Raw genomic sequence first — 56,579 nt, forward strand, 5'->3', positions numbered from 1 at the left:
TCGGCGTTGGCGGCGGCCTGATCATCGTGCCGGCCCTGGTCTTCGCATTTGGGCTACAGAGCGTCGATGCAGCGGTCACCATGCATCTGGCGGTCGGGACTTCGCTTGCCACCATCCTCGTTACGGGTGCCTCATCTGCCTGGGCGCACTACCAGCGGGGCAGCATTCGTCGCGAGTGGTTTCTCTCCCTGCTGCCGGGGTTGATGCTGGGCGCAGTCGCCGGCGTGTTCGTGGCCGGTGCGCTGTCGGGCGGGCTGCTGGGTACCCTGTTCGGTGTCTTCGTGGTGCTGATGGCGCTCAGGATGGCGCTGGGTATCAGTCCCAGGGCGGGCCGTGCGGCGCCTGGGCGCTTGGCCATGGGCCTGGCCGGCATGGTCATCGGCGGCGTATCGGCGCTGTTCGGCATCGGCGGGGGAACCCTCTGCGTACCCTGGCTCTCCCGCTGCGGTGCCAGCATGACCCAGGCGGTGGGCACCTCCGCCGCCTGCGGTCTACCCATTGCGTTGTTCGGCGCGCTGACCTTCATTGTGGTGGGCTGGGGCCACCCCGCGCTGCCGGCAGGCGCCACCGGCTTCGTGATGTGGCCTGCCTTTCTCGGTATCGTGCTGGCCAGCGTGCCTTTCGCCAGGCTGGGCGTACGCCTGGCTCATGTGCTCTCGGCCCGCGTGCTGCGGCTCGCCTTCGCTGCACTGCTGCTGATCGTGGGACTCCGTTTCCTGTTTTGAGGTTGACATGAATTATCCCGATATCGACCCTGTTGCCATCTCCCTCGGGCCCTTCCAGGTTCACTGGTACGGCTTGATGTACGTCGTCGGCTTCGTGGGCGCCTGGTGGCTCGGCCGGCTGCGGGCCGAGCGCTTCGGCCTGACCCGGGACGACGTCGGCGACCTGCTGTTCTATGCGGCCCTCGGGGTCGTACTCGGCGGTCGCCTCGGCTATGCGCTGTTCTACGGTATGGACCAGTGGCTGGCCGATCCGCTATGGGTGCTGCGCATCTGGGATGGCGGCATGAGCTTTCACGGTGGGTTGATCGGCGTGCTGCTGGCGGCACTGTGGTTCGCGCGCAAGAAGCGCATGGCCTTCTTCACGCTGACCGACTTCTTCGCCCCCATGGTGCCGATCGGCCTGGGTGCCGGGCGCATCGGCAACTTCATCAATCGCGAGCTGCCCGGGCGGGTCACCGAGCTGCCCTGGGGCATGCCGTTTCCCGGCATGGGGCCGGAGCCTCGCCATCCGACTTCGCTCTACGAAGCCCTGCTCGAGGGGCTGGTATTGTTCGTGGTCCTGTGGTGGGTCTCGACCATGCCGCGGCGGCGCGGTCTGGTTTCCGGCCTGTTCCTGCTGCTCTACGGCATGTTCCGTTTCCTGGTCGAGTTCTTCCGTCTGCCGGACGCCCATATCGGTTATCTCGCCTTCGGCTGGTTCACCATGGGCATGCTGCTGACGCTGCCGATGATCGCCTTCGGCATCGCGTTGATCGCCTGGTCGCGGCGTCAGCCGATGGATGAAGTGCTGGTCACGCAGTGAAACCCAACGAGAGTAGGAGGGCGGCCGGAGAGACGGTAGACTTCGGCTTTATCCATCATCTTTTCAGAGCCTTGCCCAACGATGCCAGATGACAATGCCCAGCCCGCGCTCGAACAGCCATACCTGGACCTGATGCGCCAGGTGCTCGAGCAGGGCGTGGATGGCGCCGACCGTACCGGTGTCGGCACGCGTTCGCTGTTCGGCCACCAGATGCGCTTCGATCTCGCGCGCGGCTTTCCGCTGGTAACCACCAAGAAACTGCACCTGCGCTCGATCATCCACGAGCTGTTGTGGTTCCTGCGCGGCGACACCAACATCGCCTATCTCAAGCAGAACGGGGTCAGTATCTGGGACGAGTGGGCCGATGAGAGCGGCGACCTGGGGCCGGTCTACGGCTATCAGTGGCGTAGCTGGCCCGACCCGCGTGGCGGCCGCGTCGACCAGATCGCCAAGCTGCTGGAGCAGATTCGCACCAATCCCCACTCGCGGCGGCTGATCGTTTCCGCCTGGAACCCGGCGCTGGTCGACGAGATGGCGCTGCCGCCGTGCCACTGCCTGTTTCAGTTCCACGTGGCCCAGGGGAAGCTCTCCTGCCAGCTCTACCAGCGCAGCGCCGACATCTTCCTCGGCGTGCCGTTCAATATCGCCAGCTATGCGCTGCTGACCCGGATGATCGCCCAGGTCTCGGGGCTCGAGCCAGGCGACTTCGTGCATACCCTGGGCGACGCGCATCTCTACCTCAACCACCTGGAGCAGGCCGAGCTGCAGCTGTCGCGCACGCCGCGCCCGGCACCCCGGCTGGTGCTCGACCCCAGCGTCGACGATCTGTTCGACTTCCGCTTCGAGCACATCACCATCGAAGGCTACGACCCCCACCCCCATATCAAGGCCGAGGTTGCGGTATGACGGATGAAACCCTGGTACCGGTGGCGATGATCGCGGCGGTGGCGCGCAACGGCGTGATCGGCGTCGATAACAAGCTGCCCTGGCACCTGCCCGAGGACCTCAAGTTCTTCAAGCGCATGACCCAGGCCAAGCCGCTGATCATGGGGCGCAAGACCTTCGCTTCCATCGGCCGACCGCTGCCGGGCCGGCTCAATATCGTGGTGACCCGCGACAAAACCTTCCACCACGACGGCGTGAGGGTCTGCCACGACCTGGAGTCGGCGCTGTTTCTGGCCGACCAGCAAGCCACCATCGACGCCTGTGATGAAATCATGGTGATGGGTGGCGGCGAGATCTATGCCCAGGCACTGCCTCATGCCAGCCGCATCTACTTGACCGAAGTGGACGTCGAGGTGGATGGCGACGCTCGTTTTCCCGAACTGGACCCGGGCGAGTGGCAAGAGGTGCAGCGCGTGCCGGGCACGCCCCACCCGGGGCAGCCGAACTATAGCTTCGTTGAATATCGTCGCCGGGCGGATTGAGGATTTGTCAGCGCCCTGCTTGTGGCACACACTTGCTGGATCATGGAAGCTTGCCCAGGCGAGTATCCATCGCTGTGTCGTCACGTGAGCCTGCCAGGAGGATGCTGGTCTTGATTGAACAACGTTCACGTCATCTATTCAGTACTCTGGAGGCTCGCATCGCCGAAGCGCTCGAGGAGCTTCATGTTTGTCGGGCGAAGATCGAGCAGTTGGAAGCTCGGCTGGCCGAGGCCGAAGCGGCGCGGCAGGAGCTGGAGGCGGCTCGCCTCGAGCTGATGGAAGAGAACCGAGAACTCGATGAGCAGAATCGCGAGCTCGAGGAGGACAATGCCCGCCTGCGCGAGCGGATGCGCAAGGGCGAACCGGCACCCGTCTTTCCCGGTGCGACGCGCCGCGCCCAGGGGCTTGCGGCGCTGATGGGCCAGCGTCCGCGGGAGGATTCAACGCAGCAGGGCCCCGAGCGTGAGGCAAGCGCGAGCGCTGATCACGAGCCGACGCAGCCGCCAGCCGAACCGCCGCAGGCGGCATCATCAGGACCCTTGGCGGCCCCTCGGCAGGAGGCGCTGAAACCGTCCCCGATGGTCGCCGAGCCCTCGAGTCAGCCCGAAGCGGAGCGGGGGGAAGGTGAGCAGGTCTCGTCAGCCCATGACGAGCGGCAAGGACGGCTTGCCATCGAACAGGCGCCTTCCGCCGATGCGTTGTTGAAGCAGTGGTACCAGCGCTATCCCAACACTTTCTTCAAGGGCCATACCCGGCCGCTCAAGGTGGGGATCCACCACGACCTCGCCGCTCGCGAGCCCTGGCCCGAGAAGCTGGTGCGCCGGGCCCTGGCGGGCTACGTCAACCTCCCGCGCTACCTCAAGGCCGTGCGTGAAGGCGCCGAGCGCATCGACCTCGATGGCGCCCCTGCCGGCAACGTCGACGACCAGGCCGCCGAGCACGCCAAGCGCAAGCTGGAGCGCCTGCAGAGCGAGCGGCGCGAACGTGGCCGCGCGGCGGGTGGGGCGCCCAAGCGCGACGGCAAGAGGTCCCGCAGCGGCGATGGCGCCGAAAACCAGAGCAAGGCCAAGCCCGGGTCGGCGGCACGCAGCACCAAGCCTGGTTCGGCGGTAAAAAAGGCTCCAGCCGATACGCCAGCCACACCGGCCGACCCCGAGGCGCGTCTGGAAGCCAAGCTCTCGGCCTTGCTGGCCAAGCACAACGGTCAGGCGAAAGGGCACTGAACCCCCGCACTAACTAAGCGTTTATAGAGGTGCTTGCCTCTGCTTATGCAGCGGGGCATGATGTGCGGGCTCATCGCTGCCAGGCAACACTTACTGCCATTGCCTGCGGCACGCGGCCCCTGGGCGGGAGCGCCCAAGACCGCATCAGCAGGGAAAAGTTCCGGCGGGGAGGCGGGCAACGAAGGAAAACAGTGTTTTTTCTTATTGCGTTCCCATTTTTCCCGGTATAGAGTTCTACCTGCGAGCATTGGACTATAACAAGGCTTCGCTGCGGTCATGACCGGCCCTGGCGCTTCCTGAGAAGGAACCGAGCCACGTACGGCGGGAACCATGCCCGGCAAGCTACCTGCACCGATCACCGATCCGTGCAGTAACGATCGAAACAGTAAGCTAGTAAAGGAACTATCGCGATGAAAAAGACACTGTTAGCGACTGCCATTGCCGGTGCCATGGTTTACGGCGCCACTGCAGCACAGGCTGCCACCGTTTACGACCAGGACGGCACTCAGCTGATCGTCAACGGCCGTATCGCCCTGGGTATCTCTGGTGGCGGTGAGCGTGATACCGATCCGGGCGACGACAAGACTGGCGGTACCGAGTTCCGTAACATCTATTCACGCCTCGGCATTTCCATGAGCCATCAGCTCGCCAGCGATCTGCGCGCCTTCGGTCGCGTCGAGTGGCGCTTCAATGGCGACGAGCGTGATCGCTCCGGTGGTTTCCAAGAAGTGCGTCACAGTTATATCGGTCTGGAGAGCCAGCCGTTCGGTACCGTGATGGCGGGTAACTTCGACAGCTTCTATAACAGCCACGTCATGGCGCCGTTCGATGTCTACATCGACCGTGGCCTGGAGTTCTCCAAGGGCGGTGCTGGCGGCGACCTGCAGGCTCGCGGTGACTCCATCGGTTATATCACGCCAGATCTGAGCGGTTTCCAAGCCTTCCTGATGGGCAAGCATTACTCAGGTAACGGCCTGGCAGAGAACGGTGAGAGCCGCTCTTCTGAGATCAACGTCCAGGGTGGCGTGAAGTACGAAGTTGGCGGTCTGCGCCTGGCACTCGGTTTCGCCGAGGATAAGGATGACTACGCCCTGAGCGGTCGCGGTGCGCGTCATCGTTATACTGGTGCTGATCTGCGTGGCGCCGATGAGAATATTTACGGTGCTACCGCTTCCTACGCCTTCAACGACAACTTCTCTGCTCGTCTGGGCTATGAGACTCAGGACACCAATGACGGCGCTCTCGATGCCGGTGGTGATCCCGATCGGTACTATGGCTATGACACCTGGGGTCTGGGTGCTACCTACTCTCTGGGCCAGTGGGCCTTCAATGCTGACGTCTACCGTGTGAGCCCGGACAACGAAGAGAAGCGTACCGCCTGGGCCGCTGGCGCCTACTACAAGGTATCCAGCAACTTCGACGTCTTCGGTGAGCTGAACCGTCGCGACCAGGGTGACATCAACATCAACACTGGCGATGGCGTCGATGTTGAAGAGAACAGCGATAACCTGTACTGGCTGGTTGGCGCTCGCTACCACTTCTAAGCGAGCCTGGCGGTACAGTAGGTCAGCAAGATACGTCGATCTATCGACGACAGAACCGGCCCTTAGGGGCCGGTTTTCTTTTATCAGCCTTTCAGTGCTCCCTGCTTCTCTGGATATAAATCCCAGGCGTGCCAAGAGGAACTAAACCTTTCCTTCTGCCTGCCGATATCTAATGCTGACACGCCTGCTTCGGGGATGGGTCGTTTCACATTCGGCTGTCCAAAGGAGTGTGCGCACGATATGTCTCACAAGACGCTGGATATCGCCAGGGATACCACGCTCTACATGGCGGCGGCCGTGCTCATCCTGATGGGCGGGGCGGGACTACTGACCTACTGGTTGGAAATCGTCTACCCCTTGCGTAGCGTACTGCTGCCCGACAATGCGCTGGCCGTGTTGATGGTCGGTGTCGGCTTGCTGGCCATCATGGCGCGCTGGTCGGTTCTGCGTCGCCTTGCCGGTCTCATCCTGCTTGTTCATGTCACCTACCTGTTGATGCACAACGCCCTGGCCGGAGGTCGGGAAGTCGGGGTGTCCTGGCTGACCGGCGACGTGCGGATGGGCTCCCTTGCATCGGCGATGCTGTTGCTGGTGGCCGTTTGCCTGCTGCTCGGGGTGGGCAGGCGAAGTTCGCGCTGGCTGTGGGCCGGCGTAGGCACTCTGTTACTGAGCAGCAGTTTCCTGGCGCTGCTCAGGCTCTTCCTCCCGGGTGGCGAGGTGGCCTGGACGCTTAACAACGCCTCTTCGCCCCTGCTGGGAACCGTGCTGGCCATGGTGCTGGGCGTTTCGATGTTGCTGATGCCAGTCGGTGTCGACCGCCCACAACCGCTAATGGGGCGGCTGGCGCTGGCGTGCGGTCTCTTTGGCGTCCTGTTGAGCTGTGCGGTCTGGTACCTGTTGAATTGGGAATACCAGGAAGAGAAGCAGCGACAAGCCAGTCATTTGCTCGACAACCTGCAGTACAACGCCGAACAGGCGATTTCCGCGCAGCTTCTCCTTGGCCAGTATGTGGCCGAGCGCCTGGATTCCTCGGAGCCGTGGTTCGATGCAGCGATGCGTGCCCATCATATCGAGCACTACTTCCGCGACTCACCCGGCATGCAAGCGCTCGTGTTGCGGGATCGGGGGGGATCGATTTGGGAGTTCGCTCGCAATGCGCCAGCTGGCCGATGGCTGGAGGCGCAATTGGCCGACCCCCAGGTCGAGCTGAGGCTGCAGTTCGACTTTGCTCAGCCATGGATGATGCCGGCCGATCGCGAGCAGCGCCATATGGCCCTGGTGATGATACCGCTGCCTGCGGCGGGTCATCAGCTGCTGGGGAGCATCGACCTTGTCGTGCTGCTGAGAGAAGAGCTTCGCGTTCAGTTGGGGTTCTACATGGTCCGTGTGCTGCAAAGTGGCGCTCCCCTGCTGGAGATGCGGGCGCCCGGCCGTGCGGCGAGCGAATCGAGCTACCCGCTGGTTGCGCATCGACATATCGGCTTGCCTGGCGGGCTGGGGCTGACACTGGAGGTCTATCCCGACTCGGTGGACGAGATGCTCAAGGCTGGATTGATACCTGGTGGGGTGGCTCTTGCCGGACTGATGCTGAGCTATCTCATGTCGTTTAGCCTGGGGCTGGCCCACCAGCGCCATCAGGACAGACGAGTGCTCGCCTTCAGCGCCAGTCACGATCCCTTGACCGGACTGGCCAATCGCACGCTACTGGAGGAGCGTCTCAACCATAACTTTACCCTGGCGCAGCAGCGCCGGAATCGTAACATGGCCGTGCTGTTCGTGGACCTGGACGACTTCAAGCCGATCAACGACAGCCTGGGTCATGCCATAGGCGATAAGGTGCTGATTGAAGTGGCCCGCCGATTGTCCAGCGCCATGCGGCCCGGAGATACCCTGGGCCGATTGGGTGGCGATGAATTCGTCATATTGATGCCCGACGCCACGCAGGAAGCGCAGGCGGAAATGGCCGAGAGCCTGCTGCAGCTCGTCGCTCACCCCTATAGTATCGATCATCACGAACTCCACCTGTCGGCCAGTATCGGCATTGCCATCAGTAACGACGCCATCGTTCAGCCCATGGAGCTGATCCAGCAGGCCGATATGGCGATGTACATGGCCAAGCAGCAGGGGCGCAACGCTTATCAATGGTTCACACAGGACATCACCGCACGCGTCAACGAGCGGCTGATGATGCGTAATGAGCTCCAGGACGCCATCGACGGGCAGCGTCTCGAGCTTTACTACCAGCCGCTGTACGACCAGGCGGGCGATATCGTCACCGTGGAGGCTCTGCTGCGCTGGAACCACCCTGCAAGGGGCTTCGTGCCACCGAGTGAATTCATTCCCCTGGCCGAGGAGACCGGCCAGATCATGCCGATCAGTCGCTGGGTACTCGAACGCGCATGCCTCGACATGGGATTGCTCGATGCGCAAGGCCATGGTGGGTTCAAGGTGGCGGTCAATGTCTCGCCCCTGCAGTTTCATCGCGCCGGGTTTCTGGACACACTGAGGGAAACCCTTGCCACTACCCAGCTCCCAGCGAGCCGGCTGGAACTGGAACTGACCGAAGGTGTGCTATTGAAGGATGCACAGGATGCGGTCGATGTTCTCCATGACCTGCGCCGGATGGGGATCAACGTTTCCATCGATGACTTCGGCACCGGCTTTTCCAGCCTGAACTACCTGAAGCAGCTTCCCATCAGCAAGGTGAAGATCGATCGCAGTTTCATCAAGGAGGTCACGCATAGCGTCGACGATGCCTCCATCGTGCAGGCCATTATCTCCATGGCTCATCACCTGAGCCTGACCGTGGTGGCCGAAGGCGTTGAAACCGAGCAGCAACACAGCTTGCTGAAGGGATACGGCTGTGAGCAATTCCAGGGCTTCCTGCTTGCCCGACCCATGCCGCTCGATCAACTGGAACTCTCGCTGAGAGCCGGCACGGAATTGTCATCCGAGATGGATAACCGCGATTGAGGCCATCCTGATATGAAACGGCCACCCTATACAGGATGGCCGTGCCGATCTGGCCTCAGGAACATATCCGATGGTCTGGAGCCGCCAATACGGCCTTGAGATGAGCGAGATCACGGGAAACGTCGGTTTCGACGAACTCCGCGAGCAGCCGCTCGGCTTCACGCTGGGCCGACTGCTCCACATAGGCGGCGTAGGTCGTGATGGCGGCTTCGCAGTAGCGGCAGTGAAGCACGTCCGTCGGCTTGGGGTTGCCGTGCCAGAAGTTACTGCCATGGCATTGGGAACACGCGACTTTCCTTGTGCGTTGAAACATCTGGCCTCCTGCCTGAAGTTCTCTGGTGAGCCATTACCCTAACACAATTCAGCTTACAGGCTTGTGACCGTTCATGAGTGATGTGTCGCCAAGCCTGGTCGCGTGATCACCTTCAGCGACTGACGATGGTCGGCAAGCACCGAGGCACCACAAGAGTTCTTTTCACGATGTATGTTTAGGCTACCTGTGAATGAACTACGGTGATGGCAGTGACAAACGAATCGTTCACGGAGCGCAAGCATGAACGCAGAGGCGCATAGGCCCGATACCCTGATGATTCGCAAGCTCGAAAGCAACTTCTCCCTCACCAGGGAGGAAAAGCAGGCGCTCAAGGGCTTGCCCGTGCAGATCACACGCCACAAGACCGACCAGCACATCGTGCGAACTGGAGACCGTCCGCACCATTGCTGCCTGGTCCTGGAGGGCTTCACCTGCGTCTTCAAGCTGAGCTACGAGGGTAGGCGCCAGATCATGGCGCTGCATGTACCCGGCGACATGCCGGACCTGCAGAGCCTGCACCTGGAGTACATGGACAGCAGCATCGCCACGATCAGCCCTTGCACGATCGGGTTCATTCAACACGAGGACTTGCGCCGAATGTGCGAGCGCTACCCTCGTCTCACCGCGGCGTTCTGGCGCGAGACGCTGGTCGATGCCTCGATATTCCGCGAATGGCTGCTCAACATCGGCCGGCGCGATGCCTACAGCCGGATGGCCCATCTCCTCTGCGAGCTGCTGATGCGCCTGAAGGCAGTGGGGCTCGTGGAAAATTCCAATACCTTCCTCATGCCGCTGACCCAGGAGGAACTGGCGGATGCGATTGGCATCAGTGCTGTCCACGTCAGCCGGACCATGCAGGCGCTGCGTGCCGAGGGGCTGATCGAGACGAAGAAGATGCAGATCACCATTCCGGACTGGGAAAAGTTGCAAGAGGCGGGCGAGTTCGACTCTCTCTACCTGCACTTGAAGAAGGACAAGGCGGCTTGAGCTTCACGCTTCCGGCAGGCACGGTCAGCGGCAGGAATGGCGCCCCCTTCAGGATTCGAACCTGAGACCTTCCCCTTAGGAGGGGGACGCTCTATCCAGCTGAGCTAAGGGGGCTGCACGGCTGCGCATTATACGAGCTTGAGTTGACGAGATAAACCGCCGCTTGGGTTACGTTGCTCCGCAAGGCGCCACCCGGCATCATCGAGGCATTCGATGGAGAGGGGATGGCGATGGAGTACGAGGAGTACCGTCGGCATGACGGCCTGGGCCTGGCCGAACTGATACGCAAGGGAGAGGTGAGCCGCGAGGAGGTGTTCGAGGCCGCCTGTCGTGCCATCGAGCGCGGCAATCCACGGCTCGGGGCGGTGGTTCGCACGCGCTTCGAGCGCGCCCGGGCCGAAGCCGCTACTGTCGCTACCGAGTCGCCCTTTGCCGGGGTGCCGACCCTGACCAAGGATCTGCTGATGGCCATCCAGGGCGAGCCGCTGGCCTTCGGCAGCGCGGCTCTGGCGGAATGGAGGCCGCCGATGGACTCGACCCTGGTCACCCGCCTGCGCCAGGCGGGCTTCGCCATCCTTGGCCAGACGGCCACCCCCGAATTGGGGTTGATGGGCATCACCGAGCCCCGCGCCTTTCCACATCCCGTCAATCCCTGGCTGCCGTCGCACTCGCCCGGCGGTTCCAGCGGCGGTGCAGCCGCCGCGGTTGCCGCAGGCCTGGTGCCGCTGGCCATGGCCGGAGACGGTGGCGGCTCGATCCGCATTCCCGCCAGCTATTGTGGGCTGTTCGGCCTCAAGCCCTCGCGGGGGCGAGTGCCGCAGGGCCCGATGCATGCCGAGGTATGGCAGGGCGCCGTGGTGGAACACGCCGTGACCCGCTCGGTACGGGACAGCGCCGCGCTGCTCGACGCCATCAACGGCATGGACGAGGGCGGCCCTTACCCTGTAAAGCACGAACAGAGCTTCCGGGCGGCACTCGAGCGCCCGCCCGAGCCGCTGCGCGTGGCAGTCTCGCTGGGAGACCCACTCGGCAAACCGCTTGGCAGCGTGCTCGACCCCGAGGTACGCCAGGCGGTGGAAGCGGCGGCACGTACGCTCCAAGGGCTAGACCATCACGTTGAATGGGCCGATCCGCCGGTGGACGGCGAGCGCCTGGCCAATGCCTACCTGACGCTCTATCTCGGCCATCTCACCGCCGACCTGGCCTGGATCGCTCGAGAAACCGGCGTTCCCGTCACGCGTCTAGAGGTCGAGCCCTCCACTCGCGCCATCGCCCGCCTGGGGCGCAGCCTGCCGGTGCGCGACTACGAGCTGGCCAAGCGCGACTGGAATTCGGCGGCACGTGCCATGGGGGCGTTTCACCGCCGTTATGACGTGCTGCTGATGCCGGTTGTCGCTGCGCCGGCGCCACGCCTGGGGGAGCTCTATCCGCCGCCGGCACACGAACGCCTGATGTCGCTGCTGGCGATACCCGGCCTGCCGGCGTTGGCGCTCAAGGCGGGTATGCTCAGGCACCTGGCGCGTGACGCCCTGGCCCGCACGCCCTTCACCCAACTGGCCAACCTGACCGGTCAGCCGGCCATGTCGTTGCCGCTGCATGTCACGCCGGCAGGCCTGCCGGTTGGCGTGCAGGTGATCGGCGCCATGGGTGACGAATGCCGCCTGCTGGCACTGGCGGCACAGGTAGAAGCCGAGGTGCGCTGGGGACGACACCTGCCCAGACCTTGGCAAGACGGGTAGAATGCGCGCCACACCCCGCTATCGCAGCCCAGACATGACCGATTCCGCCCCGCTTTCGCCCGCTGGTGACCGACACTTCGATGGCCTGGCCGAGAAATTCGCCGGCAGCCTCTATGGCGGGCCACGCGGCGCGCTGCGCCTGGCGATGCTCGACGAGCTGCTGCCGCTCATGCTCGAACTCGACGGCCAGCCGGTGCTGGATGTAGGCGGTGGGCTAGGGCAGCTCTCTGCCTGGTTCGCTCGGCATGGCCACCCCGTCACGCTACTGGAACCGGCCGGCGACATGCTCGAACAGGCACGCCAGACGCTCGATGGCTGGCCGGTGACGTTCCTCCAGGCCCCGCTGCAGACCTTGCAGGAAGCTGCTCCAGGTCCCTGGCCGCTGGTTGCCTGTCACGCCGTGCTGGAGTGGTTGAACGATCCACGCGCTGCCTTCGCCACTCTGGCGGATGGGCTCGCTCCCGGTGGCCAGCTGTCGCTGATGGTGTTCAATCGCGATGCGCTGCGTTTCTCCAACGTGGTCAAGGGCAACCTGCAGAAGGCGCTGGACGATCGTCTGGAGGGCACCGGCAGGCGCCAGCGGCTGACGCCCATCTCGCCGCTGTGTCATGACCAGATCGTCGCCTGGGGCCAGGAGTGCGGGCTTTCGATTCGCTCGGTGGCGGGGATTCGTATCTTTCACGACTACCTGCGCCAGCCGCCGTCCAGCGAAGCGGACTGGGAACGCCTGGTGGCGCTGGAGCGACGCTACTGCCAGGCTGAACCCCACTGGCGCCTGGGCCGTTACTTGCTCTATACGCTGGTGAAGGAGGACGCCCAATGAGTGCCGAGACACCGGTCTGCCAACTACTGGAGCGCCAGGAGGCCGACTATCGCGGCTGGCTGTGGGTGGCGCCACCGCGTGATGCCTGGCTCGAGGAGGGGCAGGGGAGTGTCGTCAGCGCCGACCATGGCGTGCTGCAGGCCTGGCGCGACCGCGACCGTCCGGCTTGCTCACCGTTCGATGCCTTGCAGACTGGAGAGCCGCCAGGCGCAGTGCTGTTCTGGCCCAAGAGTCATGCGCTCGGCGAGTGGTGGCTGCTGTGGCTGTGCGCCAACCTGCCGCCGGGCACGCCGCTGCAGCTGGTGGGCGAGAACCAGGGCGGCATCAAACGCGTGCTCAAGGTGCTGGCGGCGCTGGGGCTGGGTTGCCGCAAGCGCGACAGCGCCCGGCGTTGCATCCTGTTCGAGACGCGCCTCGACAGGGTGGGGATCGACCCGGATGCGGCCTGGACCCGCTTCGAGGCCGAGGGGCTGTGGCTTGCCAGCCACCCCGGCGTATTCGGCCACGGCAAGCTCGATGAGGGCACCCGGTTACTGCTCGACCAGCTCGAACGTCATCTGCCGGGGCCTGAGCGGGTAGCCGAAGTGTTGGACATGGGCTGCGGCGATGGCATCCTCGCCGCCTGGCTGGCGCGCCGCGGCCACTCCGTAACGGCAGTCGACGTCAATGCCTTTGCGGTGGAGGCGACCCGGCGCACCCTGGCCGCCAATGGGCTCGAAGGGCAGGCTCTGGCCAGCGACGTCTACTCGGCACTCGGCGGGAGACGCTTCGCCGCCATCGTCAGCAATCCGCCATTCCATCAGGAGCGCAGCATCGACTACGGCCCGGCCGGTAGCTTGATTCGCGAGGCATCTGGGCACCTCCTGCCCGGAGGAGAGCTATGGCTGGTGGCTAATGCCTTTTTGCCCTATCCCGACCTGCTGGATAAGGCTTTCGGTGGCTTTCGGATTGTTGCCGACGACCGGCGGTTTCGGGTTTATCATGCCATCAGGCGCTAGGATGCCTATGGCGGAGAGAGACTAGCATGGCGGGAAATCTGCGTAGTGCGGCGGTGCTGGGGGGGCTGTTGGCGGTTGGGTTGGTAGGGGGCGGCAGCTTCATCAAACAGGCGGCCGAGGTCTGGCAGCAGTCGTCGCGCAGTGTGACGGTGCGTGGCCTGGCCGAACGAGAGATGCCGGCGGATCTGGTGCTGTGGCCGTTCAACTACAGTGCCAGCGCCAATACATTGGGCGAGCTGGAGCAGATCCTGTCGAGTAACGAGCAGGCGGTTCGCGATTTTCTCGCCCAGCGCGGCTTCGAAGCCGAGCATGTCAGCGTGACGCCACCGCGCATCACCGATCAGTTCAGCAACCTCTACGGTGGCCAGCGCCCCGACGAGCGCTACCGAGGCGAAGCCACACTGCTGCTGCGCTCGCCGGACGTGGAGGGGGTCAAGGCGGCGATGCCGGAGGTCACCACGCTGGTACGTCAGGGAGTACTGCTCTCGCCGAACTACGAATACCGTACCGAATATCTCTTCACCGGCCTCGATGCCATCAAGCCAGAGATGATTGCCAATGCCACGGCCGATGCGCGCCGCGCCGCACAGCAGTTCGCCGAGGACTCGGGGAGCCGGGTGGGCCAGATTCGTCAGGCCACACAGGGCTACTTCTCCATTGAGGATCTCGACAGCTACACACCGGACGTCAAGCGGGTGCGTGTCGTGACGAGCGTCGATTATGCGCTGGTGGAGGAGTGAGGTTCAGCTATTCGGCGCTCGGTAGGCGATATCCGTGATCACGTAGGTCGTATCGCCCGCCGGCGCCTTCACCGTGACGTCGTCGTCCAGCGACTTGCCCAGCAGCGCCTTGGCCAGCGGTGCGTCGATGCTGATCCAGCGCTTGGCGGTGTCGGTCTCGTCATGGCCGACAATGCGGATGTGAATCTCCTCGCCTTCCTCGTCCTCGAGCGTGACGAAGGCGCCGAAATATACTTTTTCGGTGTTCGCCGGCAGGCGGTGCACCACCTGCAGTTCGTCGAGCCGCTTGGTCAGGTAGCGGATGCGCGCGATGACCCGGTTGAGCTCCTTCTTGTTGTAGGTGTAGTCGGCGTTCTCGCTACGGTCGCCCAGTGCTGCGGCTTCACCCACCTTGGCCGAGAGGTCAGGGCGTTTTACCCGCGATAAATGGTCGAGAATGGCACGCAGGCGCGCCGCGCCTTCGGCGGTGATCAGGTTGCTCTTGGGTTCCTGGCGCGGATCCTTGGCCGGGTCACGCCAGCGCGTCATGTTGCGGCCCTTCATGCCTATACTTCCTCTTTCTGGCGAGACTGGCCAACATACGCCATTCGCACCCGGCGAACCAGCTAAAGGCTGACAACTGGCGATTGATTCAAACGTTCGTTACAGTGCTGTTTGTGGCCCGTGCCGCACACAAGAACAACCTCCACATGGAAGGAGACTGGACATGATCCGACGTCAGCTACTCGCCGCCGCCTTGGGCGCTGGCCTTCTGCTCGCTCCGTTATCAAGTGCCCTGGCCTGGGAGAACGAGGTCGAGGCGCTCAAGCAGCGCTGGGAGCAGATCAACACCCGGCAGGCCGAAGGTCAGCGCCGCGGCTCGCTCAAGTCGCTCTCCGAGGAAGCGGAGCGATTGGTACAGGCAAATCCCGGTGCCGCTCAGCCGTTGATCTGGTACGGCATCATCGAGGCGTCGCATGCCCGTGAACGCAGCGGTCTGGGGGCGCTTGGCAGTGCCCGTACGGCGCGCGATGCCCTGGAACGGGCCATCGAACTCGATCCCCAGGGAGGCAACGGCTCGGCCTATGTCACGCTGGGGGCGCTGTACGATCGAGCACCTGGCAGGCCCATCGGTTTCGGCAACAGCGATACCGCCGAACGCATGTTCCAGCGCGCGCTGGAGATCCGTCCCGACGGTATCGACGTCAATTACTACTATGCGGCCTTCCTCGAGGACGAGGGGCGCAAGAACGAAGCACGCGAGCATGCTCAGCGCGCCGTCGACGGTACCGCCCGCGAGGATCGCCAGGCCTCGGACGAGGCGCTGCGCGAGGAGGCCCGGGCTCTGCTGTCCAGGCTCTGATTCGGCCTTGTGCCGAGCCCGGTCACCCTGCCAGCGGGAGTATGGGCTCGGCATGCGACGGTTGGCATAGCCGGCTCCGGCCGTGATAATGGTCGCCATTCGCAGACTCGGAGGTTTGCATGACCGATAACCACGTACGCGGCCGGGATGCCGCTCGCCTGCCCAGCTTCAGCGGTACCGACGTCGATCTGATCGAGCGTCGTTGCCTGCATCAGGGCTTCTTCCGCCTTGACGAAGTGCACTTGCGCCATCGCCTGTTCGAGGGTGGCTGGAGCGGCGAGATGGTGCGTGAGGTCCATGTGCGGCATGAAGCCGTGGGCGTGCTGCTCTACGATGTGGAGCGCGATAGTGTGGCGCTGGTCGAGCAGATCCGCGCCGGCGCTCTGGACGACCCCGAGTCGCCATGGAAGCTCGAGATCGTCGCCGGCCTGGTCGAGGAGGGCGAGAGCCCGGCCGAGGTGGCCCGACGAGAAGCCATGGAGGAGGCCGGCTGCGAGGTTTCTGATCTGATCGAGTTGCACACCTACTATCCGAGCCCCGGCGCCTGCTCCGAGCGGGTGACGCTGTTCTGTGCCCTGGTCGACTGCGACGGACTGGGAGGTGTGCATGGCCTCGATGAAGAGCATGAGGATATTCGCGTTCACGTGTTACCGTTCAATCAGGCTTGGGAACTCTTGCAGGCCGGACGACTCGACAATGCCATGTGTCTGATCGCCTTCTACTGGTTGGCGGCCGAACGAGCATCTTTACGAGCAAGGGGGTAGCGTGGCGAGAACCGCCTATGTCACCGATCTGAAAGGCCTGCAGGGCGAATGCAGCGCCAATTACCTGCGCCTGATTCGGCTGCTGGGCGATCTGGGTGCGGGCGAAACACGCGAACTCGAGCTGACCGGCGGGCGTGGCCGCTTCGGTACCCTGTGGCTGTCGGTGCTGGAGCAGGCGCCCTATACCACCATCGCTCGCGTGAGCCAGAGTAGCCTGATGGATGCGGTCATCGAGCCGCCCCGCATGCGCGTGCATCTCTACCACGACGTGCGCATGGCCGAGGTCACGGACTTCCAGCGTGAGCGCCACTTCAACGGCCGCTACCGTTACCCCAACGTGCGCATGTTCCAGCCCGACGAGAAGCTTCAGCTCAACCGCTTCCTGGGCGAGTGGCTCGCCCATGGCCTGGCCCACGGGCACCCGACCAACCTGACGGAACAGCCGGGATGATGCGGCTGGTCCAGATCACCGATTGCCATCTGCACGCCGACCCCGATGCCCGATCCCGCGCCGGTTTCCCGTTGCGCCAGCTCGAATCGGTGGTGACAGCCGTGCGCGCCGAGCACCCGGATGTTGTCATCGTCAGCGGCGACATCAGCCAGGACGAGACGGCAGCTTCCTACCAGCATGCTCATCGGATTCTCTCGACGCTGGATTGCCCCTGGTTCTGGCTGGGTGGCAACCACGACCAACTGGAGCTGATGAAGGACATCAAGCCCATCCACGAGGACATCGACCTGTCCGGCTGGCGCCTGCTGGTCGTGGAAACCAATGTCAAGGGACACGCCCATGGCGAACTGGGCGAAGAGCGGATCGCCGCGCTGGTCGAGCGCCTACGCCAGGACGAGCGTCCCACACTGCTGGTCATGCACCATCCGCCGCTCACGGTCGGCTCGGCCTGGCTCGACGAGATCGGGCTCAAGGATCGCGATGCCCTGTGGCAGGCACTGGCGCCGTTCCCGCAGGTCAAGGCCATTCTCTGCGGGCATATCCATCAGGCCTTTGTCGGCCGGCAGCGGCTCGAACACGGTGAAGTCATGGTCTACGGTTGCCCTTCGACCACCGACCAGTTCCTGGCCGGTTCCGACGATTTCGCCATCGACGAGGCATCGCGCCCGGGTTACCGGATCCTCGACCTGCGTGGCGATGAGTGGCTGACCTGGGTCGAGCGCATTGATCTTTGACTCATCGATTCGTTTTTGATCTAAAAAGATAGGTAATCATTCTTTTACGTTATTATTGGCCCAGCGTTACCCTGTGCGCATGATCCTTATTGCCCATCGTCATGCGAGGTATCCGGGCCGATGACCAGTCTCAAAGCTCCCGAGCAACAGCCGGCGTCACAGGTTGCCGGCTCGCAGGCATCCCTGTCACCGCACCGGCTGACCCATCTTCAACAGCTGGAAGCCGAGTCGATCCACATCATCCGCGAGGTGGTAGCCGAGTTCCGCAACCCGGTCATGATGTACTCCATCGGCAAGGACTCCTCGGTGATGCTGCACCTGGCGCGCAAGGCCTTCTTCCCCGGGCCGCCGCCGTTCCCGCTGCTGCACGTCGATACCACCTGGAAGTTCCGCGAGATGATCGCCTTCCGCGACCGCATGGCCGCCGAGGTGGGCATGGAGCTGCTGGTGCACACCAACGAGGAGGGGCGCGCCGCCGGCATCAACCCCTTTGACCACGGCTCCAGCGGCTATACCGACGTGATGAAGACCCAGGCGCTCAAGCAGGCACTGGACAAGTACGGCTTCGATGCCGCCTTCGGCGGTGCCCGTCGCGACGAGGAGGCCAGCCGCGCCAAGGAGCGGGTGTTCTCGTTCCGCGACAAGTTCCACCGCTGGGACCCCAAGAGCCAGCGCCCCGAGCTGTGGAACCTGTACAACGCGCGGGTCAACAAGGGTGAATCGATCCGCGCCTTCCCGCTCTCCAATTGGACCGAGCTGGACATCTGGCAGTACATCTACCTTGAGCAGATCCCCATCGTGCCGCTCTACTACGCCGCCCCGCGGCCGGTGGTGGAGCGCGACGGCATGCTGGTGATGGTCGACGACGAGCGGCTGCCGCTGGCCCCCGGCGAGGTGCCGGAGGAGAAGTGGGTGCGCTTCCGCACCCTGGGCTGCTACCCGTTGACCGGCGCGGTGGAGTCCAAGGCCGACACGCTGCCGGAGATCATCCAGGAGATGCTGCTGACCCGCACCAGCGAACGCAGCGGCCGGGCCATCGACCACGACCAGGCCGGCTCGATGGAGAAGAAAAAGCGCGAGGGGTACTTCTGATGGCACACCAGTCGACTTTGATTGCAGACAACATCGAGCAGTACCTGCACGAGCACGAGAACAAGGACCTGCTGCGCTTCATCACCTGCGGTAGCGTGGACGACGGCAAGTCGACCCTGATCGGCCGGCTGCTGCACGACTCCAAGATGATCTTCGACGATCATCTGGCGGCCATTACCCGCGACTCCAAGAAGAGCGGCACCACCGGCGAGGCGGTGGACCTGGCACTACTGGTCGACGGCCTGCAGTCGGAGCGCGAGCAGGGTATCACCATCGACGTGGCCTACCGCTTCTTCTCAACCGACAAGCGCAAGTTCATCATCGCCGACACCCCGGGGCACGAGCAGTACACCCGCAACATGGCCACCGGCGCTTCCACCGCCAACCTGGCGATCATCCTGATCGACGCCCGCTACGGGGTACAGACCCAGACCCGGCGGCACAGCTTCATCGCCGACCTGCTGGGCATCAAGCATCTGGTCATTGCGGTGAACAAGATGGACCTGGTGGGCTTCTCCCAGGCGCGCTTCGACGAGATCGTCGCCGACTATCGCCGCTTCGCCGAGCAGCTCTCGGTCGGCGATCTCCACTTCGTGCCGATGTCGGCGCTGGAGGGCGACAACGTGGTCAACCGCAGCGACCGCACGCCCTGGTATCGCCAGCAGGGCGGCGAGGCCGGACCGACGTTGCTGGAGCTGTTGGAAACGGTGGAGGTGAACCGTGACCGCAATCTGGTCGACCTACGCTTCCCGGTGCAGTACGTCAACCGGCCCAACCTCGACTTCCGCGGCTATGCCGGCACGCTGGAGGCCGGTGTGCTGCGCCCTGGGCTTGCCATAAAGGCGCTGCCCTCGGGCAAGACCAGCCGGGTCGAGCGCGTGGTGACCTTCGATGGTGACCTGGAGAGGGCCTGGCCGGGGCAGGCGGTGACCATCACGCTGGAGGATGAGATCGACATCTCCCGCGGCGACTGGATCGTCGCCGAGGAGGCCGAGGTGGCTCTCACCAATACCTTCGATGCGGACATCGTGTGGATGCACGAGCAGCCACTGGCACCGGGACGTCAGTATGACATTCGCCTCGCCGGCCGTTCGGTAGCGGGGCAGGTGAGCGCCATTCGCTATCAGATCGACGTCAATACCCTGGAACGGCACGAAGCCGAGCGGCTCGAGCTCAACGCCATCGCCCGCTGCCGGGTCGAATTGACCGCCGAGGTGCCGCTCGACACTTACGACCAGAGTCCCGGTACCGGCAGCTTCATCGTCATCGACCGGCTCTCCAACGTCACCGTGGGGGCAGGGATGGTACGTGCCGCCGCCGACGCTACCGGTCAACCGCGTACGGAGGTCGACTGGGCCGCCTTCGAGCTGGAGCTCAATGCCTTGATCCGCCGCCACTTCCCGCACTGGGAGGCCAAGGATGTACGCGACCTGTTACGCTGAGATAAGCTAGGCGACGCATAAACGGTTGATCTTGCGGCTGCATCCTCCACACTAGAGACAGGGCTCGGCGCTTGCCGGGCCCTGTCGAGTGTCAGGGAGGAGACCATGCGGCATTGCCAGGATTGGCTGATAGCGCACTGCTCGGAAGCATCCCAGCAGAGCGGCGCAGGACAGGTGAGAGGATGACGGGTTTCGTCAGGCGCCTGCTGCGTATTGCCGCCCGTCCGATGAAACGCGATCGGGGCCAAGGTGGCTATATCGTGCACCCTTATCGCGGTTACGGTTCCCGCCACGAAGCCTTCTTGATGGGGCGGGTATTCCGTCAGGCCACACTGGGCGAGGTGATTCCTCGCTATGGCGTGCTGCGCGACCTGGCCGACGTGATTCGCCGCATTTTCCGCCACGGCCTGCCCCAGGTGGACGTCAAGGTGAGCCTGGGCGAGAACGCAACGACCGTCACCACCGACCGCGACGGCTACTTCGACGTTCACATGCCCCTCAAGGAGCCCTTGCCGTCGGATACCGCCTGGCATCATGCCGAGCTGCATGTGGTATTGCCGGGTGTGGAACCGGTGCAGTCCTTTACCGAAGTGTACATACCGCCGGCCGAGGCCGACCTGCTGGTGATCAGCGACATCGACGATACGGTGATGTATACCGGCGTGGCCAACAAGCTGCGCATGCTGCACCGTCTGTTCGTCAAGCGGGCGCACCAGCGCATGGCCTTCCCCGGGGTGGCGGCGTTCTACCAGGCGCTGCATGTCGGCAGCAGCGGCAAGGCCAAGCGGCCGATCCTCTATGTTTCCCGTGGGCCCTGGAGCATCTACGAGATGCTCGAGGAGTTCTTCCAGCTCAACCGTATCCCCGTGGGTCCCATCCTTTTCCTGCGCGAGTGGGGTATTTCCTGGCGCAAGCCCTGGCCGCGCCGCGCCGAGGACCACAAGTACGACATGATCCAGCACATGTTGTCGATGCGCGACGAGCTGCCCTGCGTGCTGATCGGCGACAGCGGCCAGCACGATCCCGAGGTCTACGCGCGCATCGTGCACGAGTATCCCGAGCGTATTCGAGCAGTGTATATCCGCCGGGTCGAGCGCAAGCCCGAGCGTGAACGCGCCATCGATAGGCTGCGTGACGAGATTTGCCACACCGGCTGCGACCTGGTGCTGGCCGACGACAGCCTGACCATGGCGGAGCATGCCTTTCGTCAGGGGCTGATTGGCGAAGAGGGCATGGAGAAGGTGCGCCGGGAATCGGATCGATAGATCGATTTGGCGCCGGCTCCGCTGCCTGATGAAGGCATGGAGAGGGTTGCGGTATCGTTAACCTGTGTGTCGATTTCTTGCGTTTTTCGATTTTACCCTGCGCCTGACGCAAGGGGCTTCGTCGTTGAAGCCTGCGCCCGATCTACACAGAGGTACTCAGCATGACCACAATCGTATGGGACGGAACGACGCTCGCGACGGATTCGCTGATCAGTGTCAATGGCTCGACCTACAACCATGCGCAGAAGCTGTTCCAGCTCGACAATGGCGAGTGGGTCGCCTTTGCCGGTGAGCAACAGGAGTGGTGGGAGGTCATGGAGTGGCTCAACGCCGGGGCGCCGCGCAACGACAAGCCGCACGTGACGCGGGTCGAGATGATCATTGCCGGCCCCGATGGCGTCTACGAGATGTTCAACAAGCTGGTACGCATTCCGGTCAAGGGCCCCGTTGCCTACGGCACCGGCTGGAAGTGGGCGTTGGCGGCAATCGACCATGGCAAGAATGCTGTCGAAGCGGTGGAATATGCCAAGACACGCGACCACGACAGTGGCGGTGAGGTACAGTCCGTTACGCCCGCGACCCGGGCCCGAGTGCCCTTCGAGGTGCTGATGCGCGACGTCGAGGCGGCACCCGCCACCACCTGAACGTCGCGCTACGCTCTACGCAATGCAGCCCCGGCCAAGAGTCCGGGGCTGTATCGTTTACGGGCTTAAGGTGCCAGCACCACCAGCGGCGAGCCGTCGCAATGATTGGCCCGCACTTCCAGTTCGGCATCGAACACTCGCGACAGAGCGCCGAAGTTGAGTACTTCGGTGGGCGACCCCGAGGCGATGCGCCGGCCGCACTCCAGCAGCCAGACCCGATGGGCGTAGCGCGCCGCCAGGTTGAGATCGTGCAGCACGCAGGCGATCGTCAGGCGTTGCCGCTCAGCCAGCTGACGCAGCAGGCGCATCAGGCGCTGCTGCTGGCCGATATCCAGCGCGCTGGTGGGCTCGTCGAGCAGCAGCACGCTGTCGGCAGATACGCTGGAGGCGCGGCCCAGGCCCAACTGGCACAGCGCCCGGGCGATCATCATGCGCTGGGATTCGCCGCCCGAGAGACTCAGGGCGCCGCGCCCGGCAAGCGCCTCGAGATCGAGCATGGCCAGTACTTCCTCAACCTCCCGTGGCGAGGCTTCGCTACCCAACGCTACCAGTTCGCGCACCGGCCAGTCGAAACCGAGGGTGAGCTTCTGTGCCACCAGCGCGCGGCGTCGGGCCAGCATGGCGGAATCCCAGCGATGCAGCGGTATACCGTCCAGGCAGACGCTGCCGCGGTCCGGGCGGCGATAGCCCGAGAGCAACGATAGCAGAGTGCTCTTGCCGGCGCCGTTGGGGCCGACGATGGCCAGCAGTTCCCCCGGTTCGAGGCGGTCGCTGAAGGGGGCGAGCGACGGTGCCCGGATGAAGCCGGCGTCGATCAAACTCAGCATCGCGCCCTCCGCTTGAGCAGCAGCCACAGGAAGTAGGGGCCGCCGAGCAGGCTGGTGAGCAGCCCCACCGGAATCTCTGCGGGGCTCGCCAGGGTGCGTGCCAGGGTATCCGCCACGATCAGCAGCAGGGCGCCTCCCAGCATCGAGGCGGGCAGCAGCAGGCGGTGCCCTGGCCCCAACCACAGGCGCAGGCAGTGTGGCACCAACAGGCCGAGGAAGCCGATGATGCCGGCCAGCGCCACGCACAGCCCCACGCCCAGCGCCGTGGCGACTATCACGCGGTGCTTGAGGCGCGGGGCATCGAGCCCGGCACCGTGGGCGGTCAGCTCGCCGAGCTGCAGCAGGTCGAGTCCCCTGGCGCAGCGCAACAGCCACCACAGCGCCGGCGGGATGCCGATCAGCGCCCCCAGAGTGGCACTCCATAATGCATGCGACAGGCTGCCCATGCCCCACAGGCTGAGCTGGCGCAGCTGCTCGTCGCTGGCGATGAAGGCCATCACGCCACCCATGGCACCCGCCAGGGTATTGATGGCCAGTCCCGCCAGCAGCAGAGTGAACAGCGCCTCCTGGCCGTGCTGGCGCTCGCCGAGTGCAAACACCAATACGCATACGCCCAGCGCGCCGAGAAAGCCTGCCAGGAACTGGCCGTACAGGCCAAAGGAACCGGCGGCACCATCGAACAATACGATCCACAGCGCCACGGCAAGCCCCGCACCGCTGGCCAGGCCCAGCAGGGTGGGGTCGGCCAAGGGATTGCGAAACAGCCCCTGCATGGCCGCGCCACTGCTGGCCAGCATGGCGCCGACCAGTGCGGCCAGGAGCAGACGCGGCAGGCGCAGCTGCCACCATACCTGCCAGGCCAGCGGAGAGGGCCATTCGCCGAGCAGTACTCTCGGCGAAAGCCCCGCGCTGCCGCTCATGGCTGCGATCAGCAGGGCTGCCAGCACGGCCAGAGCCAGGGCAGCCAGCACCCGGGATGGAGCTGGCGTGACTTTTCTACCTCTTGCGGCGGCGTTGCGCCGGCGGGGCAGGGTGGAAGTGACAACACGGCTCATGGCGCCACCCTCCAGCAACCCTCCTCGGCAGCGTGGCTGGTGGCATCGGTTGCCTCATGCAGCGCCCGGTGCAACGCCAGCAGGGCCAGGGGTGTACGCGGGCCGAAGCCGAGTGCCGCCTGGTCATCGCACACGATCAGGCTGCGCTCGCGCCCTGCCGGCGTCATGGCAAGTCCTGGGAGCTGCCACAGCTGGGTTTCGCCGCCGATGCCCTCGAGCCCACTCCGGGTGACGATTACCTCTTCGGGGGCTTCATTCACCAGTGCCTCGGCGCCCACCGCCTTGTAGCCGGTGAAGCCGGCGAAAGCATTGCGCGCCCCGGCAGCTTCGATAATGGCCTGGCCGGCGGTATCGCGTCCCGCGGCCATGGGTGTCATGCCGCTGTGGCTGAGCAGGAACATGGTGCGCGGCTGGGTGCCTGGCGTGGCGCTGCGCAGTGCTTCGAGCCGGGCGAGATCCGTCTCGACCTCGGTCGCCAGCGCTTCGCCCGCAGCGTCACGACCGATGGCGCGGGCCACCGCCCGCACCTTGTCGGGTAGCGCTGCCAGGCTCGCTCCCTGCTCGATGCGCATGACCTCGACACCGACCGCCTCGAGCTGGCCCAGCACCTCATGTGGGCCGGCCGCGGCGGCCACGATCAGCCGCTCGGGGGCCAGCGACAGGATGCCTTCGGCTGCCAGCTGGCGCAGGTATCCCACCGAGGGCAGGGCCGCGATGTCCGCAGGAAACTGGCTGGTATCGTCGCGTCCGACCACGCCTTCCAGCCCATCGAGGGCGGCGAGTATCTCGGCCACGTCGCTGCCGATCACCACGGTGCGTGGCGGCGCAGCCGATGCCTGCATGTGCCCGACCAGCAGGATCAGGCTGGCCAACCAGGTCAGCCAGGACGGTATCCTCATGCCGCTGCCTCGCGGGCATCGAGGCCATCCAGCAACTGGCGCCATTCGCTTCGCTCGGACTGGCCCTCGCGGCGTTCGGCGAAGATCTGCAGTACCAACCCTCCCTGGGCGTCGAAAGCTTCCAGGCTGGTGACGCCACCGTCGCGGTTGGGCTTGTGTACCTGCCAGACGCTGGCGATACCGGCATCGTCCAGGTGCAGGGTGAAATCTTCCCCGAACAGGTTGAGCCAGCCGCGCATGCGCTGCGGCGCCGGAACCGTGCCGGTGCGGATCTGCACGCAACCAGGACTGGCGACGAACAGCATCAGCGGCAGGTTGCTCGCGGCGGCCTCGAACAGCGCCTGCCCGCAGGTCGCTGTTCGAAGGGCGCGAGTGAAGCGGCCCTCCATCAGCGCATTGGCTTCGTGACGGCGCAGCTCGTGGCGGCGCAGCAGGCCAAGGAACTGGTGCACGTCGCTCATGCGCGACCATTCGTCGGCCAGGGTGGGAAGCTGCGGCAGAGGCCGCGGAGGCGGTTCGACGAACTGGGTGAAGGCGGGCACATCAACGATGCCCAGCGCTTCCAGCTCCTGCCACGCCTCGGGCGCTTCGTCCGCCTGCGAGATGACCTTGTGCAGGGCGATGCCGTGGCGGTTGAAGACCTGCAGGCTCAGGCGCTGTGCGGTCTCGCCATCCTTGGCTGGCAGCCGGTCGCGAATCAGGCAGGCCCAGTGCCACTGGGCCAGGTGCAGGCGCAGGTCTAGCCCGCCCGGGTCGAGCAGCAGGCCGGCTTGCTCGGAGCCGCGCAGCGCCGGGTAGCGCCCTTGCTGTTCGAGTACGGCATGGCGCGAGCGGGTCAGGGCCTTGACCTCGCCCAACTGGTGGAAGCGAGCGGCCAGCGCATGGGGTGACAGCGGCAGGGTCAGCACGTCGCGGCCTAGGCGGGCGGCCTGCAGCTCGCCCTCGCTGATGTCCAGGCGCTGGGCGATCTCCAGCGCCGGCAGGTGAGGGGAGGTCGCTCGGGTGGCGTCCAGGGCTTCGAGAATGGCTTGGCGGGTCTGGATCGTGGCATCTGTTGCGTTCATGGAAGTCTCCTTGGTCACCATTGCAGGCTGACGTTGGCGAGCAGGCTGCGCCCGTCGCCGAGGTTGCCGTCGGGGCGGTACCACTCCTTGTCGGCAACGTTGCGCAACTTGAGCGAAGCGGAAAGCAGCGGAGTGACTTGCCAGGCGAGCTGTACGTCGTGCAGGCCGTAGCCGGGCAGTGCTTGATCCTCGCCCTGCTTGTCGAAGGAACGGGCGAAGCGGCCGCGCCAGCCCAGCGTCAGTTCGGTGCCGGCGAGGTGGTGGTCGAGGCCGGCCAAGGCTTCCAGCGGGGTCAGGCTGCCGAGCGGCTCGCCGCTGTCGCGGTCGCGTCCGCTGACCTCGGCCAGGCCCAGGAAGGCCGTGACTGGGAGGCTGGAAGGCGACCAGTCGAGGCGGGCGTCATATCCCCATAGCTGGGCCCGGCTGACGTTAACCGCCCGCGTGGTGCCCGCGAAGATGTCGACTTCGGTGTCGATGAAATCCTCGGCCCGGGTATCGAAGTAGCTGGCACGCAGGCCCCAGTCGCCGAAGCGCCAGGCCAGGCCGCTCTCCCAGCTCTTGCTGGTCTCCGGCTGGAGGTCGGGATTGGGCACCCAGAAGTTGTCGGGAACGCAGACGAAGGGGCCCATGCAGAAGCCGCCGAAGTGACGCTCGTCGGCATAGAGCTCGGAGAGCGTGGGGGCGCGGAAGGCCTCGGCGTAGCCGGTATAGAACATCAACTCGTTGCTGGGGCGCCACGCCAGTCGCAGACGTGGCGAGAGACGGCTCTTGTCGCTTTCGCGGCCATCGGCATCCTCGGCGCGGTAGCTGTCGTGGCGAGCGCCGAGGCCGAGATCGAACTCACCGGCACCGCCCTGGTCGAGATAGCGGCCGAGGGTGAGGGTATCGTCGAGATAGAGCGCGGTGCTATCGATGTCGGCCTCGGGGAAGCCCGACGCCGTACCGCCCGGGCGCTGGGTGGCACGGCTTGCCTCGGCGCCGAAGGCCAGGGTCTGGGACAGCCAGCCGTGCTCCAGGCGATGATAGCCGTCGCTCTGTACGCCGAGGCGCTGCAGGGTACGCTCCGCAGTAGGCTCGTCGATGTCCTGGCGGCTCAGGGTCAGGCGAGTGTCGAGCTGAGTGACTGGCGTCGGCGTCCAGCGATGGCCCAGCTGCAGGTTGTCGCTGGTGGTGGTCCGATCGCGCAGATTGCCATCCTCGACCGCCAATTGCTGCGGGTTGGGCGGCTGGTTGGCGTCTTCACGATAGTGCTGCCAGCTGGTGAACAGGCGGTGCTCATTGCCGAGCTGCCAGCCGCCCTTGGCCAGCAGGCTGTCGAGGCTGGCATCCTCCGGCGTGGTCTGGCCGCCGGCGCGGCGGATGTCGCCGGATTCGCTGCGGCCCAGGGCGACCAGGCCGTCGAGGCTGCTGCCGTCGCTCAAGTCGCGCTTGCCGAACAGGCTCAGCGTGGCACCGAGTTCGTCGCTGGCAGTGACGCCGCGCAGCGAGAGCCGGGCTCCGCCGTTCTCGCCGGCGCGCAGCAGATCCCCGGCGTCGACTGTCTCGAAGCTGATCACGCCGCCCATGGCGTTGCTGCCATAGAGGCTAGACAGGGCGCCGCGGGCGATCTGCACCTCGCGCAGCAGCGCAGGGTCGAGGAAAAAGTTGCCCAGGTGCCCGGTGTTGATGTCCTGGCGCACACCATCGAGGCGTACCAGCACGCCGTTCCTGTCGAAGCCGCGCAGGCTCAGGGTCTGACCGTTGCGCCGCCCCTGACCGGCGACGTGCAGGCCGGGCTGGTCGGCGAGGATGTCCTCGACCCGTGAAGCGGTGTGCAGCGTCGGGTCGTGTCGGTCGATCACGTCGACGATCAACGGGGTGAAGAAGGCGTCGGTGGGGGTACGCGTACCGGTAACCACCAGCGGTGCCAGTTCGGACGTCGCGTCGGGCGTCGCTGTATGTTGGCCGGAGGATGACTGGGCCAAGGCCAGCGGTGACAGCAGAAACAGCGCCAGGGCGCCGGTACAGCTCGTTGCTCGCTTCATGTTCCTGAAGTTCCCTTGTCGTATCAGGCGATGAGCGGCTGGCTGGGTGGCGTGGGCTACCTGGCTGGCGTTCTTTTCGTCGGTTTATGAGGTCAGTATCAACTTGCCGTTGCGCGTCTCGCGCAGTTGGTAGCGTTTACCGCGGTGTTCGATGATCAGTTGGCCCTGCTCATCGAGCAGCGCGCTGCTCTCGACGATGCCGGGCTTGCTCGAACGCTCGTGCGGCGTGGCGGCCTGCGCGCGGGCCGTCGTCGGGTCGGGGGAGGTTGCGCACATGGTATGGGCCTGAATGGGTTATTGTTTCAAACGCGAATAATTATTGTTCTTGTGGCGCGTCGGCGTCAAGAGCCAACGCGACAGCATGAACCCGAAACGGGTACGCTAAGTCCTATTCAGTGCCCCCTGAGACGAGACGCATGACGCCATGATCGTAGTTGTCATTGCCCTGCTGCTGGCCATCTTCCTGCTGCCCAACGCTTGGGCCAAGTGGGTGCTGGCGCGCCATTCCCGCGGTCGCGACGACTATCCGGGTACCGGTGCCGAGCTGGCCGACCATCTGTTGCGCCGCCTGGGCATCGAAGGCGTCAAGGTGGAGATGACCGAGCTGGGCGACCATTACGACCCGGAGGCGCGACGGGTACGGCTCTCCCGCGAGCACTACGAGGGGCGCTCGCTCACTGCGGTGACCGTGGCCGCCCATGAGGTCGGCCATGCCATTCAGCACCATGAAGGCTATGCACCACTGACCGCCCGGGCGCGCATGGTCGGCGTGGCGCAGCGGGCCGAGAAGCTCGGCGCCCTGCTGATGATGGCCGCGCCTTTCCTGTTCATCCTGACCCGGCTGCCTGGCGGGCTGGCCATCGTCATCGCCGCGGCGGTGATCAGCTTCGGCACGGCGGCGCTGGTGCACCTGGTAACCCTACCGGTAGAGTTCGATGCCAGCTTCAATCGCGCCCTGCCGCTGCTCAGGGAGTACGTACCGCCCTATGACATGCCCGGCGCCCGTCACGTGCTCACCGCCTGTGCCTTCACTTACGTGGCGGCGTCGCTGGCGAGCATTCTGAACCTGGGGCGCTGGCTGGTGATCCTCAGACGATAACTTCTTGAGCGTAAGCGGGAGTGGTTTCTACAGTTCTGAGAGCGGTCACAGGCCTTCATGGAGGAGGTGCAGCATGACGACTCCCCAGGACTACGTTCGCGACAATGCCAAGCCGCTTGCCGGTCGCAGCAGCGATTACGACGACCTGCTGGAGCAGGTCGGCGAGCGCCCGCTGGTACTGCTCGGTGAGGCCTCCCACGGCACGGCCGAGTTCTACCGTATGCGTGCCGAGATCACCCGGCGGCTGATCCGCGAGAAGGGCTTCGAGGCGGTGATCGTCGAGGCCGACTGGCCCGATGCGCTGCGGCTCAACCGCTATGTGCGCGGTGAGGGAGACGACACCCTCAAGACCGCCTTCGACGATTTCCAGCGTTTCCCGCAGTGGATGTGGCGCAATACCGAGGTGCGCGACTTCATCGGCTGGCTGGAGGAGCACAACGCCGGCAAGGAAGCCAACGAGCAGGTGGGTTTTCACGGCTTGGACATCTACAGCCTGCACCGCTCGGCGGAGGCAGTAATCGAGTATCTCGAAGGCATCGACCCGGAGCAGGCGCGTATCGCCCGCGAGGGCTACGGCTGCCTCGACCATGGCGGCGATCCGGTGCGTTATGGGCACGATGCTGCCTTCGGTCTCAGCCGTATCTGCGAGGATGCCGCCGTGCGCCTGCTTGCCGACCTATTGGAGAAGTCGGCCGGTTACCTGGGCGAGGATGGCCCGCGCTCGCGGGACGAGCAGTTCTTCGCCGAGCAGAATGCCCGTGTGGTGGTCAATGCGGAGCATTATTACCGTGCCATGTTCGGCTCACGGGTGGATACCTGGAACCTTCGCGATGAGCACATGACCGATACCATTGTCGAGCTGCGTGAGCACCTGCGCCGCCAGGGTGGGCAGGGCAAGCTCGTGGTCTGGGCGCACAACTCGCATCTGGGCGATGCCTCGTTCACCGACATGGGCTGGCACCGTGGCCAGCACAACGTCGGCCAGTTGGTGCGTCATCGCTTCGGTGCCGACCAGGCGCTGCTGGTGGGCTTCACCACCCATACCGGCTTCGTCTCGGCGGCTCGTGACTGGGATGGCCCGGTGGAGCACCGTCGGGTCCGGCCCTCCATGGAGGGCAGCGTCGAGCGGCTGTTCCACGACAGCGGCAATGGTGACTTCTACCTGCCCCTCGGCGAGCGAGCGGCCCCCCTGAAGGAGCCGCTGTGGGAGCGTGCCATCGGCGTGATCTACCGCCCCGAGTCGGAGCGCATCAGCCACTACTTCAAGGCTTCCGTGGCCCAGCAGTTCGATGCCGTCTTCCACCTCGACGAGACCCGCGCCGTGGAGCCGTTCGACAAGGGCGAGCTGTGGCGGCCCGAGGAGGTGCCGGATACCTATCCCTTCGGGGTGTGATACTCAGGGATGGAACCGGCCTGCCTTCAAAACTCCGATACCTTGCCCCAGGCGCCCTTGTTCAGGCGAGCCAGTCGGTACTGCTGATGATCGACAAAGGGCGTCTTGCCGGTGACCATTTCCGCGATCAGGCGTCCGGCGCCGGGGCCGATGCCGAAGCCATGACCGGAAAAGCCGGCGGCCAGCAGGAAGCCGGGCAAGTTAGCCGGTTCGTCGATGACCGGGATGCCGTCGGGCGTGCTGTCGATGTAGCCCGCCCAGCCAGCTTGAACGGGCACACTGCCCAGGGCGGGCAACAGCAGGCGTGCACGGGCCAGGGTCTCCCTCAGGATTCGCTCCGATGGGCGCGGATCGAGAATGCGCACCCGCTCCATCGGAGTGGGCCGGTCGAGCGCCCATTTCCTGCGCGTCTCATGGCCGGACAGCCAGCCCTGCAGGTCGCCGGGGGAGAGCAGTTGCCAGCGTTTGGCGAACATTGGCAGGAAATGCGATGAAAAGCGAAGCTGCTGCGGCGTCGGATCCAGGCAGGCGCGCCCCGAGGTGGCAAGCGTATAGCCGCCGTCTCCCCGTCGAGTGACCGTCACCTCTGCCGTGTGCAGCGCATCGGGCAGGCCCTTGGCGCCTGGCATGACCGAGAGAATAGAGGAGCGCACCGACGCCTGCGGAAAGCGTATGCCGAGCTGGCGGCAGAAGGAGGAGGCCCAGGCGCCGCCGGCCATCACCACCTGTGACGTCTTGATCACGCCCTTCTCGGTGATCACCCCCGACACGCGTCCAGCTTCGGTTTCGACCCCGCGTGCTGCGCAGAACTGATGAATCGACCCGCCATGCTTGATGACGCCCTTGGCGATCAGCGGAGCCGCCCGCGATGGATCGGCGATGCCGTCCGTGGGTGAAAACACTCCCCCCAGCCAGGATTTGCCGGTCATCGCGCCGCGCTCGGTGGCTTCGGCGGCGCTCAGCATATGGGTCGTGACCCCCTGGGTGATGGCAAAGTCGCGCCATTTGGCCCAGCCATCCAGCTCGGCCTGGCTATCCGACAGATAGAACAGCCCGCAGCGGCGGAAACCGAGGTCCTCACCGAGGTCGGCGGTGATCTCCTCCCACAGCTCGAGGCTCTTGGTCGACAGTGGCAGCTCGCGTGCGTCACGGTTCTGCTGGCGGCACCAGCCCCAGTTGCGGCTGGACTGCTCGGCTCCGATGCGGCCCTTTTCGATCAGTGCCACGCTCACGCCCTGGCGAGCCAGGTAGTAGGCGGCACATACGCCGATGATGCCGCCGCCGATAACCACGGCATCGGCGCGCTCCGGCAGGTCCGGCGTGGATGGAATCGCTAGCAATGGAGCCGGCATGGGGCTTCTCCTGGCCTGACTACGAGTTTTTATACCGCTTCGGCCTGCGCATTTCAGGTGAGGTTACCCTGGCACAGGTATTTGGTCGCCATGTAGTCGTCGAGGCCGTAGCGTGAGCCTTCGCGACCGTAGCCCGACTCCTTGATGCCGCCAAAGGGAGCCGACTCGGCGGCGAGCGCGCCTTCATTGATACCGACGAGGCCGGTTTGCAGACGCTCGGCGAGGCGCCAGATGCGTTCCACATCGCGGGAGAAGAAATAGGCGGCCAGGCCGTAGGGCGTATCGTTGGCCGCCGTCACCACCTCTTCTTCATCGGCGAAGCGGAACAGGGGCACCACCGGGCCGAAGGTTTCGTCCTGGGCCAGCTCCATGTCATGGCTGGCGTCGCCGAGCACGGTGGGAGCGTAGTAGTTGGGTCCGCTGGTGACGCCGCCGCTCAGGCGCTGCCCCCCGGTGAGAAGCGTGGCGCCTCGGGCCAGGGCATCCTGCACGTGACGTTCGATCTTGTCGACGGCGCGGCCATTGATCATCGGGCCGATCTGGCTCTCTTCGCGGTCCCCGGGGCCGATGCGCAGCGACTGGACACGGGCCACCAGCTTGTCGGCGAAGGCCTCATAGACCGACGCCTGGACGTAGACCCGATTCGGGCTGACGCAGGTCTGGCCGCCATTGCGGAACTTGGCGGCCATCAGGCCCTCGACCGCTGCATCGAGATCGGCATCCTCGAACACGATGAAGGGGGCGTTGCCACCGAGTTCGAGCGACAGGCGCTTGAGCGTGGCGGCCGAATCGCGGGCCAGCAGCTTGCCGACCGCCGTCGAGCCGGTGAAGGTGATCTTGCGCACCCGGGAATCGCTCAGCCAGGCACCCACGACCTCGCCCACTCGTTCGCGCGAGGAGGTGACGATGTTCAGCACGCCGGCGGGCAGCCCGGCTTCCTCCGCCAGCGCGACCAGCGCCAGCGCGGTCAGCGGCGTGTCCTCGGCCGGCTTGGCGACCACGGTGCAGCCGGCGGCGAGGGCCGGCGCGATCTTGCGGGCGATCATCGCCAGCGGGAAGTTCCACGGTGTGATCGCCGCCACCACGCCGACCGGCTCCTTGGTCACCAGCATCCTCTTGCTGCCCACCGGGGCGGGGATGATGTCGCCGTAGCTGCGCACCGCTTCCGCTGCGAACCAGTCCACGTAGGCGGCGCCGTACGCCACTTCGCCGCGGGCTTCCGCCAAGGGCTTGCCCTGCTCGCGGGAGATCAGGCGGGCGAGATCCTCGGTATGTTTCACGATCAGGGCATACCAGCGTTTGATGATCTGCGCACGCACCGCTGCCGGTTGCTGACGCCAGCTGTCGAATGCGCGGTGCGCTGCAACGGTGGCAGCCTGCGCATCGGCGGCGGTGCTGTCGGCGGCGCTGGCAATGGTCTCGCCGGTTGCCGGATCGTTGACGGTGTAGTGGTCACCGGCGGCACCTGGTTGCCATTGTCCGTCGATGAAGTTGTCGGAGCGCACAAGATCGGAGCGATCGAGATGGAGGGCCATGGCTGCTGCCTCGTTGATGTAATGGGTGTCGAAGCCAGAGCAGCCAAAGGGCCTTGCCCCGAGACGATGCCGGCTGCTGCATGGACCCTATATTAGGCGCCCCGTCCCGGCGGAGGCTTTCGTAATGAGGTCCTGCAATCGCAGATTAGGGCGTTTTCGAGGGAGCTCACGGAAGCTTATGCCGTTAGGGTAACGAGGGCAGGTGACAGGGTAAGGAGGAGAGAACCCAGTCGGGAGGGATCAGTCGTCATCGCTGATCAGTTTTTCAATGGGATAGTATTTTTTCACGACGGGCGACTTGATCACGATATAGCTGAAGTACTTGTCGATACCGATATTCTGCTCGAGCAGGTCCTCCATGACACTTTGGTAATGGACGACGTTGCGGGTAAGGAAGGTCAACTGGTAGTCGAATCCACCACTCACCAGATGACATTCGAGAACTTCATCCACTTTGCGTATATAGGACTCGAAGCGCGCAAAGTCTTCGAGCCGATGGTCGGAGAGCGTTAGCTGGGTGAAGACCCGCTGAACGCTGCCGAGCTTCTCGAGCTGTAAGTGGGCGCCATAGTCGATAATGTAACCGGCTTTTTCCAGGCGTTTGACACGAGTCAGGCAGGGGCTGGGGGAGAGTCCAACGGCGTCTGCCAAAGCGACATTCGATATACGACCGTTGCGCTGCAAATGACTCAGAATGCGTATGTCGAGGCGGTCCAGTTTGGGTGCGCCGATCATCCAGGGCTCCGGTGGGTTCGGTCTGTCGGTCCGGCAATGACAGAAAAATGCGACGCACCATTACCTGCGTGCGTCGCATGCGACTATCAGCGCAGGGCCTGGCGTACTTCGGGCTGGTCGAGCACCGCATTCAAGGTACGTTCGAGGCGTTCGAACAGTAAGTCGAAGTCATTACTTGTATAGCAAAGTGCGGGGGCAAAGCCAAGAACGTTATCGGCGAAAGCCCGCAGGATGATGCCGTTGCCATAGGCGGCTTCGAAGAGACGATCGGCCAATTTTAATGAAGGGTCGAAGCGCTCTTTGCTCTGCTTGTCGGCAACCAGTTCGAGGGCGCCAAGGAAGCCGCGACTGCGAGCATCGCCGACAAGGGGATGAGCGAGCATGGAGCGCAGACCTTCTTCGAACCGTGGTGCCAGGGCGATGCCGTTCGCTAGCAGGCCATCCTCATACAGGCGCAGCACCTCCAGGGCGACGGCGGCACTCACGGGATGGGCGGAGTAGGTATGGCCGTGTCCAATCGGGAATTCCGCCCCGCCGCCTTCGGCGATGCCCTGGTAGACGGCATCGCTCATCATCACGGCACCCATGGGGGCATAGCCGGCAGTCAAGCCCTTGGCCAGGGTCATCAGGTCCGGCGTGACGCCTTCGGCTTCGCAGGCGAACATCGGCCCCGTGCGACCGAAGCCGGTGATCACCTCGTCGACCACGAACAGTATGCCCAGCTCCTGGCAGCACTCCTGCATGGCTTTCAGCCAGCCCTTGGGCGGTACGATCACACCGCCGGAGCCCTGAATGGGTTCGCAGAAGAAGGCGGCTACACGATCGGCGCCGAGCTCCCCTACCTTGTCACGCAGTGCCGCCACGGACGCTTCGATGATGGCGGCGGGATCCGAACCGAGCGGGTTGCGGTAAGGGTAGGGCGAGGGGATGCGGTGCTGGTTGGGCAGCGGTAGATCGAAGTTGCGATGGAACACCGGCAGGGCGGTCAGCCCCGCGCCCTGGGACGAGGAGCCATGGTAGCCGCGCTCCAGGGTGACGAAATGCTTCTTCTCGCTTTTGCCCTGAGCGTTCCAGTAGTTGACGATGAAGCGGATCGCTGAATCCACCGCATCGGAGCCGCCCATGGTGAAATAGACGCGCTGCAGCGATGCCGGGGTCAATTCCACCAGCTTGGCGGCCAGTCGGATGGCCGGTTCGGAGCCGAAATGGAAATAGCCGGTAGCGTAGGGCAGCCGGCGCATCTGCTCCTCGGCGGCACGCACGATGCTCTCATGGCCGTAGCCGGTGTTGACGCACCAGAGGCCGGAGAAGGCATCGAGGAGCTCGCGACCGCTGCTGTCCTGCAGGTAGGCACCGCGGCCCGCCGTGAGTACCGTGACGCCGCGCTGTTCATGAGAGCGGTAGTTGACGACCGGATGGACGAGGTGATCGCGGTCCAGGGTGACGAGATTATCTGTGTGCATGGGTCTGTCCGCCGAATATCAAATGAACGTTGGGCCTGGTGCGAGCCGCGCCGTTCCGGCGCGGGTGTCGGCCTGCCAGTTATCCTCGGCGGTTGACACGGTGCACCCAGGACCATGATAGTCATCCGGCCGCAACGTTTTATTGCGACTATTCACTTCGCCAGAACCGATAGTTTCGTAATCGTCACTGTTTCGGAAGATGCTGTCGGCACCGTTCTGTCGCGGCCATTGAGCCGTTGCCACCCGTTGCTTCATGCGCTCCGCGCGGTGGCATACGAGCCGAACGGTCGAGTCTCTCGTTGCTGCGGCACGTCATGCCCAACTTGGCTTTCCGGTTGCGATCACAGTCAGTGGATATCCGCGTTGATCGAGTGGCCGGCGCAAGACGACCCGGCTGGAAAATTTCTCGATGCCGATGTCGTCTTCCAACAGCCGCTCCATGAGCGCCTGGAAATGCGCGATGTCCGGCGCCACGATTTTCAGAAGGTAATCGTAGCCGCCGCTGACGTTGTAGCATTCGACGATCTCGTCGTACTTGCCGGCCCCGGTTTCGAACTTGCGGAAGTCGTGCGGCCGATGGTTGCTGATGGTCACCTCGGAGAACACGATGACGTGGCTGCCCAACTTCTCCAGCGCGACGTCCGCGCCGTAGCCCCGGATGACACCGATCTCCTGCAGTCGCTTGGTACGGGCGAGGCATGGGCTCTCACTGAGGCCGACGGCCGCGGACAGGTCGACATTCGAGCAGCGTCCCTCGCGCTGAAGATGCACGAGAATCTTCATGTCGAACTGATCGAGGGAGGCTGCAGATCGCATGGTCGATTACCTTCGAGGCCGGCGCCGGTTACTGTGCTTGTGCCGCGAAGCCCAGCGCTTCGTCGAGCACTTCGATCACCATTCGGGCCTGTTCCGCTGACAGCACCAACGGCGGTCGAATCTTGAGCACATTGTGGCCCATTGCGCAGGCGCTCAACAGCACACCCTTGTCGCGCATGCGATTGACGACCCGGGTGGTGAGTTCACGGTCGGGTGCTCGCGTTGCGCGGTCCGCGACGAGTTCCACGCCGACGAACATGCCAACGCCGCGTACGTCGCCGATGGCCTCGTGCCGGCTGGCAAGCTCGACGATGCCGTCGCGCAGGAGCTTCCCGACCCTGGCGGCATGCTGTATCAGGCCTTCCTTTTCGATCGTATCCAGCACCGCCAGCGCCGCCGCACAGGACACGGTGTTACCGGCGAAGGTATTGAAGTACCTGGAGTTCTTGCCGAACTCCGCCAGCGCATCAGCGGTGGCCAGCAGTCCTGCGATGGGTTGTCCGTTGCCCATCGGCTTGCCCATGGTGACGATGTCCGGGGAGATGCCGTGACGCTGAAAGCCCCACATGTGCTCGCCCGTGCGGCCGAAGCCGGGCTGCACTTCGTCGGCAATGAACAGGCCGCCGGCCCGCTTGATGGCATCGACCGCGCCCTTCAGGAAGCCCGCGGGCTCGGGGAGGATGCCGTCGCTGGTGAAGACGGAATCGACCAAGAGCATTGCCGGCTTGATGCCGTGGCGCTGCAGGTCGGCGATTGCCGCCTCGACGTCGCGGGTAAAGCGCTCGGCGAGATCGACCCCTTCGGCATGATAGAGGCACGGTGCAGGGACCGTGCGCACGTGAGCGCCGAGATCGACCGTCGTACCGAGCGATGGTGAGAATTTCGACACCGCATCGGTGAAACCGTGGTAGGCGGTTTCGGTCACGATCACACCGGTGCCGCCGGTGCGGACCTGAGCGATGCGATAGGCGACATCGTTCGCCTCGCTGCCGGTACAGGTCAACATGAGATGGGCAAGCTCGGTCTCGGGCACGGTGGCGAGCAGGCGCTCGGCAAGTTCGAGAATCGTGTCGTGCAGGTAGCGGGTGTTGGTCGCGAGGACCTTCACCTGCTGGCAGATCGCCTCGGTAACCGCCGGGTGGCAGTGCCCGAGCGAGGCGACATTGTTGTAGATGTCGAGGTAGCGGCGACCTTCCGGATCGATCAGCCACACGCCTTCGCCGCGCACGATGTGCAGCGGATGTTCGTACATCAGTCGGTAGGCCGGGCCGAGCAAGGCATCGCGCCGCTCGATCATCGCCGCGGTGACGGGGCCCACGTCGACGCGACCGGGAATATAGGCGTTGACCATGTTGAGGTCAGTGGTGCTGTTCATCGGCTTTCTCCTTTTCGTACTTCGGCCAGCAAGCGGTCGCGCGCTTCATCGCGGGAAAGTGCGTTCATCATGGCCAGCGCCGCCCAGGACGCAGGATTGTGGCGCATGATGTAGTCGTGGTTCTCGGGATAGCGCTTGGCGCGCCATTCCGAAATCAATACGGTGATGAGGTGGCGTGTCGCCATGAGATCGGCAACGATCTCCTGCTCGATGTCGGTAAGCGGCAACGTCGCGTGATAGGCCCCGACGAACTGCGCCGCTCCCTCGAACGGGTCGGCATTGCCCGTGGTGTGGAAGGCTGCCGCCGTCGCGACCTCGCCGACCAGTGGCGCATGCAGCATGTCGCCGAAGTCGATGATTCCCACGATGCGCTCATGATCGTCGGGTGCGACCAGCACGTTGTAGAGGTGAAAATCGTTGTGGATGACCTGAGCCCGTACCGAGGCAAGGCGGGGCAGCACGTGGTCGGTGAAGCGCGTCATGAACGACTCGGCGAGCGCACGACGCGGGGCGTCCACGATGGCATCGAGCTTGTCGGCCAGCCGGTGCGCGGTGGAGACGTTCCACAGCAGGTCATGCGTTGCCCCAGGATGCGAGAAATCGCGCAGCGCGAGGTTCAATTCGGCGAGCATGGCCCCCATGGCTTGGCGCTGCGTAGCGGTCCGGGGAGTCTCGCGGATCTGGACGCCGTCGAGATAGGTCAGCATCCGCACGAAGGTCTCGACCCCGTCGGGCAAGGTCACCGTGTCGCGTGAACGTCCATCGAGGGTCCGCACGACGCGAGGCACCGGCTGGTCCGGCGCTACGCGGGCGATGTGGTCGAGTGCTGCGATCTGAAAATCGATGACCGAAACCGGCTCGGATGGATTGCTGATCTTGAAGACGTAACGCCTGCCGTCTGCGGTCTCTATACGACAATTCTGGTCACGCTCGCCCGCCAGTGATTTGACGCTGCCAGTGATACCGTAGAGACGGCAGACCAGGGCTTTCACCTCGTCTGGGGCCAGATTGGGCACCGCCGTGCTCAGTGCCGCTGTCGCAATCGCAAGATTCTCCACCATCACATACCTCGTTTCATCGTGGTGGTCTGGGGCAGGCATCCGGATTCAAGCAAGCCGGGAGGTTGGAGTCTTCCGGTCAACCTGAACGCGTATTCGAGTGCCTGGGCCCGTGTCGGTGTGTAAGCACTGACAAGTTTATGGCGGCCAGATCCAAGGCGATGCTTTATTGCCGCAAGACTCGAGCAGTTTCCTTTTCGATCTGAATCATGCGTGACATTTTCTGCGGCGTGCCTCTAATAGCCGCGAGTACGATCGACCAACCCCTTCAATGGAAGCCCTTCCCGGTGGCGGCGCAGGTTGTCGAGCACGGCCTCGGCAGATGTGTCCGGCTGCGTCATGCTGGCGATATGAGGGGTCAGCATGATGCGCGGGTGATGCCAAAAAGGGTGCCCTTCCGACAGTGGTTCGACGCTGCAGACGTCGAGAATTGCCGTCGAGAGATGGTTGTGATCCAGGGCATCCAGCAGGTCGTCTTCGACCAAGTGATCGCCGCGTCCCAGGTTGATCAATACGGCCCCTTGCGGCAACTGCCGGAACAGTTCCCGCGACAGGATGCCACGCGTCTCGTCGGTCAACGGCAGCAGGCAAACCAGGATCTCGGTGCGTGCAAGGAAGTCTGCCAACCCCTGCTCGCCGGAGAAGCATTCGATGCCGGGTAGGCTGCGCTCCGAGCGACTCCAGCCGGCGCATTGGAAACAGAAGTCGCGCAGCTTCTCGAGCACTGCCTGGCCCAGGACGCCCATGCCGAGCACCCCGACGCAGCGCGTGCTCGCCGTGCGTACCGGCATCGGCTTCCATATCTCCTCGCGCTGCTGGCTGGCATAGGCGAGCCAGTCACGGTGGGCAGCCAGCACGGCCAGCGTGGCATATTCGACCATGCCCGCGACCAGGCCGCTTTCTATCATTCGCACGACAGGAATGTGCTCCGGTATCCGAGACAGATCGAACTGGTCGACACCGGCTCCCACCGAAAACACCAGTTCCAGATTGGGAAAAGTCTGCGCGATGTCCTCTGGCGGCTGCCAGGCGGCGAGATAGCGCACCTGTCTTGGATCGCCGATGGAGGGCCAGATATGAAAGTCGATGTCTGGCTCACGTTCGGCGAACAGCTCGGCCCAACGTGCGCCGCGAACCGGTTCGGATTTGTAGAGAAAGCTCATTGGGACACCTTCCTTCCACGGGGCTGGATTAGAGGTAATGACACTTAACTCTGACAACATCGAACGACCAAGACTAGGACAATCTTGCCTGCCATTCGTATGCAAGCTTTGCCGGAGGCTCAGCGAATATTGGCGGCATGATGTGCCGTTAAGTGAGGAAAATTCCGTGGATCATGTAATGGATTGCGCTTAAAACGAGGCAGTCGTTAAGAGGTCGGGTGCTGTAATGATGTGGAGATTGGAGTGTTCCCGAGGAAGCGTGTCATTGCGACGAGACAGTTCGAGGTCCCCGGGGGCCAAGTAGGGCGCAACGACAGTCGTCAATAACAACGGCAATAAAAGAAGACACTTGGAGGCATGAGATGAAGAACAGGAACTTCCCCCATCATGACCAGCGGATCATGGCTGAGCTAGAGCGAGCAGCCGGCCAAGGGGCCGGCCACGGCATCTCGCGGCGCGATGTGCTGCGCGGCATGGCCGCCGGTACCGTGCTGGCCGCCACCGCCAGCGGCTTGATGACCGGCGCGTCGTCCGCCTTCGCCCAGACGCCCCAGCGCGGCGGGCGCATCAAGGTGGCGAGCGCGACCAGCTCGACCGCCGATACCCTCGATCCGGCCAAGGGCGGGAACTACACCGACTATTGCCGGCACTTCATGTTCTACAATGGCCTGACGACACTGGACGACACGCTGGTGCCGCAGATGTCGCTGGCGGAGTCGTTCGACACCGACGACGCCCAGTCCTGGGTCGTCAAGCTGCGCGGGGACGTCGTCTTCCACGATGGCCAGCCGTTCACCTCGGCCGACGTGGTCTACTCACTGAATCGCCACAAGGATCCTGAGACCGCCTCCAAGGCGCTCGCCGTGGCCCAACAGTTCGAGGAGGTCAAGGCCGCCGGGCCGCATGAAGTGCATATCCGGCTTGTCAGCCCCAACGCCGACCTGCCGGCGATCCTCGCCACCTCCCACTTCCTCATCGTGCGCGACGGCACCACCGACTTCAGCCTCGCCAACGGCACCGGACCCTTCGAATGCGCGGAGTTCCAGCCGGGGGTGCGCTCGATCGGGGTGCGCAACGACAGCTACTGGAAGCCGGGCCAGCCCTACCTCGACGAGATCGAGTTCTTTTCGATCCCGGACGAGGCCGCGCGCATCAATGCCCTGCTCGCCGGCGATGTCGATCTCATCAACCCGGTCAATCCGCGCTCGATTCCGCGTGTGCTGGACAGTGCCAATGCCTCGGTAATGGAAACCCCGACCGGCGGCTTCACCAACCTGGTGATGCGTGACGCCCTGGGGCCGGTCCAGAACCCGGACTTCGTGCTGGCGATGAAGTACCTGCTCGATCGCGAGCAGATCCAGCGGGTTGCCTTCCGTGGCTTCGGCGTTCTTGCCAACGACCAGCCGATCGCGCCCAACCACCGTTACTACTTCAACGAGCTGCCGCAGCGCGCGTACGACCCGGACCGGGCGAAGTATCATCTGGAGCGCTCCGGCATGGCGGGGAAGACGATTCCCCTGGTGGCCTCCGAAGCCGCCACCGGCTCGGTGGACATCGCCCAACTGCTGCAGCTTTCGGCGCAGCAGATCGGGCTCGGGCTCGAGCTTCGTCGGGTGCCGTCGGACGGCTACTGGTCCAACCACTGGATGAAGCATCCGCTGGGCTTCGGCGCCATCAGTGCCCGGCCGACCGCCGACCTGATGTTCAGCCTGTTCTACCACTCCGACGCCGCCACCAACGAATCGGGCTGGCGCAACGAACAGTTCGATCAGCTGCTGCTGGCGGCGCGCGGCGAGACCGACAACGCCAAGCGCCGGCAGATGTACGCCGACATGCAGGTGCTGGTGCACGAGCACGGCGGCATCGGCATCCCAATGTTCAGGAGCAGCATCGATGGCCACAACGCCAAGCTGAGAGGGCTCAGTCCTCACCCGATGGGTGGCCTGATGGGCTACATGTTCGCCGAGCACGTCTGGCTGGAAGCCTGAGGAGCGGGATGCCCGAGGGGTAGTGCATCCCGGTGAAACGCGAAACGCGAAACGTGAGAAGTGAGAAAGGAGAAGGGAGCGGCCACACTGGCCGCTCCCTTCTTATTTGCTGGTTTTATTACTAGAGCGCAGCTTATGCCGGGCGGTAAATCGCGTACACCTTCTTCACATCCTCGCGGCTTTCCCAGCTCCATACCGCCCCTTTCTCGACCAGGCAGATGTCGCCCTTGGTGAAGGTGCGCGTGGTGCCGCTCTGCTCCACGACCGTGACGGCCCCCGCCAGCAGGTGCATCAGTTCGTACTGCCGGGACTCCATGGCGCGACGGTAATAGGGAGTCGAGTCCCAGGTGCCGCACATGAATTCCTCGTCGACGGAGCGGTAGTCGGTATGGTTCCGGCAAGCGGGCGTCGGGCCGACCAGCAGTTCCGCCAAGGGGCTGCCGGAGGGCTCCAGGGCGGCCGCTTCGTCGATGGCGATCAGTCGGCCCTTTCCCGCACTTTCCCCTTTGTAGCGAATATAAAGGAGGGTGGCGGGGGCCGGGCAGTGCCAGTCGAAGCCGGCGCCGGCACTCAGCACCGCGCTGGCACTGTCGGCCAGCTCGAGGGTCTGGCCCTGCTGGTTCAGCGTCAGGCTGCCATCGCACAGGATGATGAACTCGTCGGCCGGCAGCTCGGCCACGCTGCCCGTGCCCGCTTCCAGCCGGATGGCACCGATCTCGACCGGGCCGGGGGGAATAGCCAGGGGGGTGCGATTCGCCAGGAAGGCATTCGTTTGGCCGTCGCCTTGGTTGGCCGGGGCGGCAACGGCCTCCCTGGCGAACTGGCGCAGGTCGATGATGGAAGGGTGGGTTGCCCGGCTGGAAGCCTGGCGCGGGTCAAGAGATTGCAGCATGAGAACCTCGGATCGATGATTGGTGGAAGCCACCGGTGGGTAGAGTTCGGTCATGATCAGCCGATTGACTCGGGATCAGCGGAGACTGGTCAGGGCAGCATGTCCTTCATTCGGTAGTACGCCCCTACAATGGGCAGGAACCAGGGTTTTCCCGTGTGCATGGGAACGGCTCGCCAGGACAGGCCCTCGAGCGGATTGGTGCCCTTGCGGCCCATGGCGATATCGGCGAGCACGCTGCCGATCAGGGTCGAGACCTGCGCGCCATGTCCCGAATAGCCCATGCCGTAGATCACCCCGTCGGCGGTGCCGGCGCGCGGATAGCGATCCTGGGTGCAGCCGACGAGACCGCCCCAGCAGTAGTCGATCTCGACGTCGGCAAGCTGCGGAAACACCTCGGCCATCTGCTTGCGCAGCAGTTGCCCGGAGCTGACGTCCGTTTTCTGGTTCGACGCCGACGAGAACCTTGCCCTGCCGCCGAACAGAACCCGGTTGTCCGGGGTGAGGCGGAAGTAGTTGGCGATGTTGAGCGAGTTCGTATAGTTGCGGTTGCCCGGCATGGTCGCCGCCACTTCTTCCGCGGTGAGCGGGCGCGTGACGATGATGAAGGAGGCGACCGGCATCATTCGCCGACGAAAATAGCCGAAGGTCTCCGAGGTGTAGGCGTCGGTTGCCAGGATGACCTGCCGGGCGACCAGGGAGCCGGTCGGCGTGGTCAGTCGCCAGCCCTGCGGTACCCGCTCGCGGGCGATGACGGGATTGTGCTCCCAGATGGTCGCACCATGGCGATGAGCGGCATGGGCCACGCCGACGGCGTATTGCCCCATGTGCATCATGGCGGATTTCGGCGACAGCACACCGCCGTGGAAAGCGTCCGATCCCAGCTCCCTGCGCACGTCCTCGCGCGACAGCCACTCCACCGTGGGATCGACCTCACGGCGGATCTCATCGCACATGGCCTGCAGCTTCTTCACATGGGAGGGCTTGGAGGCCAGCTTGAGCTTGCCGCCGCGGCGGAAGCCGCAGTCGATCTTCTCTTCGTCGATGATCGCTTCGATCATGTCGATCGAGTCGTCATAGGCTTGCCACAGGCGGCGTGCCTGGGCATCGCCGAAGCGGGCCTTGATGGCGCCGAAGCTGGCGAAATGACCGCTGTTGAGGTGCCCGCCGTTGCGTCCCGATGCGCCATAGCCGACATGTTCGGCCTCGAGCAGGGCGACCTTGAGGCCGGATTTTGCCAGCTGCCGGGCAGCATTGAGGCCAGTGAAGCCTGCGCCGATCACCGCTACCTCGAACTCCCCCGAGACGGGATCGGTTGCAGCCTTGTCGAACGGAGCCGAGGTATCGTGCCAATAGGAAACGAATTTCATTGCTGCATCTCCTGCGAGAAGTCGACATGGGTGAGCAGGGGGCGTACGGAGCCTGAGGCATGGCTGGCAGGCCAGGCGGATGGCCGCATCGACTCGGCTCATCGGCTTGCGCGCCACATTGCGATTCGGTCCTGCATTTCATAGCCCTGTATGACGGCCGGCATGAACCACGGGTTGCCACGATAGAACGGGATGAAGGCGGGCGGCCGGAAGTCGAAGGCCGAACAGGGGTGTTTGCTGCCTCGCAGCAGTTTGTGGGCTGCACGCGTACCGACCCACGGCGCCCAGACCACGCCCGAACCGCAGAAGCCGGTGGCGTAGAGCACGCCATCCTTCTCGAAGATGCGGGGTAGCATGTCGCGGTTCATCGCCACGTTGCCGAACCAGCTGTGCGAGAGGCACACGTTCTCGAGTTCGGGAAAGCGTGTCACCAGCCCCTTGCGCAGGCGCAGCGTCGGTGCCGCCGGGTCGCCGACCCGGGAGCTGTCGCGGCCGCCCAGCAGGATCCGCCTGCCGTCGGGCGAGGGGCGGTAATAGAAGCCCAACTGCAGGCCCTCGCCCATCATCATTCGCCTGGGCATCAGACCCGCCATCACCTCGGGGGCGAGTTCCTCGGTGGCGATGATGCGGCTGCGGACCGGCACCAGGCGACGGCGCAGGTAGGGCGCGGCGCCATCGGTATAGCCGTTGGTGCAGACCAGAACCTGCCGCGCCTGAACCGTTCCGGCCACGGTCGTGACGCGGAATCCAGAGCCGTCCCGCGCTATCGAGCTTACGGGTGTGTTCGAATGGATCGTCACTCCCGCAGCCAGGGCCACGCGCAACAGCTCGGCGTGGAGCTTGGCCGGGTTCAGTCCGCCGATGTCCATCCTGACCGTGCCGCCGCGATAGAAGTCGGTGCCGATATAGTTGCGCTGTTCGTCATGCGGAACGGCAAAGGACTCGATTCCCAGCCTCTTCGCCAGCGCCTCGGCGCCACGGGCCATGCTCTCGTACTGTTCATGGCCGATGGCACCGCGAAACAGGCCGCTGAGCTGGAAGTCGCAGTCGAGTCCTTCGACTTCGATGAAATCGTAGAGGAATTCGCGGGCGATCTTGCCTTCCGCCTCGATGGCCAGCGCCGTCTTTTCGCCGAAGCGGCGGCTGAGCGTGGCGTAGTCCGGGCGAATGCTGCCACTGGTGATGCCGCCGTTGCGCGATGAGGCGCCCTCGCCCGGACTCATGGCATCGAATACGGCAACAGCCCGTCCAGCCCGTGCCAGTGCAAGCCCCGCCGCAAGCCCGGCGTAGCCGGCGCCCACGATCAACACATCGAGTTCCTTGGCCAGCGGCTGCTGCGGCAGTGGTTTGACGGGTGCCGCTTCCCACCAAAAGGGAGTGCTCTGTTCGGCGATGTTGCGCTCGTGCATGGGAAGACCTCACGTCGAGTATCAGGCGAGGATTGATATCGAGAGTTTGCCGGGCCAGCGGCCCGTCATGATAAGAAGTATGGCGCTTTAGTCTTCTTTAGAGTCGCCGAAACTCGAGGGGTAGGCGGCAGGAAACACCGAAAACGGCGCCGATGTTGATATATCGATCCGCGCGCTATGCAAGAGGTCCTTGCGCTGTCATGGCATATTCATGCAGCACTATCGCCATTGTCTTGTACTGGTGTGGAGAAAAGGAGAGGAGGGGCATTATGCGCCACCTCCTCTTTGTGTTGACCGTGATGCGTGATGACGTTCCGGGATCAGCCCAGTGCCTGGTTGATGATGGAGAACTGCTGCAGGCCGGGAACCGGTACCGGTGCTTCGCCCTTGACCATGGCAACGACGGAATCGACCTGCAAGAGCCCAAGCTCCTGCAGCCAGGGGCTCAAGTGGCCGGAGTCGTGGACGTCGATACGGATGAAGGAGTCGACACGTGCCCCCATCCAATAGCTGATCATGGCCTTGGCCCGCTCGGCAGATGAGGCCACTACCGGTCCGATCACGTAGCCGTGACCGAAGCGCCGCATCAGTGCGAATCCGGTGAGCTCTCCCTGGCTGTCGAGCACCACGCCATCGGCGACCTGAAGCAGTTCGTTCAGCGCCGCTGCCCGGGGCATGCCGGTGCCGGCTGTCGCCAGCTCGATCAGCTTGGCGCGATCGTTCACGCCTGCCGGCCGTATGCGCTCTCCAGGCGGTGGCGCAACGATTTCGGGCTGAACGACGGTGCCCTGGTGTTGGTGGACCGTGCCGATGGGCTTGAAGCCGAGTCGCTCGTAAAGCGGCTGCCCCTCTGGAGTGGCGAGCAAGAGCGTATTGCGCTCGCCGATCAAGTCGAGTATCGATTCCATCAATACGCGCCCGATGCCTTTGCCCTGCGCCTCGGGCGAAACGATGATCATGCCGAGTGTTGCGTAGTCGCTGCCATGGCTCCAGCACATGGCAGTGCCGATGACTTCGCCGCTGCGCTCTGCGACGAAACCGTCGCCAAGACGAAGTACGAACTGCCAGTCTTCGTGTCGATGCGGCCAACGAACCGCCTGCGAGAGTCGATGGGCAGCAGGCAGGTCGCTCTCCTGTAGGCGTCGATAGGTAATGTCGGTATCAAGGTTCTTGACTGCCATAATAAGTTCCTCCATAGCTCCTTTTACTCTGGCGTCTGCGGATGGTCATTACTAGGATGTTCTTGCCGTTATGGAGGTGTGATTAGGTTGAGAGATGAATTCGGTAGCAATGTCCGAAGCCGGTGGCAGGAGCAGATGAAAGTACCGCCATTACCCAGGTTTTTGGCATGTTATTGATCTGGTCCTGCGCAGCAGAGTCAGGAGAGAGGAGGAGAGTGGGCGAGTGCGATCTGCGGTTTTTTGCACGGTAGCTCTAGGCATCCGGCATCCCGTGAGCGGCTAGCCCAGTGACTGGTTCACCAGCGCGAAAGTGCTGACCTCGGTGTCGGCCGCCTCGGGAGAAGGGTGGGTCATCACGGTCACCTTTTCATGTTCCTCCATTCCGCAGCGCTTGAGGAATTCGGTGAAATCGCCCTCGGATTGGGTGGTATCGACCCTGAGAAATCTTCCTGCATGCTTCGCCACATGAGGGGCGGTCAACGCGATGGCGTCGCTGGAATCCTTCGCGACGACCGGTCCTACGACATGGCCCCGACCGAACCTGCGGCACAGGGCAAAGCCGGCGATATGGCCCTCCCGCTCGAGCACCGTGCCGGTGGAGCGTCCGACCAGCTCTTCCAGGATGGCGGCTCTATCGGCGCCGAAGGCGGCCTGGTCGAGGCGGGCGATGTCGGTGAAATCCGTGGCTTTCAATGGGCGAACCCGGGTGTCGGCCGGCAGCGAAACCTCTCCCGGGTCGATGGCCGTGCCCTGGTGCTGATGCACGACGCTCACGGCCTTGAAGCCCAAGGCATGGGCGAGACGATAGGCGACCTGAGGAGCGATGATCTGAAGACGACGGCCGTGGCACTGCTGCATTACGTGATCCATCAGCCAGCCGCCACCACCCTGCGCCTGTAGCTGTGGCGTGGTGATGACCATGCCGATGGTGGCGAAATTGTTGCCCATCGGAAACCACATCGCCGAGCCGACGATTCGGCCGATCTTGTCGCAGCCGGCAAACCCCTTCCCAACCTTGAGCAGCAGGCGCCAATCGTCGGGCCGGTGCGGCCAACCGACACCGACCGACAGCTGGTGCAGCTTGGCAATATCGTCTTCCTGAAGGTCTCTCAGCGTCAGCTCATAGGTCTGCAGGCGCTTTGACGTCTTGTGGGACACCTGGCTCTCCGTCAGTGGCTTCCCTGGCAACTTTTGCAGTTTGGCAGCTGGCAAGGGCCATGGCTAGGACGTTCTTGCCGCACGGGGTGGCATGGATGTAGAGCCCGTTGGCTGACGAAGTGCCGCTTCGACGACATCTCGGCAAGAGGGATGGAGGCGTTACCGGCGTGGCTTCGGATGCGCGGCAGCATCTGCCGTAGGGCATGGGCAATGCCAACGATTGTATGTGCGGGAGGGAATAAAACGAACCAAAAGCGTTGCCCGTTGGTGCTGTAATTGTTTCAACGGCTTGTTCACTTTCGATGGAGACCCCGGATGCCTGAGGTGGGCCCCTGAAGAACGGTGCGCCGAGATAACAACAGACAAGCAATGATAAGCGGATAGACGGAGGTAGAACATGAAAAACAGGAACTTCCCCAATCACGACCGGAGGATCATGGCTGAGCTGGCGCGCACAGCCGGCCAGGGGGTCGGCCACGGCATCTCGCGGCGCGATGTGCTGCGCGGCATGGCCGCCGGTACCGTGCTGGCCGCCACCGCGGGTGGCTTGATGACCGGCGCGTCGTCCGCCTTCGCCCAGACCCCCCAGCGCGGCGGACGCATCAAGGTGGCGAGCGCGACCAGTTCGACCGCCGATACGCTGGATCCGGCCAAGGGCGGGAACTACACCGACTATTGCCGGCACTTCATGTTCTACAACGGCTTGACGACGCTGGACGACACGCTGGTGCCGCAGATGTCGCTGGCGGAGTCGTTCGACACCGACGACGCCCAGTCCTGGGTCGTCAAGCTGCGCGATGACGTCGTCTTCCATGACGGCCAGCCATTCACCGCGGCCGACGTGGTCTACTCGCTGAATCGCCACAAGGATCCTGAGACCGCCTCCAAGGCCCTCAGCGTCGCCCAGCAGATCGAAGAGGTCAGGGCCGCCGGGCCGCACGAAGTGCATATCCGGCTGGTGAGTCCCAACGCCGACCTGCCGGCGGTCCTCGCCACCTCCCACTTCCTCATCGTGCGCGACGCCACCACCGACTTCAGCCTCGCCAACGGCACCGGACCCTTCGAATGCGCGGAGTTCCAGCCGGGCGTGCGTTCGGTCGCCGTGCGTAACGACAGCTACTGGAAGCCGGGCCAGCCGTATCTCGACGAGATCGAGTTCTTCGCGATCCCGGACGAGGCCGCGCGCATCAATGCCCTGCTCGCCGGTGATGTCGATCTCATCAACCCGGTCAATGCGCGCTCGATTCCGCGCATCCTGGACAGTGCCAACGCCGTGGTGATGGAGTCGCCGACCGGCGGCTTCACCAACCTGGTGATGCGTGACGCCCTAGGGCCGGTTCAGAACCCGGACTTCGTGCTGGCGATGAAGTACCTGCTCGATCGCGAGCAGCTCCATCGTGTCGCCTTCCGTGGCTTCGGCACCATCGCCAACGACCAGCCGATCGCGCCCAACCACCGCTACTACTTCAACGAGCTGCCGCAGCGCGAGTTCGATCCCGAGCGGGCGAAATACCACCTGGAGCGTTCCGGCGTGGGCGGGAATTCGATTCCCCTGGTGGCCTCCGAAGCCGCCACCGGTTCGGTGGACATGGCCCAGCTGCTGCAGCTGACGGCGCAGCAGGTCGGGCTCCGGCTCGAGATTCGTCGGGTGCCGTCGGACGGCTACTGGTCCAACCACTGGATGAAGCACCCGCTGCACTTCGCCAATATCGGTGCGCGCCCGACCGCCGACCTGATGTTCAGCCTGTTCTACAAGTCCGACGCCGCCTGGAACGAGTCGGGCTGGCAGAACGAACAGTTCGACCAGTTACTGGTGGCGGCACGCGGCGAGACCGACGATGCCAAGCGCAAGCAGATGTATGCCGACATGCAGGTGCTGGTGCACGAGCAGTGCGGCATCGGCATTCCTCAGTTCAACAGCAGCATCGATGGCCACAACGCCAAGCTGAGAGGGCTCAGTCCTCACCCGATGGGTGGCCTGATGGGCTACATGTTCGCCGAGCACGTCTGGCTGGAAACCTGAGGACTCACGGCAACGACAACTCCATCATCAAGGCGCCACCCGTGCAGCCCAGGGGTGGCGCCATAACAAAAGGGTGAATCATGAACAGCACCATTCCACGGCTCGTGATTGGCCGGCTGGGCATCGGCGTGCTCACGCTGCTTATCGTCTCGCTGGTGGTATTCGTTCTCACCAGCCTGCTTCCGGGCGACGCCGTCCAGGAACAGCTTGGCCAGGAGGCTACGCCGGAAGTGGTGGCGGCACTGCGCGCCAAGTTGGGCCTGGACCAACCCGTGTACCTGCGTTACCTGAGCTGGCTGGGTGGCCTGGTGACGGGCAACCCCGGGGTTTCGCTGGTCAACGGCATGGCGGTCGATGACCTCATTGCGAGCCGGCTTCCCAACTCCCTGAAACTGGCAGCGGCCACTGCCCTGATTGCCGTACCGCTGGCGCTGACCATTGGCATCGTGTCGGCGATGTATCGCGGATCTATCTTCGACCGCTATACCAACATGCTGGCGGTGTTCCTAGTGTCGGTGCCTGAGTTTTTGATTGCCACCATCGCGGTACTGATCTTCGCGGTCAAGCTGGGGTGGCTCTCGGCGCTGTCGCGCTCGGTGGAGGTCGACTCCTTCCTGGAGCTGCTCAGTGTCTATGCCATGCCGGTGCTGACCCTGTGCTGCGTGCTGGTCGCGCAGATGGCGCGCATGACGCGGGCGGCCGTCATCGACCAGCTCAGCTCTCCCTACGTCGAAATGGCAATACTCAAGGGCGCACGGCCGATGCGGGTGGTGCTCCGCCATGCGCTGCCGAATGCGATCGGACCGATCGCCAACGCCGTGGCGCTGAGCCTGTCGTACCTGCTTGGCGGCGTGGTCATCGTCGAGACGATCTTCAACTATCCGGGCATTGCGACGCTGATGGTGAACGCCGTGGTCACCCGCGACATGCCGCTGGTTCAAGCGTGCGTGATGCTGTTCTCCGTGGGCTTCCTGATGTTGGTACTGGTTGCCGACATCATCGCCATCGTATCCAACCCGAGGCTGCGCACATGAACCCGAACACGATTCCGCCAGATTCAGCGAAATTGAGCGCACCGGGTGCGCAGGCCGGCGCCATGGACGATGTGACATTCGACGAAAAGCCACCGCAGGTCGTGCGACGCCGTGCCAAACGGCCGATCAGCGGTGCCCTGGGCTTGTTCGTGGTCGGCTTCTGGCTGCTGATGGCATTGGTCGGCCCCTGGTTGGCGCCCTATGGGGCCAACGCTCTGGTCAGCTTTGATGTATTCGGCCCAATCAGCATGGAATACCCGCTCGGCACGGACTTCCTGGGCCGGGATATCCTCAGTCGCCTGTTGAACGGTGCGCCCTACACCATCGGCGTGGCACTGGCGGCCACGGTGCTCGCATGCCTGTTCGGCGTGGTGTTGGGCCTGGTGGCGGCGGCCTCCGGCGGCTGGGTGGATGCCGCCATCAGTCGTACCCAGGACGCCTTGATCGCGATTCCCAACAAGATCTTCGCCCTGATCATGGTGGCCTCCTTCGGTTCTTCCGTGCCCCTGCTGCTGGTCATGGCCGCCTTTGCCTACATGCCCGGTTCGTACCGCATCGCGCGTGCAGTCGCAGTCAACGTCATGACGATGGACTTCGTCCAGGTCGCGCGAGCAAGGGGAGAGGCCATGCCCTACATCATGTTCATCGAAGTGTTGCCGAACATGCTCCGTCCGGTGCTGACCGACTTCGGCCTGCGTTTCGTCTACGTCGTGCTGCTGCTGAGCGCGATGAGCTTTCTCGGTCTGGGCGTGCAGCCTCCTGATGCAGACTGGGGCTCTCTGGTGCGGGAAAACATCCAGGGCCTTGGGGAAGGCGCTCCGGCGGTATTGGCGCCGGCGGTTGCCATTGCCACCCTCACCGTCGGGGTCAACCTGATCATCGACAGCTTTGGCGGTCGGGCCAAGCGCGAGATGGAGAACTGAGATGAGCGAAATCGTCAAGGTAAGCGGCTTGCGCGTAGCGGCGCGCAACGAGGCTGGCGTCGATGTTCCGATCGTGCACGGTGCCGATTTGAGCCTGAACAAGGGCGAGGTGCTGGCGTTGATCGGTGAGTCCGGCTCCGGCAAGACCACCATCGCGCTGGCGCTGATGGGCTATGCCCGTGCCGGCTGTCGTATCGTCGGGGGATCGGTGCGCATCGGTGATGTCGAGGTACTCGAACAGCCGGATTCCGAACTGGCGAAGCTGCGTGGACGCACTGTGGCCTATATCGCTCAGAGTGCGGCGGCGGCGTTCAACCCTTCCAAGACCATCATGCAGCAGGTGATCGAGAGTGCGCTGATCCATGGCGTGATGTCGCGACGGGCAGCGCAGGCCAAGGCGGTCGAGTTGTTTCGGGCGCTGGCACTGCCGGACCCCGAGAACATCGGTGCGCGCTATCCCCATCAGGTGTCGGGCGGGCAGCTGCAGCGGCTGATGGCGGCCATGGCGCTGATCACCGAACCGGCCCTGGTAATCCTCGATGAGCCGACCACCGCGCTCGATGTCACCACGCAGATCGAGGTACTGCGGGCGTTCAAGAAGGTCGTGCGCGACCTCGATACGACGGCGGTATACGTTTCGCACGACCTGGCGGTGGTGGCGCAGATGGCCGACCGCATTGTCGTGCTGCGCAATGGTGAAATCCAGGAGAACAGCCGCACCGAGCAGATCCTGGAGGAGCCGGCACACCCCTACACCCGCAGTCTGTTGGCGGCGATGAAACCTACCGTGAGCCAGGGCGCCCCTGGTCGGAGAGCAGAGCAGGCGAAAGAGGACCTGCTGCTCGACGTACGGGGTCTCGAGATCTGCTATGGCAGCAAGCGGGTAGTGCAGGATATCGATCTCCAGGTCCGCCGCGGAGCAACGGTCGGAATCATCGGTGAATCCGGGTCGGGCAAGACCACCGTTGCGAGGGCCATTGCCGGCCTGGTGGCACCCTCGGCCGGGCAGGTCCTGCTGGATGGGCAGTTGCTCAGCGGCACGCTCGCCGGACGAACCCGAGAGCAATTTCGGCGCGTCCAGTACGTGTTTCAGAATGCCGACACGGCGCTGAATCCGCAGCACACCATCGAGGAGATCTTGGAGCGGCCCCTGCGTTTCTACCACGGCATGCGCAGCGCGCAGCGCCGTCGCCGGGTGGCCGAGCTGCTGGAGCTCGTACAACTGCCGGCGAGCCTGGCGACGCGTCGCCCAAGCGAGCTTTCCGGCGGCCAGAAGCAGCGTATCAACCTGGCGCGAGCGCTGGCGGCCGAGCCGGACCTGATCCTCTGCGACGAGGTCACCTCGGCCCTGGACACGGTAGTGGGAGCCGCGATCCTCGAGCTGATGGCGGAACTGCGAAGGGAGCTGAACGTTTCCTATCTGTTCATCAGCCACGACATCAGCACAGTACGCTCGATCTGCGACGAGGTGGTGGTGATGTATGCCGGCGCCAAGGTGGAGCAGGGCGATCGCTCGACCTTCCAGGCGCCGCCGTACCATCCGTATACCCACCTGCTGATCGACTCGGTGCCGGAGATGCACCAGGGTTGGCTCGAGGAGACGCGAGCTGGCCGCGGTGCGCTGCCGCAGATCGTCATGCCGGCCTCGTCGACGCCGCTCTGTCCGTTCCTGTCGCGCTGTCCGGTCAGGATCGACGGCAAGTGCAACAAGGTCCGGCCGCCGCGTGTGCGTCTCGACAAGGGCAACGAGATCCTTTGTCACCACAGCGATAGCGAACTGCGGCAGCTCGATGAGCCTGTGCCCGCCATGGCGGCCAGCAACTGACGTTGCATTCTGTCATGCCGGTCGCACCGCGCTTGCGGTGGTGCCGGCATAGGGAGTGTGGAGCATGAACGAGAAGCGCGGCATTCCTCTGGTGCGGCAACATGGCGAACCTGCCCCTGACGGGGAGCGGAACGACGACGAAACGGCCGTGGCGATGGCAACGGCCAAGCAGTACATCGATGAGCACTTCTACGAGCCGATCAATCTCGACGATCTGGCCGAGCTCGTCGGCATGACACGTTTCAGTCTGGCCAAGCGCTTCCGCAAGCGATTCGGCATTTCCCCCTATCGCTACGTCTGTCAGGTGCGGGTCCGGCAGGCACAAACGATGATGGAGCAGGGGTTGCGGCCGACGGACATTGCCAGCGAGACCGGCTTTTTCGACCAGAGCCACCTGGCGAGGCATTTCAAGCGCCTCTGCGGGATGACGCCGCGTCAGTACAGAACGCGCTGTACACAGTCCGCAGGTCAGTGAACCCTGCGGCAGATCAAGGGGGCGGTTATGGAAAAGACGAAGGTAACGCTCGAGGACGTAAAGCAAGCGGCGGTGCGTATCCGGCCTTATGTGTGCCGTACACCACTGCTTCGGGAAAGCAAGATGGACAGGGCTTTGGGCTGTCAGGTCTATGTCAAGCCCGAAATGCTTCAGGTAACCGGTGCCTTCAAGATCAGGGGGGCGTTGAGCAAGATCCTGTCCTTGACGCAGGCCGAACGGGACAAGGGCATCATCACCAGCTCATCGGGTAACCATGGTCAGGCATGTGCGTATGCAGGGAAAGTGCTCGGCATACATGCGACCGTCATCGTTCCAGAAGACACGCCCAAGCTGAAGGTCGACAATGCCCGGTCGATGGGGGCGGATGTGATCCTGTGGGACCGTGCCTATACAGAGCGCTGGAAAAAGGTGCATGCCGAGGTCGAGGAGCATGGCTACACCATAGTGCACAACTATGAAGACTTCGACGTCATGGCCGGCCAAGGCACGATTGCGCTGGAGATCATGGAGGATCTGGCCGATGTGGAAACCGTGCTCGTTCCCATCGGTGGCGGCGGGCTCATCTCGGGTATTTCCACCGCCATCAAAGAGACCAATCCCGAGATAAGGGTGATTGGCGTCCAGGCCGAAGCCTGCTGCCCCTACTACTTGAGCCGCCAAAACGGCGAGCGAACCAGGGCGACAGTGAAGCAGACCCTAGCCGACGGCCTGGCATGCGACTGGCCCGGCAACAACACCTATCCCATCATCGAAAAGTATGTGGATGACATCGTTACCGTCTCGGAAGAAGCCATCGAAGAGGCGGTAAGAATGGTGGCAAACGATGCCAAGCTCGTGGCAGAGCCTTCAGCCTGTGTAGGAATCGCCGCCTTGCAGTCAGGTGCCGTGACGACTCGCCCGGATGAAAAGGTCTGTGTGGTCCTTACCTCCGGGAACTGGGGCATCGACATGATCGGCAGGCTCCTCAAAGGGGAGCGCGTGGCAGGTATTTTTTAACAAGTAATAAAGGAGCGAGCATGAAGACTCTGTTGTTGAACAAGGATGAGGTGGGGTCGCTCATCGATCTGGATGCAGTGCTAGAAGCCGTTGAAAATGGCTATAAATCTTTCAATAGCGGAAAAGTCGTTCAGCCGGACTTCATGAGCATAGAGCTCCCTGGTTCACATGCGTGCATCGATTTCAAGGGCGGCCTTGATCTTGCTGGGGGATATATCACCATCAAGTCTTCCGCCGGTGGATACAAAGGAAATCCAGAGTTGGGCCTGCCGACGGGCATGAACACCGTGATGCTCTTCGAGGCAAGCACCGGCGCTCTCAGGTGCGTCATGGATGGAACCTGGATCACCGGCTGCCGTACCGCCGCCGCGGGTGCCATATCGGTAAAATACCTGGCACGCGAGGATGCCAGGACGCTTTGTATCATAGGGGCGGGAAATCAGGCGCGTAGACAGCTCAGTGCCATCATCCGGGTGAGGGATTTCTCCGAGGTTCTCGTATGGAACGCTTCCCCGCAAGCGCTCGATGAGTACGTTCGGGAAATGTCTGAGGAAACGGGCCTTGACATCCGAAAATGCGAAACCGCGGAGGAAGCGGTTCGTGCGGCTGACGTCGTCGTCACGACCACGCGAGCCCACCGGGGACCTATCGTCGAGAAGGAGTGGTTGAAGCCTGGCACGCATATCGTTGCCATTGGCTCCGATATGCCGGGCAAGCAGGAGCTTGGCGCCGATATATTCAAAGAGGCCAAGGTGGTCAACGACTCTGTCGATCTGTGTATCAAGTACGGTGATACGCAGCATGCCGTTAAAGAAGGCATCATCAAGCCGGAAGACATTCATGCTGAAATCGGTGAGATCCTGCTGGGAAGAAAGGCCGGCCGTGAAAATCAGGAAGAGATAACGATCTTCGATTCGGTCGGCATGGCCATTCAGGACACCGTGACGGTTGCCATGCTGTACGAGGCGGCTCTCGACAAGGGGCTGGGCACTCCCTACGCATTTTTCAAATAGTAGGCCGTGTTGGATTCAAGCCTATTCAGGTAGTTCCGTCAGCAATTTTATCTCTCGTTATCACCGGGTCGACCTCGGTTAGAGGTGATCGATGGAACGTGCCAATTGAATGACCAGCTCCATGCCATCATGCCGAATACTCGGTATAAACGGCAGATGATCTTTGCGTTGCCAGATTACACTTGCTTCCGAGCATAGCGACTGCAAGGTGAACCAATGAGCGATCACAAGACCAAACTCAACCGGCCGTTGCGTAGCGCGCGCTGGTTCCGCAAGGATGATCTGCCGGGCTTCGTGCACCGCTCGACCCTGGCGGCCGCCGGATGGAGCCGCGAGGACCTGATGGAGCGCCCCGTCGTGGGCATCCTGAACACCTGGTCCGATATCA

52 protein-coding genes and 1 tRNA gene (2 of these 53 running past the window's edge) are annotated in these 56,579 nt (G+C 63.9%); 31 read left to right on the forward strand and 22 right to left on the reverse strand.

The window, feature by feature from the left end; translation table 11 throughout:
- The 7 genes from ACRWQA_RS05805 to ACRWQA_RS05835 form a co-directional block, all read left to right on the forward strand.
- Positions 1-725: the 3' portion of a sulfite exporter TauE/SafE family protein gene (locus ACRWQA_RS05805; RefSeq protein WP_434228745.1), read on the forward strand. The gene continues 70 nt to the left of window position 1, outside the view; the window shows 725 of its 795 coding nt (coding positions 71-795); its start codon lies beyond the left edge, outside the window; its stop codon occupies positions 723-725.
- Between the two features lie 7 nt (positions 726-732).
- Complete coding sequence (lgt, locus tag ACRWQA_RS05810; protein ID WP_263580751.1) at positions 733-1,527, forward strand: prolipoprotein diacylglyceryl transferase; 795 nt, start codon at positions 733-735, stop codon at positions 1,525-1,527.
- A gap of 81 nt (positions 1,528-1,608) precedes the next feature.
- On the forward strand, positions 1,609-2,433 hold the full coding sequence (locus ACRWQA_RS05815) for a thymidylate synthase (protein WP_263580750.1): 825 nt from the start codon (positions 1,609-1,611) through the stop codon (positions 2,431-2,433).
- Complete coding sequence (locus ACRWQA_RS05820; RefSeq protein ID WP_434228743.1) at positions 2,430-2,954, forward strand: dihydrofolate reductase; 525 nt, start codon at positions 2,430-2,432, stop codon at positions 2,952-2,954. The genes ACRWQA_RS05815 and ACRWQA_RS05820 overlap by 4 nt, the downstream gene beginning before the upstream one ends.
- Positions 2,955-3,064: 110 nt before the next feature.
- Positions 3,065-4,177: a ProQ/FINO family protein gene (locus ACRWQA_RS05825; RefSeq protein WP_434228741.1), complete on the forward strand. Its 1,113-nt coding sequence runs from the start codon at positions 3,065-3,067 to the stop codon at positions 4,175-4,177.
- Positions 4,178-4,587: 410 nt separating this feature from the next.
- Positions 4,588-5,721: a porin gene (locus ACRWQA_RS05830; RefSeq protein WP_434228740.1), complete on the forward strand. Its 1,134-nt coding sequence runs from the start codon at positions 4,588-4,590 to the stop codon at positions 5,719-5,721.
- A 240-nt stretch (positions 5,722-5,961) separates the two neighbouring features.
- Complete coding sequence (locus ACRWQA_RS05835; protein ID WP_434228738.1) at positions 5,962-8,694, forward strand: putative bifunctional diguanylate cyclase/phosphodiesterase; 2,733 nt, start codon at positions 5,962-5,964, stop codon at positions 8,692-8,694.
- Positions 8,695-8,749: 55 nt separating this feature from the next.
- Here ACRWQA_RS05835 and ACRWQA_RS05840 read toward each other — a convergent pair whose 3' ends face one another.
- Complete coding sequence (locus tag ACRWQA_RS05840) at positions 8,750-9,007, reverse strand: hypothetical protein (RefSeq protein WP_263580745.1); 258 nt, start codon at positions 9,005-9,007, stop codon at positions 8,750-8,752.
- Between the two features lie 240 nt (positions 9,008-9,247).
- Here ACRWQA_RS05840 and ACRWQA_RS05845 point away from each other — a divergent pair, with 240 nt between their 5' ends.
- Entirely contained in the window at positions 9,248-9,994 is a 747-nt protein-coding gene (locus tag ACRWQA_RS05845; RefSeq protein ID WP_263580744.1) for a Crp/Fnr family transcriptional regulator, read from the forward strand.
- Between the two features lie 37 nt (positions 9,995-10,031).
- Here ACRWQA_RS05845 and ACRWQA_RS05850 read toward each other — a convergent pair.
- Positions 10,032-10,108: transfer RNA gene (locus ACRWQA_RS05850), tRNA-Arg, on the reverse strand.
- 110 nt (positions 10,109-10,218) lie between these two features.
- On the opposite strand from ACRWQA_RS05850, the gene ACRWQA_RS05855 reads away from it, so the two are divergent.
- Genes ACRWQA_RS05855 through ACRWQA_RS05870 form a run of 4 tightly spaced genes read left to right on the forward strand, consistent with a single transcriptional unit; the run spans position 10,219 to position 14,294 of the window.
- On the forward strand, positions 10,219-11,733 hold the full coding sequence (locus ACRWQA_RS05855) for an amidase (protein WP_434228736.1): 1,515 nt from the start codon (positions 10,219-10,221) through the stop codon (positions 11,731-11,733).
- A gap of 1 nt (position 11,734) precedes the next feature.
- Complete coding sequence (locus ACRWQA_RS05860) at positions 11,735-12,556, forward strand: methyltransferase domain-containing protein (RefSeq protein ID WP_434228733.1); 822 nt, start codon at positions 11,735-11,737, stop codon at positions 12,554-12,556.
- Complete coding sequence (locus ACRWQA_RS05865; RefSeq protein ID WP_434228731.1) at positions 12,553-13,554, forward strand: methyltransferase; 1,002 nt, start codon at positions 12,553-12,555, stop codon at positions 13,552-13,554. The genes ACRWQA_RS05860 and ACRWQA_RS05865 overlap by 4 nt, the downstream gene beginning before the upstream one ends.
- 26 nt (positions 13,555-13,580) lie before the next feature.
- Entirely contained in the window at positions 13,581-14,294 is a 714-nt protein-coding gene (locus ACRWQA_RS05870) for an SIMPL domain-containing protein (RefSeq protein ID WP_434228728.1), read from the forward strand.
- Between the two features lie 3 nt (positions 14,295-14,297).
- On the opposite strand, the gene greB is transcribed toward ACRWQA_RS05870, so the two are convergent.
- Positions 14,298-14,837 (reverse strand): transcription elongation factor GreB, encoded by a 540-nt coding sequence (gene greB, locus ACRWQA_RS05875; protein WP_434228727.1) that lies wholly within the window; start codon positions 14,835-14,837, stop codon positions 14,298-14,300.
- A gap of 163 nt (positions 14,838-15,000) precedes the next feature.
- Here greB and ACRWQA_RS05880 point away from each other — a divergent pair, with 163 nt between their 5' ends.
- The 8 genes from ACRWQA_RS05880 to ACRWQA_RS05915 all read left to right on the forward strand — a co-directional run bounded on the left by ACRWQA_RS05880 (position 15,001) and on the right by ACRWQA_RS05915 (position 22,028).
- Positions 15,001-15,636 carry a hypothetical protein gene (locus tag ACRWQA_RS05880; RefSeq protein ID WP_434228726.1) on the forward strand — a complete coding sequence of 212 codons (636 nt, stop codon included), beginning with the start codon at positions 15,001-15,003 and terminating at the stop codon, positions 15,634-15,636.
- Between the two features lie 119 nt (positions 15,637-15,755).
- Positions 15,756-16,400 (forward strand): NUDIX domain-containing protein, encoded by a 645-nt coding sequence (locus tag ACRWQA_RS05885; protein ID WP_263580738.1) that lies wholly within the window; start codon positions 15,756-15,758, stop codon positions 16,398-16,400.
- 1 nt (position 16,401) lies between these two features.
- Complete coding sequence (locus tag ACRWQA_RS05890; protein WP_263580737.1) at positions 16,402-16,851, forward strand: DUF1249 domain-containing protein; 450 nt, start codon at positions 16,402-16,404, stop codon at positions 16,849-16,851.
- The gene (locus ACRWQA_RS05895; RefSeq protein WP_263584008.1) at positions 16,851-17,585 is read left to right on the forward strand and encodes a phosphodiesterase; all 735 of its coding nucleotides are present in this window, start codon (positions 16,851-16,853) and stop codon (positions 17,583-17,585) included. The genes ACRWQA_RS05890 and ACRWQA_RS05895 overlap by 1 nt, the downstream gene beginning before the upstream one ends.
- Before the next feature lie 120 nt (positions 17,586-17,705).
- On the forward strand, positions 17,706-18,677 hold the full coding sequence (gene cysD / locus ACRWQA_RS05900; protein ID WP_263580736.1) for a sulfate adenylyltransferase subunit CysD: 972 nt from the start codon (positions 17,706-17,708) through the stop codon (positions 18,675-18,677).
- Entirely contained in the window at positions 18,677-20,119 is a 1,443-nt protein-coding gene (cysN, locus tag ACRWQA_RS05905) for a sulfate adenylyltransferase subunit CysN (RefSeq protein ID WP_263580735.1), read from the forward strand. Before cysD ends, cysN begins: the two co-directional genes overlap by 1 nt.
- A gap of 182 nt (positions 20,120-20,301) precedes the next feature.
- A complete protein-coding gene (locus ACRWQA_RS05910; protein WP_263580734.1) occupies positions 20,302-21,384 on the forward strand; it encodes an App1 family protein phosphatidate phosphatase in 1,083 nt (360 codons plus the stop codon).
- A 161-nt stretch (positions 21,385-21,545) separates the two neighbouring features.
- Positions 21,546-22,028 carry a 20S proteasome subunit A/B gene (locus ACRWQA_RS05915; protein WP_263580733.1) on the forward strand — a complete coding sequence of 161 codons (483 nt, stop codon included), beginning with the start codon at positions 21,546-21,548 and terminating at the stop codon, positions 22,026-22,028.
- 65 nt (positions 22,029-22,093) lie between these two features.
- Here ACRWQA_RS05915 and ACRWQA_RS05920 read toward each other — a convergent pair whose 3' ends face one another.
- The 6 genes from ACRWQA_RS05920 to hemP form a co-directional block, all read right to left on the reverse strand.
- A complete protein-coding gene (locus ACRWQA_RS05920; RefSeq protein ID WP_434228724.1) occupies positions 22,094-22,855 on the reverse strand; it encodes an ATP-binding cassette domain-containing protein in 762 nt (253 codons plus the stop codon).
- Positions 22,849-23,910 carry a FecCD family ABC transporter permease gene (locus tag ACRWQA_RS05925; RefSeq protein WP_434228722.1) on the reverse strand — a complete coding sequence of 354 codons (1,062 nt, stop codon included), beginning with the start codon at positions 23,908-23,910 and terminating at the stop codon, positions 22,849-22,851. Before ACRWQA_RS05925 ends, ACRWQA_RS05920 begins: the two co-directional genes overlap by 7 nt.
- Positions 23,907-24,809 carry a heme/hemin ABC transporter substrate-binding protein gene (locus ACRWQA_RS05930; protein WP_434228720.1) on the reverse strand — a complete coding sequence of 301 codons (903 nt, stop codon included), beginning with the start codon at positions 24,807-24,809 and terminating at the stop codon, positions 23,907-23,909. The genes ACRWQA_RS05925 and ACRWQA_RS05930 overlap by 4 nt, the downstream gene beginning before the upstream one ends.
- Positions 24,806-25,873 carry a ChuX/HutX family heme-like substrate-binding protein gene (locus ACRWQA_RS05935; protein ID WP_434228718.1) on the reverse strand — a complete coding sequence of 356 codons (1,068 nt, stop codon included), beginning with the start codon at positions 25,871-25,873 and terminating at the stop codon, positions 24,806-24,808. Before ACRWQA_RS05935 ends, ACRWQA_RS05930 begins: the two co-directional genes overlap by 4 nt.
- A gap of 14 nt (positions 25,874-25,887) precedes the next feature.
- On the reverse strand, positions 25,888-27,897 hold the full coding sequence (locus ACRWQA_RS05940) for a TonB-dependent receptor domain-containing protein (protein ID WP_434228716.1): 2,010 nt from the start codon (positions 27,895-27,897) through the stop codon (positions 25,888-25,890).
- Between the two features lie 84 nt (positions 27,898-27,981).
- Positions 27,982-28,173 (reverse strand): hemin uptake protein HemP, encoded by a 192-nt coding sequence (gene hemP, locus ACRWQA_RS05945; RefSeq protein WP_263580727.1) that lies wholly within the window; start codon positions 28,171-28,173, stop codon positions 27,982-27,984.
- Positions 28,174-28,321: 148 nt separating this feature from the next.
- On the opposite strand from hemP, the gene ACRWQA_RS05950 reads away from it, so the two are divergent.
- Positions 28,322-28,996 (forward strand): zinc metallopeptidase, encoded by a 675-nt coding sequence (locus ACRWQA_RS05950; protein ID WP_446326257.1) that lies wholly within the window; start codon positions 28,322-28,324, stop codon positions 28,994-28,996.
- Positions 28,997-29,069: 73 nt separating this feature from the next.
- Positions 29,070-30,389, forward strand: coding sequence for an erythromycin esterase family protein (locus tag ACRWQA_RS05955; protein ID WP_263580725.1), 1,320 nt, complete (start codon positions 29,070-29,072; stop codon positions 30,387-30,389).
- 26 nt (positions 30,390-30,415) lie between these two features.
- Here the strand turns inward: ACRWQA_RS05955 and ACRWQA_RS05960 are convergent, their stop codons facing one another.
- From ACRWQA_RS05960 to ACRWQA_RS05995, 8 genes are all read right to left on the reverse strand, one after another.
- Positions 30,416-31,741 (reverse strand): NAD(P)/FAD-dependent oxidoreductase, encoded by a 1,326-nt coding sequence (locus ACRWQA_RS05960; RefSeq protein WP_263580724.1) that lies wholly within the window; start codon positions 31,739-31,741, stop codon positions 30,416-30,418.
- A 53-nt stretch (positions 31,742-31,794) separates the two neighbouring features.
- Positions 31,795-33,276 carry an NAD-dependent succinate-semialdehyde dehydrogenase gene (locus ACRWQA_RS05965; RefSeq protein WP_434232624.1) on the reverse strand — a complete coding sequence of 494 codons (1,482 nt, stop codon included), beginning with the start codon at positions 33,274-33,276 and terminating at the stop codon, positions 31,795-31,797.
- Positions 33,277-33,516: 240 nt separating this feature from the next.
- A complete protein-coding gene (locus ACRWQA_RS05970; protein ID WP_263580722.1) occupies positions 33,517-34,011 on the reverse strand; it encodes an Lrp/AsnC family transcriptional regulator in 495 nt (164 codons plus the stop codon).
- An 86-nt stretch (positions 34,012-34,097) separates the two neighbouring features.
- Positions 34,098-35,474, reverse strand: a complete 1,377-nt coding sequence (locus ACRWQA_RS05975; protein WP_434232621.1) for an aspartate aminotransferase family protein — start codon at positions 35,472-35,474, stop codon at positions 34,098-34,100.
- 312 nt (positions 35,475-35,786) lie between these two features.
- Positions 35,787-36,290, reverse strand: coding sequence for an Lrp/AsnC family transcriptional regulator (locus tag ACRWQA_RS05980; RefSeq protein ID WP_263580720.1), 504 nt, complete (start codon positions 36,288-36,290; stop codon positions 35,787-35,789).
- Positions 36,291-36,318: 28 nt separating this feature from the next.
- Positions 36,319-37,665 (reverse strand): aspartate aminotransferase family protein, encoded by a 1,347-nt coding sequence (locus ACRWQA_RS05985; protein WP_446326258.1) that lies wholly within the window; start codon positions 37,663-37,665, stop codon positions 36,319-36,321.
- Positions 37,662-38,726, reverse strand: coding sequence for a phosphotransferase (locus ACRWQA_RS05990; protein ID WP_411794700.1), 1,065 nt, complete (start codon positions 38,724-38,726; stop codon positions 37,662-37,664). The genes ACRWQA_RS05985 and ACRWQA_RS05990 overlap by 4 nt, the downstream gene beginning before the upstream one ends.
- A gap of 233 nt (positions 38,727-38,959) precedes the next feature.
- Entirely contained in the window at positions 38,960-39,886 is a 927-nt protein-coding gene (locus tag ACRWQA_RS05995) for a 2-hydroxyacid dehydrogenase (RefSeq protein WP_434231942.1), read from the reverse strand.
- Between the two features lie 362 nt (positions 39,887-40,248).
- On the opposite strand from ACRWQA_RS05995, the gene ACRWQA_RS06000 reads away from it, so the two are divergent.
- Entirely contained in the window at positions 40,249-41,874 is a 1,626-nt protein-coding gene (locus ACRWQA_RS06000; protein ID WP_434231939.1) for an ABC transporter substrate-binding protein, read from the forward strand.
- A gap of 133 nt (positions 41,875-42,007) precedes the next feature.
- Here ACRWQA_RS06000 and ACRWQA_RS06005 read toward each other — a convergent pair whose 3' ends face one another.
- The 5 genes from ACRWQA_RS06005 to ACRWQA_RS06025 form a co-directional block, all read right to left on the reverse strand.
- Positions 42,008-42,766, reverse strand: coding sequence for a cupin domain-containing protein (locus tag ACRWQA_RS06005; protein WP_263580715.1), 759 nt, complete (start codon positions 42,764-42,766; stop codon positions 42,008-42,010).
- Positions 42,767-42,855: 89 nt separating this feature from the next.
- Complete coding sequence (locus ACRWQA_RS06010) at positions 42,856-44,133, reverse strand: NAD(P)/FAD-dependent oxidoreductase (protein ID WP_263580714.1); 1,278 nt, start codon at positions 44,131-44,133, stop codon at positions 42,856-42,858.
- A 98-nt stretch (positions 44,134-44,231) separates the two neighbouring features.
- A complete protein-coding gene (locus ACRWQA_RS06015; RefSeq protein WP_434231936.1) occupies positions 44,232-45,542 on the reverse strand; it encodes an NAD(P)/FAD-dependent oxidoreductase in 1,311 nt (436 codons plus the stop codon).
- A 320-nt stretch (positions 45,543-45,862) separates the two neighbouring features.
- Positions 45,863-46,723 carry a GNAT family N-acetyltransferase gene (locus ACRWQA_RS06020; RefSeq protein WP_434231934.1) on the reverse strand — a complete coding sequence of 287 codons (861 nt, stop codon included), beginning with the start codon at positions 46,721-46,723 and terminating at the stop codon, positions 45,863-45,865.
- A 279-nt stretch (positions 46,724-47,002) separates the two neighbouring features.
- Positions 47,003-47,881 carry a GNAT family N-acetyltransferase gene (locus ACRWQA_RS06025; RefSeq protein WP_434231932.1) on the reverse strand — a complete coding sequence of 293 codons (879 nt, stop codon included), beginning with the start codon at positions 47,879-47,881 and terminating at the stop codon, positions 47,003-47,005.
- 397 nt (positions 47,882-48,278) lie between these two features.
- Here ACRWQA_RS06025 and ACRWQA_RS06030 point away from each other — a divergent pair, with 397 nt between their 5' ends.
- From ACRWQA_RS06030 to ACRWQA_RS06065, 8 genes are all read left to right on the forward strand, one after another.
- Positions 48,279-49,904, forward strand: coding sequence for an ABC transporter substrate-binding protein (locus tag ACRWQA_RS06030; protein WP_434231929.1), 1,626 nt, complete (start codon positions 48,279-48,281; stop codon positions 49,902-49,904).
- Positions 49,905-49,984: 80 nt separating this feature from the next.
- Positions 49,985-50,938: an ABC transporter permease gene (locus tag ACRWQA_RS06035; protein WP_263580709.1), complete on the forward strand. Its 954-nt coding sequence runs from the start codon at positions 49,985-49,987 to the stop codon at positions 50,936-50,938.
- Between the two features lie 62 nt (positions 50,939-51,000).
- Positions 51,001-51,861: an ABC transporter permease gene (locus tag ACRWQA_RS06040; protein ID WP_263580708.1), complete on the forward strand. Its 861-nt coding sequence runs from the start codon at positions 51,001-51,003 to the stop codon at positions 51,859-51,861.
- A gap of 1 nt (position 51,862) precedes the next feature.
- A complete protein-coding gene (locus tag ACRWQA_RS06045) occupies positions 51,863-53,686 on the forward strand; it encodes an ABC transporter ATP-binding protein (protein WP_263580707.1) in 1,824 nt (607 codons plus the stop codon).
- 64 nt (positions 53,687-53,750) lie between these two features.
- Positions 53,751-54,161: a helix-turn-helix domain-containing protein gene (locus ACRWQA_RS06050; RefSeq protein WP_263580706.1), complete on the forward strand. Its 411-nt coding sequence runs from the start codon at positions 53,751-53,753 to the stop codon at positions 54,159-54,161.
- 27 nt (positions 54,162-54,188) lie between these two features.
- Entirely contained in the window at positions 54,189-55,178 is a 990-nt protein-coding gene (locus ACRWQA_RS06055; RefSeq protein WP_411794688.1) for a threonine ammonia-lyase, read from the forward strand.
- A 20-nt stretch (positions 55,179-55,198) separates the two neighbouring features.
- Positions 55,199-56,191, forward strand: a complete 993-nt coding sequence (locus tag ACRWQA_RS06060) for an ornithine cyclodeaminase family protein (protein WP_434231925.1) — start codon at positions 55,199-55,201, stop codon at positions 56,189-56,191.
- Positions 56,192-56,407: 216 nt separating this feature from the next.
- Positions 56,408-56,579 carry the beginning of a dihydroxy-acid dehydratase gene (locus ACRWQA_RS06065; protein WP_434231922.1) on the forward strand. Its footprint extends 1,586 nt past the window's final position, so only the first 172 of its 1,758 coding nucleotides appear in the window; its start codon is at positions 56,408-56,410; its stop codon lies beyond the right edge, outside the window.

The organism is Billgrantia sp. C5P2, assembly GCF_051062895.2.

Excerpts from the sequence above, each read along its gene's own strand:
- lgt (WP_263580751.1), top strand. The coding sequence starts at position 733 with ATGAATTATCCCGATATCGACCCTGTTGCCATCTCCCTCGGGCCCTTC.
- ACRWQA_RS05815 (WP_263580750.1), top strand. The coding sequence starts at position 1,609 with ATGCCAGATGACAATGCCCAGCCCGCGCTCGAACAGCCATACCTGGAC.
- ACRWQA_RS05820 (WP_434228743.1), top strand. The coding sequence starts at position 2,430 with ATGACGGATGAAACCCTGGTACCGGTGGCGATGATCGCGGCGGTGGCG.
- ACRWQA_RS05830 (WP_434228740.1), top strand. The coding sequence starts at position 4,588 with ATGAAAAAGACACTGTTAGCGACTGCCATTGCCGGTGCCATGGTTTAC.
- ACRWQA_RS05835 (WP_434228738.1), top strand. The coding sequence starts at position 5,962 with ATGTCTCACAAGACGCTGGATATCGCCAGGGATACCACGCTCTACATG.
- ACRWQA_RS05840 (WP_263580745.1), bottom strand. The coding sequence starts at position 9,007 with ATGTTTCAACGCACAAGGAAAGTCGCGTGTTCCCAATGCCATGGCAGT.
- ACRWQA_RS05845 (WP_263580744.1), top strand. The coding sequence starts at position 9,248 with ATGAACGCAGAGGCGCATAGGCCCGATACCCTGATGATTCGCAAGCTC.
- ACRWQA_RS05855 (WP_434228736.1), top strand. The coding sequence starts at position 10,219 with ATGGCGATGGAGTACGAGGAGTACCGTCGGCATGACGGCCTGGGCCTG.
- ACRWQA_RS05860 (WP_434228733.1), top strand. The coding sequence starts at position 11,735 with ATGCGCGCCACACCCCGCTATCGCAGCCCAGACATGACCGATTCCGCC.
- ACRWQA_RS05865 (WP_434228731.1), top strand. The coding sequence starts at position 12,553 with ATGAGTGCCGAGACACCGGTCTGCCAACTACTGGAGCGCCAGGAGGCC.
- ACRWQA_RS05870 (WP_434228728.1), top strand. The coding sequence starts at position 13,581 with ATGGCGGGAAATCTGCGTAGTGCGGCGGTGCTGGGGGGGCTGTTGGCG.
- greB (WP_434228727.1), bottom strand. The coding sequence starts at position 14,837 with ATGAAGGGCCGCAACATGACGCGCTGGCGTGACCCGGCCAAGGATCCG.
- ACRWQA_RS05880 (WP_434228726.1), top strand. The coding sequence starts at position 15,001 with ATGATCCGACGTCAGCTACTCGCCGCCGCCTTGGGCGCTGGCCTTCTG.
- ACRWQA_RS05885 (WP_263580738.1), top strand. The coding sequence starts at position 15,756 with ATGACCGATAACCACGTACGCGGCCGGGATGCCGCTCGCCTGCCCAGC.
- ACRWQA_RS05895 (WP_263584008.1), top strand. The coding sequence starts at position 16,851 with ATGCGGCTGGTCCAGATCACCGATTGCCATCTGCACGCCGACCCCGAT.
- cysD (WP_263580736.1), top strand. The coding sequence starts at position 17,706 with ATGACCAGTCTCAAAGCTCCCGAGCAACAGCCGGCGTCACAGGTTGCC.
- cysN (WP_263580735.1), top strand. The coding sequence starts at position 18,677 with ATGGCACACCAGTCGACTTTGATTGCAGACAACATCGAGCAGTACCTG.
- ACRWQA_RS05910 (WP_263580734.1), top strand. The coding sequence starts at position 20,302 with ATGACGGGTTTCGTCAGGCGCCTGCTGCGTATTGCCGCCCGTCCGATG.
- ACRWQA_RS05915 (WP_263580733.1), top strand. The coding sequence starts at position 21,546 with ATGACCACAATCGTATGGGACGGAACGACGCTCGCGACGGATTCGCTG.
- ACRWQA_RS05920 (WP_434228724.1), bottom strand. The coding sequence starts at position 22,855 with ATGCTGAGTTTGATCGACGCCGGCTTCATCCGGGCACCGTCGCTCGCC.
- ACRWQA_RS05925 (WP_434228722.1), bottom strand. The coding sequence starts at position 23,910 with ATGAGCCGTGTTGTCACTTCCACCCTGCCCCGCCGGCGCAACGCCGCC.
- ACRWQA_RS05930 (WP_434228720.1), bottom strand. The coding sequence starts at position 24,809 with ATGAGGATACCGTCCTGGCTGACCTGGTTGGCCAGCCTGATCCTGCTG.
- ACRWQA_RS05935 (WP_434228718.1), bottom strand. The coding sequence starts at position 25,873 with ATGAACGCAACAGATGCCACGATCCAGACCCGCCAAGCCATTCTCGAA.
- ACRWQA_RS05940 (WP_434228716.1), bottom strand. The coding sequence starts at position 27,897 with ATGAAGCGAGCAACGAGCTGTACCGGCGCCCTGGCGCTGTTTCTGCTG.
- hemP (WP_263580727.1), bottom strand. The coding sequence starts at position 28,173 with ATGTGCGCAACCTCCCCCGACCCGACGACGGCCCGCGCGCAGGCCGCC.
- ACRWQA_RS05950 (WP_446326257.1), top strand. The coding sequence starts at position 28,322 with ATGATCGTAGTTGTCATTGCCCTGCTGCTGGCCATCTTCCTGCTGCCC.
- ACRWQA_RS05955 (WP_263580725.1), top strand. The coding sequence starts at position 29,070 with ATGACGACTCCCCAGGACTACGTTCGCGACAATGCCAAGCCGCTTGCC.
- ACRWQA_RS05960 (WP_263580724.1), bottom strand. The coding sequence starts at position 31,741 with ATGCCGGCTCCATTGCTAGCGATTCCATCCACGCCGGACCTGCCGGAG.
- ACRWQA_RS05965 (WP_434232624.1), bottom strand. The coding sequence starts at position 33,276 with ATGGCCCTCCATCTCGATCGCTCCGATCTTGTGCGCTCCGACAACTTC.
- ACRWQA_RS05970 (WP_263580722.1), bottom strand. The coding sequence starts at position 34,011 with ATGATCGGCGCACCCAAACTGGACCGCCTCGACATACGCATTCTGAGT.
- ACRWQA_RS05975 (WP_434232621.1), bottom strand. The coding sequence starts at position 35,474 with ATGCACACAGATAATCTCGTCACCCTGGACCGCGATCACCTCGTCCAT.
- ACRWQA_RS05980 (WP_263580720.1), bottom strand. The coding sequence starts at position 36,290 with ATGCGATCTGCAGCCTCCCTCGATCAGTTCGACATGAAGATTCTCGTG.
- ACRWQA_RS05985 (WP_446326258.1), bottom strand. The coding sequence starts at position 37,665 with ATGAACAGCACCACTGACCTCAACATGGTCAACGCCTATATTCCCGGT.
- ACRWQA_RS05990 (WP_411794700.1), bottom strand. The coding sequence starts at position 38,726 with ATGGTGGAGAATCTTGCGATTGCGACAGCGGCACTGAGCACGGCGGTG.
- ACRWQA_RS05995 (WP_434231942.1), bottom strand. The coding sequence starts at position 39,886 with ATGAGCTTTCTCTACAAATCCGAACCGGTTCGCGGCGCACGTTGGGCC.
- ACRWQA_RS06000 (WP_434231939.1), top strand. The coding sequence starts at position 40,249 with ATGAAGAACAGGAACTTCCCCCATCATGACCAGCGGATCATGGCTGAG.
- ACRWQA_RS06005 (WP_263580715.1), bottom strand. The coding sequence starts at position 42,766 with ATGCTGCAATCTCTTGACCCGCGCCAGGCTTCCAGCCGGGCAACCCAC.
- ACRWQA_RS06010 (WP_263580714.1), bottom strand. The coding sequence starts at position 44,133 with ATGAAATTCGTTTCCTATTGGCACGATACCTCGGCTCCGTTCGACAAG.
- ACRWQA_RS06015 (WP_434231936.1), bottom strand. The coding sequence starts at position 45,542 with ATGCACGAGCGCAACATCGCCGAACAGAGCACTCCCTTTTGGTGGGAA.
- ACRWQA_RS06020 (WP_434231934.1), bottom strand. The coding sequence starts at position 46,723 with ATGGCAGTCAAGAACCTTGATACCGACATTACCTATCGACGCCTACAG.
- ACRWQA_RS06030 (WP_434231929.1), top strand. The coding sequence starts at position 48,279 with ATGAAAAACAGGAACTTCCCCAATCACGACCGGAGGATCATGGCTGAG.
- ACRWQA_RS06035 (WP_263580709.1), top strand. The coding sequence starts at position 49,985 with ATGAACAGCACCATTCCACGGCTCGTGATTGGCCGGCTGGGCATCGGC.
- ACRWQA_RS06040 (WP_263580708.1), top strand. The coding sequence starts at position 51,001 with ATGGACGATGTGACATTCGACGAAAAGCCACCGCAGGTCGTGCGACGC.
- ACRWQA_RS06045 (WP_263580707.1), top strand. The coding sequence starts at position 51,863 with ATGAGCGAAATCGTCAAGGTAAGCGGCTTGCGCGTAGCGGCGCGCAAC.
- ACRWQA_RS06050 (WP_263580706.1), top strand. The coding sequence starts at position 53,751 with ATGAACGAGAAGCGCGGCATTCCTCTGGTGCGGCAACATGGCGAACCT.
- ACRWQA_RS06055 (WP_411794688.1), top strand. The coding sequence starts at position 54,189 with ATGGAAAAGACGAAGGTAACGCTCGAGGACGTAAAGCAAGCGGCGGTG.
- ACRWQA_RS06060 (WP_434231925.1), top strand. The coding sequence starts at position 55,199 with ATGAAGACTCTGTTGTTGAACAAGGATGAGGTGGGGTCGCTCATCGAT.